Raw genomic sequence first — 49,191 nt, forward strand, 5'->3', positions numbered from 1 at the left:
GGCGTCGGTCGGTTGGTGGGTGGAGAAGGCGCCGGCCGATTGGTGGGTGGAGGGGGCGTTGGCCCGCTGGTAGGCGGCGAGGGTGCCCGCCGCGCCGCCCAGTTGGGCGGCGAGCCGGTGTTCGTCGACCTCGGCCAGTCGGCGCCGGGCGCTGTCGAGGCCGGCCAGCCAGCCTGCGGCGATCAGGCCGAAGGTCGTGGGCAGCGCCTGCTGCAGCAGGGTGCGCCCGGCCACGACGGTGCCCCGGTGCCGGTCGGCGAGCCCGGCGGCCAGGCCGGCCGCCGCGCTCAGGTCGGCCAGCAGCGGCACGAGCGCGCGGCGGGCGACCAGCATCGCGGCGGTGTCCACGATGTCCTGGCTGGTCGCGCCCCGGTGCACCAAGGGCGCCGCCGACTCGGGCACGGCCGCCCGCAGCCGCTTGAGTAGCGGCACCACCGGGTTGCCGGTCTCGGCCGCCTCGGCGCCCAGCTCCGCGGGGTCCACCTCCAGCCGGGCGCAGGCGGCGGTGACCGCCTCGGCGTCGGCGGCGGAGGCGATCCCGCACCGGGCGGCCGCGCGGGCCAGCGCGGCCTCGGCGTCGAGCATCGCCCGCACCCACGCCGCGTCATCGACGGCCGCCCGGACATCCCCGGCCGCGAGCACCCCGTCGAACAATCCGCCCGCAGGCCGGTCGCCCGCAGGCGGTCCGCCGTCGGGTGGGCTTGCTGGAGGTAGGGCAGTCGGCAGCGGGCCGGGCGGGCCTACCGTGTCGTCAGATGGTGAAGAAGACGGTCTCATCGGGCCCCTGCAAGGTGACGTCGAAGCGGTAGCCGTCGGAGGACTTCTCCGCGATCAGCGTGCCGCGGCGTTCGGCCGGCACCCGGGCGAGGATCGGGTCCGCCTCGTTCGCGGCCGGTTCGTCGCCGAAGTAGATCCGGGTCACCACCCGGTGCAGCAGGCCGCGGGCCAGCACCGTCACGTCGATGTGCGGCGCCTGGTCCTCGACCACGCCCGGCTTGACGGTGCGGATGGCGTACCGGCCGTTGTCGTCGGTGGGGCAGCGGCCCAGGCCGCGGAAGCCGGGTGCGTGGAAGCGGCCGGCGGGGTCGGGCTGCCAGGTCTCCACCAGGGCGTCGGGGATCACCGCGCCGGCACCGTCGCGGATCTCGCCGCGGAGCCATACCGCGCCGGGCGCGTCGGCCGCGACCACGTGCGGGCCCTCGTCCCAGGTGAGCCCGATCGACAGGTACGGCCCGACGGTCTGCGACGGCGTGCCGGGGGCGGTCATCGGGTCTCCATCGGTGTCGCGGCCGCGCCGGTCAGCACGATGTCGAAGCGGAAGCCCAGCGCCCACGACTCGACGGTGGCGGACAGATCGAAGCCGGCGACCAGGCGGTCGCGGGCGAACTCCGGCACCGAGTTGTAGATCGGGTCGTAGGCGAACAGCGGGTCGTCCGGGAAGTACATCTGGGTGACCAGGCGCTGGGTGAACGCCAGGCCGAACAGCGAGAAGTGGATGTGCGCGGGCCGCCATGCGTTCGGGTGGTTGCCCCACGGGTAGGCGCCCGGCTTGACCGTCACGAAGCGGTAGTTGCCCTGCGCGTCGGTCATCGTCCGGCCCACGCCGGTGAAGTGCGGATCCAGCGGGGCGTCGTGCCGGTCCCACTTGTGCAGGTAGCGGCCGGCCGCGTTGGCCTGCCACACCTCCAGCAGGGCGTCCGGCACCGCCCGGCCGTCGGCGTCGCGGACCTGGCCGTGCACCACGATCCGCTGGCCCTGCGCCTCGCCCTTGCCGTCCAGGGTCAGGTCGGCGTCGGCGGCGGCGACCGGGCCCTCGCCCAGCACCGGCCCGGTCAGCTCGGTGAGGCTGTGCGGCAGCAGGATCGGCGTCTGCTGCGGGGCCCGCAGGATCGTCGACTTGTAGCCGGGCGACAGCAGCGGTGGGTGGGCGGTCATGCGGTCTTCTCCTTCGTTGCGGTCAGCGCGCGCAGGGTGGACAGTTCGTGCTCGCTCGGCGGTTCGGTGGTCGTCACCCCGTCGGCGATCCGCAGCTTCCAGCCGGTGGCCGCGACGGCCTGCTCGGCGGTGACCCCGGGGTGCAGCCGGGTCAGGGTCAGCTCCCGGTCGTCCGGGTCCGGTTCCAGCACGCCCAGGTCGGTGATGACCAGCACCGGGCCGCGGCCGCGCAGGCCCAGCCGTTCCCGGTCGCCGGGCCCGCTGCCGTGGCCGACCGAGGTGACGAAGTCGACCCGGTCGACGAACGTGCGGGGGCTCTGCCGCACCACCACGATGACCTCGCCGCACGACGCCGCGATCTCGGGGGCGCCGCCCGCGCCGGGCAGCCGCACCGTGGGGTCGGCGTAGTCGGCGCCGATCACCGTGGTGTTGATGTTGCCGTGCCGGTCGAGCTGCGCGGCGCCGAGGAAGCCGACGCCGATCCGGCCGGGCTGCAGCCAGTAGTTGAACATCTCCGGGACGCTGACCACCGCGTCGGCGGTCGCCGCGAGCACCCCGTCGCCGATGGACAGCGGCAGCCGGTCCGGCTTGGCGCCGATCGTGCCGGACTCGTAGACCAGGACCAGGTCCGGGGCGTGGGTGCGGCGGGCCAGGTTGGCGGCGGTGCTGGGCAGGCCGATGCCGACGAAGCAGCGGGTGTCGCCCCGCAGCGCCCGCGCGGCCGCGACGGTCATCATCTCGTCGGCGGTCCAGGTCATGCGAGGACTGGTCGAGGTCATGCGAGGACTCCCGTCAGCCACTCCTGAAATGCTGCCCGATCCCGGCTGATCTTGTCCCACACCTGGTAGTACTCGTTGTCGCGGTCGCTGTAGCCCATCGCGTACGAGGGATGCGCGCCGCCGGGCACGTGCGCGACCCGGGTGACCGCCCAGCCGGGCAGCACGACCGCCCCGGGCACCGGGGTCAGCTCGTCCACCACCTCCTCGACGGTGACCAGCGACCGGGCCGAGGCGAGCACGACCTCCTTGTGGACGCCGGTGATGCCCCAGAACTGCACGTTGCCGGCCCGGTCGGCGCGCTGGGCGTGCACGATGCCGACGTCCGGGTTCAGCGCGGGCACGGCGGTCAGCGTCTCCCCGGTGAACGGGCAGGTGATCGGCGCGATGGTGGCAGTGTGCGCGGGCAGGTCGGTGCCGAGGTAGCCGCGCAGGACGGCGAACGGCAGCCCGGAGGCGCCGGCGACGTACCGGTTGGCCATCCCGGCGTGGCTGTGCTCCTCGATCTCCAGCGGCGCGGGCCAGGCGTGCTGCACCGCGTCGCGGAAGCGGTGCAGCGAGCCGACGCCGGGGTTGCCGGCCCAGGAGAAGACCAGCTTGGCCGCGCAGCCCGCCCCGATGAGCTGGTCGTAGACGATGTCCGGGGTCATCCGCACCAGGGTCAGCCCGCGCCGGCCCTGCCGGATGATCTCGTGGCCGGCGGCGACCGGGATCAGGTGGGTGAAGCCCTCCAGCGCGACGGTGTCGCCGTCGTGCACCAGCTCGGCGACCGCGTCGGCGAGCGGGACGATCCGGGCGCTCACCAGGGCAGCCCGACGTAGTTCTCGGCCAGGGTGGTCGACGCGGCGGTGGAGCTGGTCACGTATTCCAGCTCGGCGAGCCGCACCCGGTGGCCGAAGTCGTCCTCGCCCTCGTGCCGGTGCAGCGTCGTGGTCATCCAGTTGGAGAAGCGCTGCGCCTGCCAGACCCGCTTGAGGCAGGTCCGGGAGTAGCTGTCCAGCAGCTCGTCCGTCTTCTCCCGGTAGTGCGCGGCAAGAGCCTCGGCCAGCACCCGGACGTCGGCGATCGCCAGGTTCATGCCCTTGGCGCCGGTCGGCGGCACGATGTGCGCCGCGTCCCCGGCCAGGAAGAGCCGGTCGTGGCGCATCGGCTCGACGGCGAAGCTGCGCATCGCGGTCACCCCGCGCTCCAGCACCTCGCCCTCCTTGATCGGCAGGTCGAGCCGGGTGCGCAGCTCGTCGAAGATCCGGGTGTCGGGCCAGTCGGCCAGGTCGGTGTCGCGCGGCACCTGCAGGTAGAGCCGGACGATGTCCGGGGTCCGCATGCTGTGCAGGGCGAAGCCGCGCTCGTGGTAGGCGTAGACCAGCTCGTCGGCGGCGGCGGGCGCGCGGGCCAGGATGCCGAGCCAGGCGTACGGATGCACCCGCTCGGCGGTCCGCAGCGCGCCCTCGGGCAGCGCGAGGCGGGACACGCCGTGCGAGCCGTCGCAGCCGGCCACGAAGTCGCACTCGAGGCGTTCCTTGACGCCGTCGCGCTGGTATTCCAGCACGGTGCCGTCGACGGCGGTGACCTCCGCCTCGAAGTGCAGCGGGAGGTCGTCGGCGAGCCGGGCGGCGATGAGGTCCTTGACGACCTCCTGCTGACCGTAGACGGTGATGGTCTTGCCGGTCAGCGCCGCCAGATCGATCCGGTGACCCTCGCCGCCGAAGCGCAGCTCGATGCCGCTGTGCACCATGCCCTCGCGGCGCATCCGCCCGCCCACGCCGAGCTCGTCGAGCAGCTGGGTGGTGCCGTGTTCGAGGACCCCCGCACGAACCCTGCTCTCCACATAGGATCGGGATCGGCGTTCGAGGACCACCGAGTCGATCCCGGCCCGGTGCAGCAGCCGGGCCAGGACGAGCCCGGCCGGACCGGCCCCCACGATGCCAACCTGTGTGCGCATTCCCGACCTCCGGATCGATGTTGGTCGTTGACGTGAGCCAGACCACACCATACGTTCTTCATAAGAACGTACGTGCGTAGTGCGCACAAACACAACCCACTGGAGGTCTGAAAATGCGTCGGTTCATCGCGGGGCTCGCCCTGCTCGCCCTGGTCGGAGCCGGAGCGGGCTGCGGATCCTCGGCCGATTCGGGTTCCACCACCACCGACGGCGGCGTCGACAAAGTGAAGGTCGGGGTGATCCCCATCGTCGACGTCGCGCCCATATATCTCGGGCAGAAACAGGGATTCTTCGCCAATCGCAAGATCGAGCTGACCATGGAGAGCGGCCAGGGCGGCGCGGCCATCGTGCCCGGCGTGGTCAGCGGCCAGTTCCAGTTCGGCTTCAGCAACATCACCTCGCTGCTCATCGCGCAGACCAAGAACGTGCCGATCAAGGTGGTCGCCAACGGCGTCGCCTCGACCGGAGTGGCCGGCAAGGACTTCGGCGGCGTGGTCGTCAGCAAGGCCAGCACGATCACCAAGGCCGCCGACCTGGCCGGCAAGAAGGTCGCGGTGAACACGCTGAAGAACATCGGCGACACCGTCGTGCGGGAGTCCGTGCGCAAGGCCGGCGGCGACCCGAGCGGGATCAACTTCGTCGAGATGCCGTTCGCCAACATGCCCGCCGCCCTCGACAACGGCCAGGTCGACGCCGCGTTCGTGGTCGAGCCGATCCTGTCGACGGTGACCGGCGCGGGCGGCCGGGTCGTCGCGTGGTGCTACGCCGACCCGGCGCCGAACCTGACCGTGGCCGCGTACTTCGCCTCCACCAAGCTCATCGCCGACGATCCGGATCTGGTCAAGCGGTTCACCGAGGCGATGAAGGAGTCGCTGGCCTACGCCGACGGACACCCCGACGAGGTACGCGCGATCCTCGCCTCGTACACCAAGATCGACCCGACGGTGCGCGAGGCGCTGACCCTGCCCAAGTGGCCCACCGAGATCAACCGGGCGTCCGTCGAGACGCTCAGCAAGCTGGGCGCGCAGGACGGCATCTTCGGCAGTGCCACGCCCGACCTGGCTAAGATCCTGCCGTGACCGCGGTCGGCGCGGCAGGGCCGCGGACGATACCGGGAGGCCGGGCGCTGCTCGGCCTCTCCGGCCTGGCCGGCCTGCTCGTGCTGGTGGAAGTGCTGCCCCGCGCCGGAATCGTGGCGGAGAGCTACCTGCCGCCGACGAGCCGGATCCTGGCCGCCCTCGCCGGCGAGGCGGTCACCGCCGCGTTCTGGGTGGCGGTCGCGGACACCCTGACCGCGTGGGCGATCGGCCTGGCCATCGCGGTGGCGGCCGGGGTGACCGTCGGCGTCCTGATCGGCGCGGTGTCCGTGCTGCGCGCGGTCACCGCCTCGACGGTGGAGTTCCTGCGGCCGATCCCGTCGGTCGCGCTGATCCCGCTCGCGGTCCTGCTCTACGGCTCGGACCTGGGCTCGACCCTGCTGCTGGTGGTCTACGCGGCCTTCTGGCAGGTGCTGGTCCAGGTCCTGTACGGCGTCGCCGACGTCGACCCGGTCGCCGACGAGACCGCCCGCAGCTTCCGCTTCACCGCTTGGGCCAGGATCCGGCACGTGCTCTGGCCGACCGCGCTGCCGTACGTCTTCACCGGCGTGCGGCTGGCCGCGTCGGTGGCGCTGGTGCTGGCGGTCACCACCGAACTGGTCATCGGCGCGCCGGGCCTGGGCGCGGTCATCGCGGTCGCCCAGAGCTCGAACGCCATCCCCACCATGTACGCCCTCATCGTGGTCACCGGCCTGCTCGGCGTCGCCATCAACCTGGCCGCCCGCCGCGCCGAGCGCCACTTCCTGGCCTGGCACCAGTCCGTCCGGGGCGAGGTGGCCTCATGATCAAGCGACTGCTGCTGGTGCTCGGGCTTCCGGTCGTGCTCTTCGTGACCTGGTGGGCCGCCAGCGCGAACAGCGAGAACTTCTACGCGCCCCCGCTGCGGCAGATCCTGGCCGCGTTCGCCGACACCTGGACCCCCGAGCGGCTGCGCGCCGACGTGCTGCCCAGCCTGGCCCGGCTCGGCGCCGGCTACCTGCTGGCGGCGCTGATCGGCGTCGCCGCCGGGGTCGCGATCGGTGCCAGCCCGCGGCTGCGCACGGCGGCCGAGCCGGTGCTGGAGTTCTTCCGGGCCATCCCGCCGCCCGTGCTGGTCCCGGTCATCATGCTGTTCGCCGGGATCGGCAACAGCATGAAGGTCATCGTGATCGTGTCCGGCTGCGTCTGGCCGGTCCTGCTCAACACGGTCGAGGGCGTCCGGGCCACCGACGGCGTGCTGTCCGACACCACCCGCGCGTACGGGATCACCGGCCCGGCCCGGCTGCGGTATCTGCTGCTGCCCGCGGCGTCCCCGCAGATCGTCGCGGGGCTGCGGCAGGCCCTGTCCATCGCGATCATCCTGATGGTGATCAGCGAGATGTTCGCCGCCAGCAACGGCCTGGGCTTCACCATCGTGCAGTTCCAGCGCAGCTTCGCCATTCCGGAGATGTGGAGCGGCATCATCCTGCTCGGGCTGCTGGGCTTCGGGCTGTCCGAGCTGTTCCGGCTCGCCGAGCGCTCCGTGCTGGCCTGGTACCACGGCCTGCGCGACGCCCAGCGGCGCTCCTGAGGAAGGAAACGACGATGCTCGAGGTCAAGGGCCTGCGCAAGGTCTATCGCTCCGGCAGCCGCGAGGTGGAGGCGCTGCGCGACCTGACGTTCACCGTCGCGGCGGGGGAGCTGGTCTGCCTGGTCGGCCCGTCCGGCTGCGGCAAGACCACGCTGCTGCGCTGCGTCGCCGGGCTGCTCGACCCGACCGGCGGCACGGTCACGGTCGACGGCACCCCGGTCGCCGGCCCGCCGCCGGGCATGGCGGTCGTCTTCCAGGAGTACGGCCGCAGCCTCTTCCCGTGGATGAGCGTGCGCGACAACGTCGAGCTGCCGCTGCGGCAGAAGAAGCTGCCCAAGGCGCGCCGGCGGGAGCTGGTCGCCGAGGCGCTGAGCGCGGTCGGGCTGGACGGCACCGAGTCCGCGTACCCCTGGCAGTTGTCCGGTGGCATGCAGCAGCGCGTCGCGATCGCCCGGGCCGTGGCCTACGAGCCCACGACCCTATTGATGGACGAGCCGTTCGCCGCCGTCGACGCGCAGACGCGCGCGGACCTGGAGGACCTGGTCCGCGCGCTGTGGCAGCGGCTCGGGGTGACCATCCTGTTCGTCACGCACGACATCGACGAGGCGGTGTATCTGGGCCAGCGCGTGCTGATGCTCTCCGCCTCGCCGACCGTCGTGCAGGACGAGCTGACCGTGGACCTGCCCGCCGAGCGCGACCAGCTGCACACCCGGGCCGATCCGCGGTTCACCGCGCAAAGGACCCGGGTCTACGAGCAGATCCAGCTGGCGAAGCTCAGAAGGGGAAATGCTTCGGGCGCTGCTGGAGAGTTATCCAGCGCAGATCGGTGAACGCCTCGACCCCGGCCCGGCCGCCGAACCGGCCGTAGCCGGAGTCGCCGACCCCGCCGAACGGCGCGGTCGGGTCGTCGTCCACGGACTGGTCGTTGACGTGCGCGATGCCGGTGCGCAGCCGCCGGGCGACGGCGAAACCGCGGTTCAGGTCCTGGGTGAGCACGCCGGTGGTGAGCCCGTACGGGCTGTCGTTGGCGACCGCGATCGCCTGCTCCTCGTCGGCCACGCTCAGCACGGTGGCCACCGGGCCGAAGATCTCCTCGGTGTGGATGCGCATCTCCGGCGTCACGCCCGCGAGCACCGTCGCCGGGTAGTGCGCGCCGTCGGGCGTACCGCCGCCGATGAGCACCCGGGCACCACCGGTGACCGCCTGGTCGACCAGGCCGGCCACCCGCTCGGCCGCGCCGGCGTTGATCAGCGGCCCGATCACGGTGTGCGGGTCGGCGGGGTCGCCGGCGGGCAGCCCCTTGGCCTTCTCGGCGAGCCGGGCGCCGAACTCCTCGGCGAGGGAGTGGTGCACGATCACCCGGTCCGCGGACATGCAGATCTGCCCGGAGTTCATGTACGCGCCGAAGGCGACCGCGTTCACGGCGTATTCCAGGTCGGCGTCGTCGAGCACCAGCACCGAGTTCTTCCCGCCCAGCTCCAGCACCGCCGGGGTGAGGTGGCGGGCGGCGAGCTCGCCGATGCGCCGGCCGACGCCGGTGGAGCCGGTGAAGTTGACCCGGCGCACCCGCCGGTCGCCGATCAGCGCCTCGGCGACGGCCGCCGCGTCGGCCCGGTCGTTGGTGAGCACGTTGAGCGCGCCCGGCGGCAGCCCGGCGTCCCGCAGCAGGTCGGCCACGAACAGGGCGCAGGCCAGGGGCGCGTCCTCGCTGGCCTTGAGCACCACGGTGTTGCCGACGGCCAGCGGCGTGGCGACCGCGCGGACACCCAGGATGAGCGGGGCGTTCCACGGCGCGAACGCGGCGACCACGCCGGCCGGCTGGCGGATGGCCAGCGACAGCGCGCTCGGGTCGGCGCCGGCCAGCACCTCGCCGACCGGCAGCGTGGTCGACGCGGCGGCCTCGCGGAACACGCTCGCGGCGAAGCCGGCGTTGAACATCGACCAGCCGAACGTGCCGCCGGTCTCGGCGGCCATCAGCGTGGCGGCGTCCTTGGCCCGCTCCTCGAGCAGGTCGGCGGCCCGGTTCAGGATCCGCCGGCGCTCGGTCGGCGGGGTGGCGGACCAGCCGGCGAAGGCCGCGTCGGCGGCGTCGACGGCCCGGCCGACGTCGGCCGGGCCGGCCGCGGCCACCCGGGCGACGACGCCGCCGGTGTGCGGGTTGAGATCGTCGGTGGTGCGCCCGTCCGCGGCGGCCACCTCCTCGCCGCCGATGAGCAGACTTCTGGTCTGGGTCACGCGCCACCTCCCGGGAAGTGTTCGGCATACGAACATTTGTTCGTCGCGAAACATGCGGGAAACGCTAACACCGATCAGCCCTTTACGGCACCCGCCGTCATACCGGCCACGATCTGCCGGTTGAAGGCCAGGAACATGATCAGCGGCGGGATCGTGATCAGCAGAATGTCCATGAAAAGCAGGTTGTACTGGGTGTTGAACTGGCTGTTGAAGTTGTAGAGAGTCAGCTGCACGGTCGCGTTCTGCTCGCCGGGCAGGAAGTACAGCGGGTTGACGAAGTCGTTGTAGACGAAGACCGACTGCACCAGCACGACCGTGACGATGACCGGGCGCAGCAGCGGGAAGATGACCCGGAAGAAGAGCCGGACCGGGCCGGCGCCGTCGATGACCGCGGCCTCGTCCAGCTCCCGGGGGATCGAGGCGATGAACGCCTGGAACAGCAGCACGCAGAAGGCCAGCCCGAACGCCACCTCGACCAGGATCAGGCCGGGCATCGTGCGGAACAGGCCGAGGCGCTGCAGCACCCAGATGGTCGGCACCACCGCCGGCGGGATGATCAGCCCGGAGAGCACCAGGAAGTTGACGAAGCCGTTCCACCGGCTGCGCCGGCGCTGCAGCACGTAGGCGACCATCGCCGAGGTGACCGCCATGATGGCCACGCTGGCCACGGTCAGGATGGTGCTGTTGATGTAGGCGATGATCAGCAGGTAGTCGCGGGCCTGCACCACATCGACGAAGTTCTGCACGAACTGCGTGTTCCGCGGCCAGGAGAAGTCGAACTCCGCCGCCTGCCGGCGGTCCTTGACCGCGGTCAGCAGGATGAAGACGAACGGCACCACGAAGACGACCAGTGACGCCAGGATCGCGACGGCGCTGAGCAGGTAGTTCGGGCGTGGCCTGCGGTGCGGCACGGTGCTCACAGGTCGACCTCCTTACGGTTGAGCAGCCGGGACAGCGGGAACACGATCGCCGTCACGACCAGGAACAGCACGACGTTGCCCGCGGTCGACAGGCCGTAGAAGCCGGCCTGGTACTGCTTGTAGATCACCGAGGCGATGACGTCGGAGGTGAAGCCCGGCCCGCCGCGGGTCATGGCCCAGATCAGGTCGAACGAGCGCAGGCCGCCGATCAGCGACAGTAGGATCACGGTGACCGTGGCCGGGCGGGCCAGCGGCAGGATGATCCGCCGGAAGGTGTCCCAGGCCCCCGCGCCGTCGACCTTGGCGGCCTCGAAGTACTCGCCCGGGATGCTCACGATGCCCGCGATGTAGATGACCGTGGCCAGCCCGACGCCCTTCCAGACGTCGACCAGGGCCACCGACAGCAGCGCGTACCTCGGGTCGGTCAGCCAGGCCGGGCCGTCGATGCCGACCACCGCGAGCGCGTCGTTGATCAGGCCCTGCTCCGGGTTCATCAGCACGGTGAAGGTCAGGCCGACGCCGATGGTGCTGACCAGGACGGGGAAGAACACCACCGAGCGCAGGAAGCCGCGCCCGACGATCCGCGAGGTGAGCAGGATCGCCAGCAGCATGCCGAGCACGACCTTGGCGGCGGAGGTGACCGCCGCGTAGATCAGCGTGTGGGTCAGGCCGGAGACGAGCGCCGGCTCGCGGAAGAACGTGACGTAGTTGTCGAAGCCGATGAACTGCGAATCGAAGATCGTCCAGCGGGTCAGGCTGAAATAGAACGCGGTGATGGTCGGGATGATGAACAGCAGGCCGTAGATCACCGCCGCGGGCAGATAGAACCAGTACGGGTACGGGCTGCGCGCCCGGCCGGCCGGGCCCGGCCCGGCGGTGGCCCGTTCGCGGGCCGGTTTCCGGCCGATGGTTGTCGTCGCCACCGGGTCCTACCAGCCCTCGAGCCCGAGCTGCTGGGCCTGCTTCCGCACATCCTTGTCGTAGAGCGCGGCGCCGTCGGCCGCCGTGCGGATGCCGGAGCCCACCTCCACGGTGATCTGCTCCAGCGCCGGGCCCTTGATCGGCGACACGAACTCCAGCGCCAGGCTGGAGCCGCCGTCCCGGTCGAGGTACGGCTGGGAGTCCTTGGCCACCTGGGTGACGTCGGCCGGCAGCGCGCAGCCCTCGACCGCGTACGGGCCGACCGGGGTGCTCGCGGCGCCCGTCGAGGCGCAGCCGGCGGGGCTGGCGATGAAGGCGAGGAACTTCCTGGCCGCGTCCAGCTTGGCGCCCTCGGTCGAGGTGGGGATGTAGACCCCGGCCGGGGACCACACGGTCAGGCCGTTGCGGGCCGCGTCGTCGCTCGGGATGGCGAACAGGCCGACGTCCTTGGCCTGCTCCGGATAGTTGGCGACGATGGTGCTGATCGCCGAGGAGAGCATCGGGTAGTGCGCGCCCTCGCCCTTGGCCAGCTTCTTCAGCCCGTCGTCGAACTTGGCCGACGCGAAGTCCTTGTTCAGGTAGCCGGCGTCGTGCACCTCCTGCAGGTGCTGGAAGCCCTTGAGCGCGGCCGGGGACGTGGCGTACTTGGCCTGGTTCTTCGTGTACTTCTCGGCGAAGTCCGGCTCGGCCGCCGTGACGTTGTGGAAGTCGCCCAGCACGAACAGCTGCGAGGTCCAGGTGTCCTGGTAGGTCTGGATCACCGGGGCGATCCCGGCCGCCTTGATCTTGGCGTTGTTCGCCATGAACTCGGCCCAGGTCTTCGGAATCCGCAGGCTGAGCTTGGCGTAGACGGCCCGGTTGTACATCACGGCGCCGGCGATGAAGCCGCCCCACGGCGCGCCGTAGGTCTTGCCGCCGGTCGACACGGTGGTCTTGAAGTTGTCGTCGAGCCGGCCGGCCCACGGCTGGTCGTCGAGCGCCACCAGGTTCTTCTGCGGGGCGAGGGCCTGGAACAGCGACCCGGAGTTGTACTCGAACACGTCCGTCATGTCGCCGGTGGACAGCCGGGTCTTGATCAGGTTGTCGCCCTCGGTGCCCTGCGGCCGGGTCTCGACCTTGACGGTGATGTCCGGGTTGGCGGCGGTGAAGTCCTTGGCGAGCTGCTCGCCGATCCGGACGGTGTCCTCGGAGTTGTCGACCAGGAAGGACAGCGCGACCTTGCCGCCGCCCTCGTCGTCGCTGGAGCCGAGGCTGCCGGCGCTGCAGGCGGAGAGGGTCAGACAGGTGGCGGTGAGCAGGATCAAGGGTCGGAATCTCATCGGGTGCCTCCGGGGGAGTGGGTTTCTACAGGAAGGACAGGCCGGCGAGCCGGGCCCGCAGCTCGCCGGCGCCGGGGACGAAACCGCCGGCGGTGAGTGCGTCGATCAGGCCGGTCGCCGGGGCATCGAGGTACGGGCGCAGCCGCCGGGCCACCTGCGCCTCGTCGCCGGCGCCGGCCGCCGCGGCCGCGGCGACGACCTGCTCCCAGGCCGGCAGGTGGTCCATGACCTCGCGGATGCTCGGCTCGGCGGCCAGCACCGGCACCCCGGCGTACGGGTCGGGCACGGTCCACTCGTGGGTGCCGTGGCGCACCTCGACGCTCGCCGCCGCGCCGGGCACGCGCACCTCGGCCTCGGCGCCGACCGGCACGGTGACGCTGAGCCGCAGCCGGCCGTCCGCGCGCCGCCACGAGACGGCGGCCTCGCCGTACGGGGTCAGATGCCGGGCCGCGGCCGAGGTGAGGGCGTGGTTCGGCACGGGGTGCACCAGCAGCCGCCGGTAGCCGGGTGCGGCCGGGGCCAGCCCGGCGACCCGCCGGTGCAGCCAGTCGGCCACCGCACCGAGCGCGTAGTGGTTGAACGAGGTCATCTCGCCGGGGTTGATGCTCCCGTCCGGCAGCATGCTGTCCCAGCGCTCCCAGACCGTCGTGGCGCCCATCGTCACCGAGTAGAGCCACGACGGGCAGCCGGTCTGCAGCAGCAGCCGGTATGCCAGCTCCGGCTCGCCGGCGTCGGTCAGCGCGTCGGTCATCAGCGGCGTGCCCACGAAGCCGGTGCCGATCCGGAAGCCGGCGGCGCGTACCAGGTCGGCCAGCCGCCGCCCGGCGTGCTGCCGCTGGGCCTCGGCGGGCAGCAGCGACCACTGCAGGGCGAGGGCGTACGTGGTCGCCGCGTCCCCGAGAACCCGGCCGGTGCTGGTCACGTACTCGCGGGCGAACGCCGCCCGGACCTGCGCCGCCAGCAGGCCGTACCGCCGGGCGCCGGCGGCGTCGCCGAGCAGCTCGGCGGCCCGGCCGACGATCTCGGCCGACCGGGCGAGGTGCGCGGTGGCGATGACGTCGGGATCGGCCTGGGCCTGGAACGGCGAGTCGGGCGGCGCGGTCGGGTCGAGCCAGTCGCCGAACTGGAAGCCGCCGGACCAGAGCCGGTCCGGGCCGGCCAGCTCGGCCATCCGGTCCACCCAGGCGCGCATGCTGGGCAGCTGGCGGGCGAGCAGGCCGAGGTCGCCGGTGCGGCGGTAGAGCACCCAGGGCACGATCGTCGCCGCGTCGCCCCAGGCCGCGGTCGCCGGTCCGGGCTGCCGGATCACGTCCGGGATGACGAACGGCACCGAGCCGTCCTTCTGCTGCTCGGCCGCGAGGTCGGCGAGCCAGCCGCCGAGCAGGCCGGCACTGTCGAACAGGAAGCTCGCCGTGGGGGAGAAGACCTGGATGTCGCCGGTCCAGCCGAGCCGCTCGTCGCGCTGCGGGCAGTCCGTCGGCACGTCCACGAAGTTGCCGCGCATGCCCCAGACCACGTTGGCGTGGAAGCGGTTCAGCAGCTCGTGGGAGGACTCGAACCAGCCGGTGCGGCGCAGGTCGGAGCCGATCACGACGGCCTCGACGTCCTCGACGGACAGCTCCGTGACGCCGGTGACCTCGGCGTAGCGGAAGCCGTGGAAGGTCAGCGTGGGCTCCAGCACCGCCTCGTCCGGGCCGGCCAGCACGTACGAGTCGGTCGCCAGGGCCGTGCGCAGCGGCCGTACCCCCAGCTCCTCGTGCTCGAGCACCTCGGCGTGCCGGACCACGACCTCGTGGTCCGCGGCGAGGCCGCGGACCCGCAGCCGGACCCGGCCGACCAGGTTCTGCCCGAAATCGACCAGTGTCCGGCCGCCGGGTGAGGTCCAGACCCGCCGCGCCGCGAGCACCTCGGTGACCCGGACCGGCGGCCCGTCCGGCGCGACCAGCCGGCCGAGGTCCGCGTCGATCACCTCGACGGTGTCCGTGCGCCGCTCGCCGGCCCGCAGGTCGGTGCGCTGACCGTCGTAGAGATCGTCGGCGAGCACCCCGCTGTCGGCCGCGCTCCAGGACTCGTCGGTGCCGAGCCGGTGCACGGCGCCGTCGGCGGTGGTCACCTCCAGTTGGGCCAGCAGCGCCAGCCGGTCGCCGTAGAGCCCGCGCCGGCCCTGGAAGCCGAGCCGGCCGCGGTACCAGCCGTTGCCGAGCAGCACGTCGAGGCGGTTCGGGCCGGGCCGGACCAGGCCGGTGACGTCGTAGGTCTGGTACCGCAGCCGGTGCTGGTAGCTGGTCCAGCCGGGCGCGAGCTCGTGATCGCCGACCCGCCGGCCGTTGAGCCGCGCGGCGTAGAGGCCGTGCGCGGTGGCGTACAGCCGGGCCCGGACGACGTCGCCGGGCAGCACCACCTCGCCGGTGAGCACCGGGGCGGGCCGGCCCGGGCCGCCGAGCGTGGCCGGGCTGATGAAGCGCGCGGCCCACTCGTCGAGGCCGCGCTCGACCACGGCCGGCGCGCTCCACTGGCTCCAGTCGTCGTCCGCGCCCCGGACCCGGACCCGGACCCGGGCCGGCTCGCGGGCGGCCAGCGGGGCGGCGGGCCACGGCACCAGGACCTGCTCGGCGGAGGCGACGGTGGTCAGCTCCACCGGCCCGCGGGCCCGGCTGATCTCGATCTGGTACGCGCTCTGCCGGTAGCCGTCGGGCGCGGTGGGCACGTACCAGGAGAGCCGGGGCGCGGGGGTGCCGATGCCGAGGACGGGTCCGTCGTCGGTGTGGTGCTCGAAGCGAACCCCGGCGGGGGCGGCGGCAGGGGACATGGGCACTCCAGAGGGGTCGGCCCACCGTGCTGAAACGATTCAAAGACGCCGCTGCGGAACGCCGTCGGAGATGTTTCGGCGGGGTGGCGGGGATATTTCGTCCGCCCCCTGATCCTGCGGCCGATGCCGGGTGTGACATAGCCCGCAGTGCACCGGTGGTAGCACGAAATTCACCTGGCGCCCGTCCCCGCGGGGTGTCGCCCGGCCGGCGGACGGCGTCGTATGGTCGGTGGATGGCCGAGCCGCCGGTGGAGAACGCGCACGCCATGCTGTATTTCTCGGACGGTTCGCTGGCCTACGCCGGGCATTATCTGCACGAGGGCCTGCACCCCGTGCACACCCACAGCTTCGTCGAGGTCGCCGTCATGACCGGCGGCTCGGGGGTGCACCACAGCCTGGCCGGGAGCCAGCGGTTGCAGGTCGGCGACGCCATCCTGCTGCGCCCCGGCGTGTGGCACGGCTACGAGGACTGCCGGCACCTCGACCTGTTCAACTGCTGCTTCTCCACCGAGTTGCTGCAGCGCGAGCTCGCCTGGACCCGGGCCGACCCGCTGCTCGGCTACCTGCTCTGGACCGGGCCGTATTCCGACCAGCGGCGCGGCATCCTCACCGCCCGGCTCGGCCCGGACCTGCTCGCGGAGTGCGTCGAACACCTGGACGCGCTCGACCGGCTGCGGTTCCGGCCGGTGAGCCGGCACCGGGGCGACATCATCGGGCGGCTCTCACTGTTCCTGAGCTGCCTGGCCCGGGCGGTGGTCGACGGGGTGGAGGCCGGCACCGGCCAGACCCACCCCGCGGTGGTCGACGCCATGCGGATGATGGAGGCGCGCCCGGCCCACCAGTGGACCCTGACGGAACTGGCCGAGGCCCTGCACCTGGCGCCCGGCTACCTGGTCCGGCTCTTCAAGTCCGCGACCGGGCTGCCGCCGATGGCCTACCTGTCGCGGCACCGGGTCGAACTGGCGGCGGCCCGGCTGCTGCACACCGGCGACGCGATCAGCCGGATCGGCGAGTCGGTCGGCTGGCCGGACCAGAACTACTTCGCCCGCCGCTTCCGGGCGCACTACGGGCTCAGCGCGTCGGTCTACCGTTCCCGCTTCACCCACAACTCGGTCGGGCTGCGCTCCTGGTCCTAGCGGCTCGCTCCCGGTGCCCGACGCTAGATGTTCAGGATGTGCTCGATGCGGCGCAGGTGGTGCCGCGCCATGGCCAGGTTCGCGCGCGAGCGGTCCAGCGACAGATAGAGGAACAGGCCGTGCCCGGAGCGGGCCTTCAACGGCCGGATCAGGTGATACTGGCTCTCCAGCGAGATCAGGATGTCCTCGATCTGCTCCGAGATGCCGAGCAGTTCCATGGCCCGCAGCTTGGACCGGACGACGTCGGTATTGCCGGCGGCGGCGACGTTGAGGTCGAAGTCGCGGGTGCCGCCCGCGACGGCCAGCGCCATGCCGCTGGTGTGGTCGACCAGCGCGACGCCGATCGCGCCGTCGATCGTCATAGCGTCCTTGAGGGCAACATCCATCTCGGCCATGCGTTCGTCCTCCAGCACTCGGGTGGGTGGACGCGAAGCTGCCCACGAACCCCAGGATGACCGGCAGCGACCGATCTCGATCGGACACGCTGTGCGATCTCCGGCCGCGTCCGCCGGTGCCGGTCCCGGCGCGTGATCGGGTGCACCGGTCCGGCCGGCGACGTGCGGCTGGATGGGGCTGGGCGGCGACCAGGAGGCCGGCCGGCGCGGTCACATCCGGGGCGCCGGCTGCCGGCGGTGTCGGATCGACACTCGCGGTGAGGACGTCGAGCAGGCCGGTCAGGTCGAGGATCCGGCGCACGACGGGCTGCGGGTTCGTGATCCGCAGGAGGCACAGATCACCCACTGGCGACATAGCACATTCATGGTCATCGATGGCACAAGAAATATGTCAGCGCGTTGGATCTTGGCGAACTCCGGCCATCAGGGGCGTTGTAGATCAATTCAAGAAATGCTCGGACGTGTCATTAACATTGTCGTCTATCAATTGTTGCAATGGATCTCAAGGCATGTGATGATTCTTGGTGATCGAGATTATGGGAGCGCTCCCACATTTCGCTGTCGAGCACCTTCACCAGGCAGGGCGGCGATCGAGGAACCGCGCCGCCACGGCGGCGGCGCACCTACCAGGGATTCCCCACGGCGATGGCCGCTGCCTCGCCACCGTCCGGGAAGATCGCAAGGAGCACCGATGAACCTGACATCCCCAACGGGAGCCACCCGCTCCCGATTCCGGTCCAGTCGGACGCTGGCCGCGGCCGGCGCCTTGATGCTCACCGCGGCGCTGAGCACCGTCAGCGGCCAGGCCGCCCACGCGGAGGTGGCCCTCGCTCGGGTGGCCAACCCGTTCGCCGGCGCCAAGGCGTATGTCAACGCGGACTGGGCGGCGAACGCCCGGACGAGCGGCGGCAGCGCCATCGCCAGCCAGCCGACCTTCGTGTGGATGGACCGCATCGCCGCGATCGCGGGCACCGCCTCCGGCCGGGGCCTGCGGGCACACCTCGACGCCGCGGTGCAGCAGGGCGCCACCCTGTTCCAGATGGTCACCTACAACCTGCCCGGCCGCGACTGCGCCGCCCTGGCGTCCAACGGCGAGCTGGCGCTCGGTGACCTCAACCGGTACAAGACCGAATTCATCGACCCGATCGCCACCATCCTCGCCGACCCCAAATACGCCGCCATCCGGATCGTGAACGTCGTCGAGATCGACTCACTGCCGAACCTGATCACCAACGTCGGCTCCCGGCCGACCGCCGCGGGCACCACCTGCGACCAGGCCCTGTCCAGCGGCGCCTACGTCAACGGCGTCGCGTACGCGCTGGGCAAGCTGGGCGCGATCTCGAACGTGCACAACTACGTCGACATCGGCCACCACGGTTGGCTCGGCTGGACCGACAACTTCCAGCCGTTCGCCGACCTGATGAGAACGGTGGTGAACACCGCTCCGGCCACCCCGGCGTCGCTGCACGGATTCGCCTCCAACGTGGCCAACTACGGAGCGGTGCGGGAGCCGTACTTCACCGTCGGCGACACGGTGGGCGGCCAGCGGATCCGCGAGGTGGCCGGCGGCTGGATCGACTGGAACAACTACATCGACGAGCTGTCGTACGTGCAGGCGTACAAGCCGGTCCTGGAGTCCGCGATCGGGCACCCGGTCAGCATGATCATCGACACCTCCCGCAACGGGTGGGGCGGTCCCAACCGGCCGACGGCGAGGAGCACGTCCACCAATCCGATCACCTACATGGACCAGTCCCGCACCGACCGCCGGATCCACCTCGGCAACTGGTGCAACCAGTCCGGTGCCGGACTGGGCGAGCGGCCGAGGGCCACTCCGGCAACCGGCGTGGACGCGTACGTGTGGGTGAAGCCGCCGGGCGAGTCGGACGGCTCCAGCACCGCGATCCCGAACGACGAGGGCAAGGGCTTCGACCGGATGTGCGACCCGACCTACACCGGCAACCCGCGCAACGCCAACCACATGTCCGGCGCCCTGGCGAATTCGCCGCTGTCCGGGCACTGGTTCGACGCGCAATTCCGCCAGCTGCTCGCGAACGCGAACCCGCCGGTCTGACCGGCAGCCGGTGCCGGGCCGTCAACGGACAGCCCGGCACCGGCGCGGCCGCACAGCCGAGGGGCCACAGCCGAGGGCTGCCGACCGGCCCGCGAGCCGTCGAAAGCGTGGCCGACGACGGCGACCAGCGATCGGTCAACGGCGCACCTGATAGCGCAGGTGAAGCACCCGGTTGCCCTGAATCACCACGTCAGGATCCGCCAGCAGGTGCTGCGCGTGGACCGACCCGAAGTAGCGCTTGCCGGACCCGAACACGACGGGTACGACGTCCATGCGCACCTCGTCGACCAGGCCCGCGGCGAGCGCCTGGCCACCGACGTCGCCGGCGGCGACCTCGACGATGCGGTCACCCGCGAGCTCCTGCGCCCTGGCCACGGCTGCCTCGACGCCGTCGACGAAGTGAAACGGCGCCCCGGGGTCCCAGCCCTCGGGCTCCGGCCGGTGCGTCACGACGACCACGTGGTCGATCCCGCTCGGCGGCTTCCCGTCCCAGCCGTCCGTCAGGTCGAAGACGTGCCGGCCGGCGATTGTCGCCCCGATCTGGTCCCAGTACGGCCGGGTGTAGTCGTAGGAGGTCTGCGACACCTTCACCTCGCCGCTCTCGTCCAACGGGACGTCGCCGCTCAACAACCAGTCGAACAGCGGTCCGGGCTGGTCATTCTCGTCCGCGATGAAGCCGTCCACCGACACCGAGCTGTACATGACCACCTTGCCCACGGGGCTCTCCTCTGCTTGGGGTGCCCCCAAATTAGCGTTTCGTGGGCTGTCACTCTTGTAAGAAATCAATCGGCCGGCAGCGGCCAGCCGTCCAGCACGTGGCCGGGATGTTCGCGCAGGAACCGCCGCCGGACCTCGACGTACCGGGTCGGCGTGAGCCCGGTGAACGCCCGGAACTCGTGGCCGAAGTGGGCCTGGTCGAAGTAGCCCGCGCCACCGGCGACGTCGCCCCAGTCGACCGGTTCGGCGACGTCGAGAGCGAGCAAGGTGGTGGCGAAGCGCTGGGCGCGGGCCAGCCGCTTCGGCGTGACGCCGATCAGCTCCTTGAACCGCTGTGCCAGATGGGTGCTGCTGACGCCGGCTGCCACCCTCAGGTCGCCGATCGCCACCGCCCCGCCGGTCGCCGCGATGACGCTGCTCGTGTGGCGGACCAGCCCCAGGCCGGCGGTCTCGCACAGCCGTCGCATCAGCTCCTCCTCGAGCACTGTCAGCATCTCGTGCGGTCCGCCCGCCGTGGCCAGCCGGTCTCGCAGCTCAGCGACGGCGGGCCGGCCCCAGACCTGCTCCACCGTCACCGGCCGGTCACACAGCTCGGCCGCGGGCATCGGCAGGAACGGCGCCGGCCCCCACGGCTTGAAGTGCACGCCGACGGACCGGGTCCGGGGTGGGTAGCCGAACTCCCACGCGCGGGTGGGCGTGGTGACCACGCAGCCGTCGGCGTACTCGGCCGGCTCGATGTCGGTGCCGGAGCGGATGCGGAACGGCGCCCCGAGGTTGACGACGAGCAACGCCGCCGGACTCGCCGGCAGCGTCAGCCGGGCGTACGGCGGCGCACCCGCCAGGTAGTAGAGGTCGTCGATCAGCCCGTCCAGCGGCGGTCGCGGCACTCGGGACACGTACTCCACGCCCCAACTATCGCCGACGTCCGGCTTTACGTGGGTGACAGCGCGCGAGTCGGTCACGGCCGTGCTTGAGGATTCCTGGACCGGTGCGACCCTGATCCACAAAACCTGACCAGAGAGGGCGGCTCAGCACCATCCCGCGCCCAGCGCGCGGGTCACGGCGGCGCTGAGGATGCGGACGCCCCGGGTGGAGCCGGGCACGAGGCCGGTCAGCTCGCGCACCCGCTGGAGCCGGTAGTCGAGCGTACGCGGATGGACGTGCAATGCCGACGCGGTGCCGAGCCGGCTCATGTCGTTGCGGAAGTAGACGTCCAGGGTTCGCAGCAGGTCCGGTCCGGGCCGCAGACGCACGATGTACCCGCGGAGCCAGTCGTCCAGCCAGGGCGCCGCGGCCACGCCGACCTCGACGAACACAGCGACGCGACGATCTCCTCGCGCGCCTCCGGGTGCGTGCCGGGCTCGGCGGGGAAGCGCAGGACGCCCACCAGATGTCGCGGCGCTATGGTCGCCCCGAGCCGCGCGGCGAGCCGAGCACCTGCTGTTGAGACGGCAGGGAGAACCGTTGCTCACCCCGGCGCCGGCCACTCTCGACGATCGACGCCAGATCGTCGCCGGCGAGCGGGTGATCCGCCTCGGCGCGTGCGGGGTCATGCTGGGTGCATGGCGGTCAAGGCTGTGGTGCGCGAATGGCACGACGATGAGGGCTGGGGTGTCGTCGACGCGCCCGAGGTCCCCGGTGGCTGCTGGGCCGGCTTCGGGGCCGTCGCCGTCGCCGGCTACCGCTGCCTGCGGCCGGAGCAGGAGGTCGCCCTGGAATGGCAGCAGGGGTGGCAGGACGGTTACTCCTACCGCGCCCTGCGCATCTGGCCCTGGGGCGCGGAGCCGGTGCGGGCTGAATCGACCTCCGCCGACGGCGCCTACTCCAGCTCCCTCACCTTGACGTTCGACCCGGATCCTCCGGCCTGAGCCGCACCGGCGGGCGGCCCGGTCAGGACCGGACGAACCAGTTCTGGCTCTCGTAGTCGGGGCGGGCGGGGTCGACGAAGTCGGTGCGGATCGCGATCCAGAGCTGGCCCGGCCGGTACGCCGACATGGCCGCCCACACCTGCCGCCTCGCGAAGCCCTGGTCGTAGGAGGCGGGGATCTGCCCGCTGGCCAGCCGCAGCCGCCCGGCGGACCAGCCCCAGTCGCAGTCGGTCGGGCTGCAGGCGCCGAACAGCCGCATGGCCCACCCGGCGTCGTGGACGATGGTGCAGATGTCGCCCGAGCACGTGGTCACCGACTGGCAGTCACGCAGGTGGGCACGGGTGATGCCGCGGGTGGCCGGATCAGCGTTGACCCAGTTGCCGAACTCGATCGCGTGCCCGCCGCAGAGCCGGGCGCTCGGACCAACTGCCAGCGCGGTCGCGGCGGCGGACAGCCGGGGCGCACCCGCGAACGGTGGCCGTTCCTGTGCGGAGCCGGCCTGTGCGGAGCCGGCAGGTGCGAAGCCGGCAGGTGCGGCCGACGCCCCGGTGCTGACGGCGAGGGCCAGGGTCACCGCGAGAGCGGCGAAGGCCGCGGCCAGTGCCCGGCGGCCGGCGTGCTTACGGATCGACATCGAGATACCTCCATCTAGCTGGGCTGCGTTGTCAGTAGCCGGAGCGGGGCCCGGTCCCGGTGATACCGAGATCCTCTTGTCGGCTCCGCGACGCCGTGACCAGGCATCGGGGCACGGATGCGGAACGGATCGCCCGCTCAGGGCGTTCCCCCGGGAGGCAAGTCGGCGGACGATGTATCAGGGGCCCGTCCTCGGTGGTCTTGTTGTCCGAGAGCTCGGTGCCCGACCTCGGCTGAAGGGAGACGACGGTGGTCATGTCCCAGCCCGGCGACCTCTTGTCGCGGATCAGGAAGGGCGAGATGGAGGCGTGGGTCACGTTGACCGACCGGTACTCCAACCTGTTGTGGTCCATCGCCCGGAGCCTGCGGATGAGTGAGTCCGATGCCGCCGACGCCGTGCAGACGACCTGGTTGCGGCTCGTGGAGAACCTGGAGTCGATCCGCGATCCGGACCGGGTCGGCAGTTGGCTGGCGACGACCGTGCGCCGCGAGTGCTACGACATCAGCCGCCGCGCGGCGCGCATGCGGCCCGGCGAGCCCGACAGCCCGGACGGCTGGGCCGGGATGGAAGCCCCGGAGGATCCCCTGGACGGCGCGCTCCTGCGCGACGAACGGGACGCGACGCTCTGGCGGGTCTTCGGCCGGCTGCGCCCGCTGTGCCGGCGCCTCCTGCGGGTGCTGATCGCCGACCCCGCGCCCAGCTACCTGGAGATCGCCGCGGCGCTGGACATCTCCGTCGGCAGCATCGGGCCCACCCGGCAGCGGTGCCTCAAGGGCCTCCGGAGCCTGCTGCTCGCCGAGGACGCGCAGCTCCTGGACGGGCTGGAGCACGCGGCGGCGGCCAATCCGGCCGAAGGCCGGAGGAGGTGACGGGCGTGGAACGCGACGATCCCGCGGTAGCCGACCATCGTGAGGACCCGATCCTCACCGCTCTCCGGCGGATCGCGTCCGTGGTGGACGGGCCACCGGACACTGTGCTGGACGCGGCCCGCGCCGCCTTCCTCACCCGCGATCTCGATGCGGAGATCGCCGCACTGACCGCCGACTCCCGGGCCGCTGACGAGACCGCGTACGAGCCGGCCAGGGCGGAGGATCCGGCGCAGGGGCAGTGGCTGCTGTCCTTCCAGGGCGGCGGCCTGCACATCGACCTCGAGATCGACGACGAGCGCGACGACATGCGCCTGCTCGGCCAGCTCTCCGGGCCTCCGGTCCGCGAATGCGTCCTGTACGCGGAGCGCGGGCCGGTCCGGGTCGACCTCGACGGCCTCGGTCGCTTCATCGTCGACGGGCTGACCCACGGCCCGGTTCGGCTGCAGTGCGAGCTGGCCGACGGCCGGCGGATCACCACCACGTGGGTCCGCGTATGAGCCGGTCCGGCGGGCGTTCAGCCGCCGAGGGCGATGAAGGCCAGGGCGGTCGCCAGGGCCACCGGTTCGCCGGCGGCGCGGCTGCGAGCGTGCAGCAGGGCGTCGGCGAACGGCTGGCCGGAGCCGAGGGCGGCGTGGAAGTCGGCCATCAGCGGTGCCGCCGACGCGTCGTTGACCGGGACGGTGCTGGCCAGCAGGCTCGTGGTGCCGAGCGGCGCCAGCACGCTGATCATGCCGAGCAGTTCGTCGCCGGCGACCGGCGCGGCCACCCCCGACTCGCAACTGGAGAGGATCAGCCGGTGCGGTGCGCGCCGCAGCCGGCCCAGGTCGTAGACGGTGAGCGGCCCGTCGTCCAGGCGCAGCGACGAGAAGAGCGGATTGTCGGCCCGGAAGATGCCGTGCGCCGCGATGTGCGCGGTGTAGGCCCCGTCGACGGCGGCCAGCACGCGCGCCGCGGTCGCCTGGCCGTTGGCGAGAATCACCGCACCGGGATAGCCCGTGGCGATCCTGGCGGCCTCGGCGCGGGAGCCGCGCAGGCCCGGCCCGACGACGATCACCGTCCGGCGGCCCCGGGGCGCGCGGCTGCGCCGGGCGCGCAGCGCGAGGGCCGCCGAGGGCGCCACGCTCCACGGCACGCCGAGCAGCGCGGGCAGCATGCCCCAGGGCACGCCGTGCAGCGGGCCGGGCGGGGCCAGGATGACCGGTCCGCCGTTGAGGTCGGCGGCGGCCTGGCCGAGCAGCCGCGCCTGCAGCAGCCGGCCGGCCTCGGCCAGGTGGGCGAGGGAATCCGGCGGCGGGCGGCCGCGGGCCAGCCGGCGCAGCATGAAGCGGGCCAGCTCCACCTCCCGCACCGCCGCGTCGACGGGCCCGACCGTGTGCAGGCGGACCCGGCCGGAACGGGCCGTGATCGCGTGCAGCACGCCGTCCACGGCCACGAGCTCGACCAGGGTGTCGCCGTCGAGCCGGCCGAGGATCTCGTCGGCGGCGGCTCGCGCCGGGGTCGGGTCATCGGGGCGGGCCGCGCCGGCGGCCCGCCGGGTGCGCGCCCGGATCGAGGCCTCCAGCCGCCGCCGGTCCTGCTCCAGGGAGGCGGTCGGGCCGCCGCCGGCGAGACCGGAGTCGAGCCGGTTCATCACCTCCCGCAGTGCCGCCAGGTCGGCGGCGAGTTCGCCGTCGTCCGGGGGCGGTGGCGACATCGGGACCAGGGCGCTGGCGCGCCATCGTTCGCTCCACAGCAGCAGCATCCGGGGGTCGCCGCGGCGCAGGGCGTGCCGCGCCCCGATCGCGGCCAGTTCCGTGCCGTACGCGGCGGCGTGCACCCGCAACTCCACCGCGCCGAGGCGCCGCTGGTGCTCCCCGGCGGCGAGCAGCCCGCGCCGGCACGCGTTGAGCGCCGCCCCGGTCCGCCCAGCCGCGTCCGCGCGCAGCGCCTGGGCCAGCCAGCCGGCGGCGTGCCCGTACGTCGGCCCGCGCCGGCGGAATCGGGCGGCGCGGGCCAGATAGCGGTCGGCGTCGGCCATCCGCCCGCTCTCCGCCGCGAGCCGCCCCGCCAGCAGGTGCGCCGCGGGCGCCTCCTCGGCGCCCAGCTCGTCGAGCCGGTCGGCGATCCGGGCCGCCCGCGCCGCGATCCGGCCGCCCCGCAGCCCGGCGTCGTAGCGGGACTGCACCAGCACGAAGGCGGCCCGCGCCGTCCACCACGGACGGCCCTGCGCGCGGAACAGGTCATGGGCCGCCTGGGCCCGCTTCGCCGCGCCGTCGGGCCGACCCGCCGCCTGAGCCGCCCGCGCGGCCACGAACAGCAGCTTCGCCCGGTCGGAGGACCGCCGGGCCAGCCGCGCGACACCCGCGTCGGCCTCGGCCAGCGCCTCGTCTGTCAGCCCCGCCGCCAGCAACGCCTTGCACCGGTCGAACACCAGGTCGGGCAGGTGCAGACCGAGCCGGTCGTAGCGCTTAGCGGCCTCGTCGAGACAGGCCAGGGCACCGGGCAGGTCGCCCGCCTGGACGGCGACGTCGGCGCGGTTCTGCACCACCATCGCCGATTCCAGTTCCTGCCCCGCCGCCGCGAACAATCGCTCCGCGACGGCCAGGTCGCGGTCGGCCCGGGCGGCCTGACCGATGATCCCGTACACCAGGAACCGGGCCGTCCGGGCCCGCGCCTCCCACACGTGGTCGCGGGCCCGGTGCAGCAGCGTGATCGCGCGGTTGAGGTCGGCCAGCGCCTGCTGCCGGCGGCCCAGCGACGCGAGCTCGATGCCGCGGCGCGTCAGCACCCGGCCGGCGAGCTGGCCGTCGCTGGCGGCGACCGCCGCGTCGAGTTCGGCGAGGCCGGCCCTGGTCCGCCCGTTCATGACGAGGGCCACGCCGAGCGTGGCCCGCACGTCGGTCGCGCGCGCCGGATCGCCGGAGGCGAGGGCCCGGCGCAACGCCAGCCGGGCCGCCGCGATGGCCTCGTCGAGCCGCCCGGCGTCGCGCAGCACGATGGCCCGCGCCTGATGGGCGAATGAGATCGGGCCCGCGGCCGGCCGCCGCGCGATCAGCCGATCGGCCGCCGCCAGCGCCTCCACCGGACGCGACAGAGCCATCTTGAGCAACGCCTCGCCCTCGGCCATCGGCTCAGTGTAGAAATTTCGCCCACCCAGCCCAAGGAGATATCCCGTGCCCCAGGACAACGACGACACAGATCGCCCCGAGTATCCCTTCGGGGCCACCACCCCGCAGGAGGCGCAGGTGGCCCAGATCCTCCGGGCCTACGGCCAGTACGTCGAGCCCGGGCCGGAGCGCTGGCAGGAGGAAGGCATCCAGTTCTTCATGCGGCGGGACTGCCTGCTGATCCAGGACGAGCACGCGGACCGGGTGCGGGCCGCGCTCGGCGCCGATTTCCTGCCCGGCCCCGACGAGGAGGACCGGTACCGGCGGGATCCGGACTATCCGCCCGACGGCACCGTCTCCTATGGCATCCAGTGGGTCTGGCTGCGGTCCGGAATCGGCGTGTACAACGCCCTCCGCAAGATCGCCGGCACCAGGGAGCTGCGCAACCTGCCCGAGGACGCCGTGGCGCCCGAGTACGTCGTGTACACCACGGGCACCGTGGGGAAGTGCCCGGCCGACGAGCCGTCGCCGGTGCTGACGGACACGCCGCTCGATCCGCTCGTGTCGTGCGACCCCCGGGCCGGTGCCGGCGTCCGCGTCGTCGTGCTCGACACCGGGCTCGACCCGGCGGCGACCACGCTGCCCTGGATGCGGGGGGTCCAGGGCGACCCCGATCCCGGTATCGACGCCGGTCAGCAGATCCTGCAGCCCTACGCGGGGCACGGCACGTTCATCGCGGGCATCATCCGCTGCGTCGCGCCCGCGGCGGAGGTGATCGTGCGCGCGGCCTTCCCGCCGCTGCAGACGGAGTACGCGCAGACGCCGCTGGCGCTGACCTTCGAGGGGCAACTGGTCACGTCGCTCGAGCAGGCGCTCTTCGTGGACAACGCCGACGTCATCAGCCTGTCCGCCGGCACCTACGTCATGCCGGGTCAGCGGCTGTCCCTGATTCACCGGTTCTACCAGCGGAAACTCAGCCGGTACAAGGGCGTCGTGATCGTCGCCGCGGCCGGCAACGACCGGCTGCGGGAGCACTTCTACCCCGCTGCCGAGCGGTGGGCGGTGAGCGCCGGGGCGCTGTCGGCGAACCTCCGCGACCGTGCGTACTTCACCAACCACGGCGGCTGGGTCGACGCGTACGCGCCGGGGGAGAACCTGGTCAACGCCTTCCCCTCGGGCTCGCTCACCTACCTCGAGCCGCCGAGGAAGGGCAACAAGGGTGTGTTCGCGGGCCTGGCGCGGTGGAGCGGGACCTCGTTCGCCACCCCGGTGGTGGCCGGGCTGATCGCGGCGCGGATGTCCCGCACGGGCGAGGGCGGCGAGGACGCGGCCCGGGCCGTGATCGAGCAGGCCCGCAGGTCGGCGCTGCCCGGCGTGGGCGCGATCGCGCTGCCCGAGGACGCGCACGGCGAAGGCTGCCACTGTCCCCGGCCGGCCGCCGGAAACCACCACCATCACCCTCACCCGCGGGCGGAGCACTAGAGACGCGCGGCCTACGGCACGGGGGCCAGGGTGGGCACGGCGGCCAGGAAGTCCCGCGCCAGGGCGGTGTCGCCCCGGATCTCGACGGCGATCCGTCCCGGCTCGCGCCGGTCGGCGGCCAGCCGGCAGAATTCGACGACGTCGAGGGTCACCACCGCGGCCGGCCGGGCCGCGGCCGGGACCGTTGTGGCCGGGTCGAGCGGCACGGTCCACGTGCCACCGCCGGCGCCGGTGAGGTGCAGCCGCACGTGCCGGTCGTGAGGTGGCGCGAGGCGCCGGGCGGCGACGCGGGGCAGCACCCGGGCGGCCAGGTCCGCCAACGGGTGCACGTGCTCGGGCAGCGGCGGGAAGGCCGGGCGCCCGGTCGCGGCGGCGATGTCCTCGCCGTGGATCCAGGTCTCGAAGGCCCGGGCGGCCAGCGCGTCCGCCAGCGGGAGCGGCCGGCCCAGGGTCACCGTCGCGGTGCCCGGCGACGGACGCCCGGCGAGCGACCGGCACACCGCGTCGGCCTGCGCGCGCCAGGACCGCCGGGTCTGCTCGGGGGACCACCCCTGTTCGAAGCGCAGCACCGCCGCGGTGCGCGTGGCCGGCTTCTCGCCCGGCGCCACCGGCGGCTGGACGGGCAGCCCGAGCCCGGCGGCGACCAGCCCGTCGGTGGCGGCCAGGTGCGCGAGCAGGTCGCGCACGGACAGGTCGCCGTACGCGGTGAGTCGCCAGTCCTCGGGGGCCAGGTCCGACAGCAGCAGGTCCAGCGCCGCGACCTGGGCCGCGTAGGGCGCCGCGTACGCCGCGGTCGCGGTCGCCGGCCGGCGCCGGCCCGGCGCGGCCGCACGCAGCCGGGCGAGCGACCCGGACGGCGGCCGGAGGTACGCGCCACCGAGGTCGGCGGCGACCTCCCGCAGCTCGCGGGCCTCCCGCGCGCAGGCCGGGCAGGTGCCCAGATGGGTCTCGACCAGCTCCGCCTCGGCGGGCGAACAAGCGTCCAGCGCCCACGCCCCGATGAGGGCGACGACCGTCTCGTGGCTTGCCGTGTCGGTCATGGTTGCTCCCCAGCGTGGGCGTGAATGCCGTGCAGCGCCACGGACAGCCGGCGCAGCCCTTCGCGCAGCCGGGACTTCGCGGTGCCCTCGGGCACGCCCAGCTCGATCGCGACCTCCCGGTAGGTGCGGCCCTCCAGGTACGCCAGCGTGATCGCGCGGCTCAGGTGCTCGGGCAGGTCCCGGAGCGCCGTGCCGAGCCGCTCGGCCGCGTCGGCGTCCGAGACCTGGTCGCCGACCGGGTCGCCGCGGCTGACCGCCCCGGCGTACAGCCGCCCGTCCAGGCTCGCCCGGCGCTGCGTCTCCTCCCGGCGCACCAGGTCGACCGCGCGGCGGTGAGCCATCATGGCCAGCCAGCCGCGCAGGCTGCCCTTGGCCGGATCGAAGGCGTGCGGGCGCTGCCAGAGGGCCAGGAACACCTCCTGGGTGACGTCCTCGGCGGCCCGGCCGTCGCGGGTGACGCGGGCGGCGATCGTGTAGACCAGGGAGCTGAACCGTTCGTGCAGGTCGGTGAAGGCGGTCTCGTCGCCGAACACGAGCCGATCGCGCAGCCTCGCGTCGTCGCGGGCCGCACCGGTGACACGCTGCTGCGTCAAGGCGTTCACCCCCACCTCGGCCCCACTCTAGGTTCGTGGGGCCGGGGTGTCACCGGGCGCGGACGCATGTCTTCTCCAGCAGGGCGCGGGCCGCCTCCACGTCGCGCAGGTAGCGCGGCTCGGCGGTTCGGCTGTCGAGCCGGATGCGGAGGTAACCCAGCGTGAGGATCACGGCCTCCATCGGCTCCCGTACGTCCACCGTGGCGGCCGGCCGGAGCGCCACGAGCCGGTCCTGCACCCGGCGCAACTCGGCGCGGTCGGCCACCGAGAGCGCCGCGACATCGTCGCCGTGGGTGAGCCTGGCGAGCGAGCGTACGGCCTCGGCGGCGTCGCGGCAGGCGCCCGGCGCGAACCGGTCCACCGCCGGCAGGACGAGCCGCGGCTCCGGCGGCGAGGCTCGCCGCAGGATCAGGGCGACGGCTCCGATCAGGACCACCGCCGCCGTCAGCACGGCCGCCACGATGAGGGGACGCTTCACGATGCGCTCCTTCCCGGGGCGCCGCCGCGGCGGCGCCCCAAGTCGTCCGGTCAGTTCTGGTTCACCGCGACCACGTTGGGCAGCGCGACGTAGGGGAACGTCCCGCGGAACGCGACCGCGTTGGTGTCGACCGCGTCGCTGAGCCCGTCGACAACCGGGGGATGGTTCGGCAGCAGCACGCCCTCGGCCACCCGCAGGGTGACGTCGGTGACGTCGTCGGCGAGCCGGCGCCCGTTCGGGAACCCGGCGTTGTCGTTGCCGAGCACGCCGAGGCGGTTCGGTGTCGCGGACGGCGGGACCGACATGTTCAGCCGCAACTGCTCGCTGGGCACGAACTGGGCCGGGTTGACGTCCAGGTTGAGCCGCTGCGAGTTCAGGTCGACCCCGATCTTTCCGCAGGCCTTGCACAGCCCGGTGAGGAACACCTCGACGAGGTCCTGGCGGGGGGTGGCCGGCGCCGGGATCTGGTAGACGTCCCTGATCCGGCCCGGCACCTCCGGGTTGGTCACGAACTGCAGGAAGCGGGAGTCGTTGCGCGGGGCGGTCGCGTTGAACTCGTCCTTGCGGCCGACCGGGATGACCAGCTCGTTCACCAGCGGCATGCCGAGCCGGGACACCTGCTGCCAGCCGCCGTACCGGTTCCGGTTGTTCAGGGTGTCCACCACCTCGATGCGCTGCCGCGACGTGGTGGACCAGACGCCGACGACCGGGTTGCGGGTCGCGTCGCCCTTCAGGGCCAGCGCGCTCTTGGGCACCTGGATGGCGATCGTGTTGACGTTGTAGCCGCGGACGGTGTCCTGGCCGACCTCGGAGAAGTCCCCGCCGTAGAGCAGGTCGAAGATCCGCAGGTCGAGGAAGAACGGGTCGTCCGCCTGCCCGGCGAAGGTGCGGCCCCCGCCCGGCAGGCTCGTGATCGCCGAGTCGGCGAGCGCGCCGTAGTTCGGCATCGAGGCCCGGCCGACCCGCGACGGCGCGGCGCGGCCGTTGTTCACCAGGACGGTGCTCCCGGAGGAGGTGATGGCCTCCAGCTTGTAGGTCTGCAGGAAGTTGAGGTCGGGGTCGTCCAGCGAGGTCACCACGTTGGTGTTGTAGAGGAACGTGTTCTTGCTGCGGTAGGTGTCGTTGAAGGTCCACCGGTAGATCAGGTCGGCGCGGGCGTCGCCGTCGTTGTCGATGTTGATGTCGTACGCCGCGTCGTTGGCGAACGGGTAGAAGTTCGGCCCGCCGTTGGGCTCCTCGAACGGCACCCAGTTGGCGATCATCGTGACGGTGTTCGGCGCGTCCGGGCTGACGAAGGCGTACACGTCGGTGTTGTCCAGTTGCGGCTCGCCGGCGACCAGCGGTGCCTCCCGGTGACTGGACGCCTGGGTGACCGCCGGCGCCAGCGACGCTACGCAGGCCGCGGCGGCGACGGCCGCCACGACGCCGGCGATCGCCGGCCTGCGGCTTGGGCGTTGGAGCATGTGATCCTCCTCCACGGAACCGGTGCGGCCCGGCAGTGGGCCGCGGTGGTTGTCGGAGCTGGTTCGCGTCCCGCGCCCGGCGCGGATGAGATGAGTCGGCTAGGCGACTTCGGGTCATCCGGCCGGCCGCCGCGTGCGAATCCCCCCATCGACGACATCCGCCGAACCAAGGAGGCGTCCATGCGCCGCGTGGTCATGCTCATCGCTGTCTCAGTGCTCGGGGTCGCGCTGGTGGTGGCGGCCGGAGCGCTGCTCGTACCGTGGGGGGACCGGTCGCCGGCGAGCCGGGAGACCGACCCGATCGCCATTGCCGAACGCCGGCTCGAGCGCCTGCCGAACGACTGGAAGACCTGGGCGGAGCTCGGCCTGGCGTACGTGCAACGGGCCCGGACCACCGGGGACCCGGCCGACTACCCGCGCGCCGGGAAGGCGCTCGACCGGTCGCTGGCGATCCGGCGGGAGGACAACGCGATCGCGCTGACCGGCCTGGGCGCGCTCGCCGCCGCCGGCCACGACTTCCCGGCCGCGCTGCGGCACGGCCGCGCCGCGCTCGCGGTGGATCCGTACCGGGCGGCCGCGCTCGGCGTCGTCGCCGACGCCCTGACCGAGCTGGGCCGCTACGACGAGGCGTTCGCGACGGTCCAGCGGATGGTGAACCTCCGGCCGGATGCCGCCTCGTACGCCCGGGCGTCGTACACCTGGGAACTGCGCGGCGACATCGGTCGCGCGACCGACGCGATGCGCCGGGCCCTGGACGCCGCCCCCAACCCGGCGGACGGCGCGTTCGCGCGGCTGCACCTGGGCCAGCTGGCCTTCGGGACCGGCGACCTCGACACCGCGGCGGCACACTTCACCGAGGGCCTGCGGCTGCTGCCCGGTCACCCGCCGCTGCGGGCGGGCCTGGCCCGGGTACGGGCGGCGCGCGGCGACACCACCGGAGCCGTCGCCGAGTTCCGTGCCGTGCTGACGGCGGTGCTGGAGCCCGCGTACGCCGTCGAGCTGGGCGACCTGCTCACCGCGACCGGGCAGCCGGAGGCGGGTGCGCGGGAGTACACCCGGGCGCGGGAGGCCTGGGCCGCGGAGGCCCGAAACGGCCACCCACCGGAGCCGGACCCCGTGCTGTTCGCCGCCGACCACCGGGATCCGGCCGCACTGGACGCCGCCCGCCGCCTCTACACCCGCCAGCCCGGCATCGGCGGCGCCGACGCGATGGCCTGGGCCCTGCGCGCCGCGGGCCGGCCGGCGGAGGCGCTCCGCCACGCCGACGAGGCGCTCCGGCTGGGCACCCGCAGCGCGCTGCTGCACTACCACCGCGGCATGATCCTCGCCGATCTCGGGAAGCGCGAGGCCGCCCGCGCGGAGCTGGAGACAACGCTGCGGCTCAACCCACACTTCTCCGCCCGGCACGCCCCGGAAGCGCGCGCGGCGCTGGTGTCGCTCGGCTAGCTATGCCGGTGGGGGTGTGGATTGGGCGGTGAGTTTGGCGGGTCCCGGTAGCGCGTGGCGCTGGTGTCGCTCGGCTAGCTACGTCGGTGGGGGGTGTGGATTGGGCGGTGAGTTTGGCGGGTCCCGGTAGCGCGTGGCGCTGGTGTCGCTCGGCTAGCTACGTCGGTGGGGGTTGGGACTGAGCGGTGAGCCAGGCTGCCCGCCGGCGCGGCGAGGCGCGCGACAGCCAGGCGTCCTGGATCACCTCGGCCAGTTCGGTCCTGCTGATCTCAGCCAGCCGGCCGGCCCGCACCAGCACCGATGGGTGGCCGTTGAAGTGGGCGGTGGTGAAGAACGGCGTCGTCTCGTCCTGCACCAGCGCCTGCTTGTCCGCGTCGGACTCGACCCAGAAGACGATCACGTCCAGGAGCCGCTCCCCGGTGTCCGGGTCCACCGCGTCGGGGCGGGGGTTGCGGAAGAACACGAAGGACTTGCCACCCACCTGATAGACGGGATTGTCCGCGGTGCCGTCAACGACCTTGACGTGCGGCATGGCGAGGGCCAGCTCATGCACGTCCTCGACGCTGGCCGGCCGATCCTCTGCGTCCGACACCCCGTCAGCGTAGACCGCGGACGCTCCGCGCCGTAGAAGGACTCGGCCCGCCCGGGTCAGGGGACGGCTGGCGCCGGCGGAGCCCGCGAGGTGGGCCCGCGGGGACGTTTGCGGTGGCCGTCCGTGGGCGTCATAGCGGCCCTCACCCTGGGCTCCGCCGGCACAGCACCGTCGGTGGTGTGACGAGATACCGCACGTCGGCGGGCCGTCGCGGATATCACGGTGGGATATGTTCTCGGCAGTTTCTCGGTATCGGTATCGGTATCGGTATCGGTGAGGGTGTTCGTTTCGGGCATGGTGAAAAGTGGTGTTCTTCGCCGCCGGCGTGCATTCTTCACGCCCGTCGTACCCTTATGTCGTCGCGCTGGGTGCTTCGGAGATTCCGGGCCTGTTGTCGGGCGGATGTGCCGAGTTGATTCCGGCCGGTGTGGTCCTTTCCTCGCCGGCCCGGGATGTGTTGCCGGACGTCGAGGGCGGTGCCTTGCCGGGCGGCTCGAGCAGAAACGGTGATCCGGGCGTCGGCCGGCGTTTCCTGGCTCACTCGGCCCACTCGGGCCGCTAGCACTCGCCGCGTCCGCCATACCCTCGGGTTCGGGCTGCTCGGGTTCGGCCTGCTCGGGCTCGATCTGCTCGGGTTCGGGCTGTTCGGGTTCGGCCTGCTCGGGCTCGATCTGTTTGGGCTCGGGCTGTTCAGACCTGTTGACCTTCGGTCCGACCGGTTCGGGTAGGCCGGGCGGCTCGGGTCCGATCGGCTCGGGTGAGGTCGGTGCGACGGCTCGGGCCGAGGAGGAGGTCAGCTCGTCGGCACGACGCTGGAACGCCGCCGCGGCGTTGGCGGTGCTGCCGTATAAGCGGCTCAGCTTCCGGGCATGCCGTTGCGTCAGTCCCCATTCCCGGTGCCTCGCGTGCTCCCGGCGGAACTCCTCGGCCTCGGCCGAGTAATTGCGCCGTCTGGTCCTGTCGCGCATGGTGGTGAGTTCAGCCCTCGTGAACAATCCCATCTGCCCCACCCAAAGATTATCCCGCACCATCCTTCACTCCCGCCATTATTCGATCACCCGGATATCACCCGATCCGGGAACAAAGAATCCCGACCCGCGCGATCGGAGAACATTCGGAGGCGGTTCGGAATGATCCGTCATTTCGCCGTTCCGGCGACCGGACCGGCATCCGTTTCTGTCGCGGACGGCGCGCGGACGCAGTGTGGCGTGTCTGAAGTGGTTGACGGTTTGGGTGCGGGACGACGAGGCGTGTCCGGTGCCGCCGCGTTGGTTCTTCGTGCCGGTGACGGTGTTCGGCTGCGGGAGTTGACCCGGTCGTCGACCCGCCGGCAGGGCATGTCCGGCGGGGGCTCGGATGGTGTTGTCGGCCCGCGGCAGGCTTGCCGCACGCTGAGATCGGTCGGCGGGACGATGAACCCGGCGTGGCGAAGGTGTGGCTGGTCGGGATGACCCGGCAGACGGTGATCGCTTGGCGGGCCCGGTATGGGGCCGGCGGGATCCGGTCGCTGGCCGATCTGCCTCGTTCGGGCCGGCCGCCGGTGATCGACGAGCCTGCGGTGATCACCTCGACGCTGAACCCGCCGCCGGACACGCTCGGGGGTGGCGCGCTGGTCGACACGGCACCACCACCTTGTTCGCCGCCCCGGAGGTCGCGACCGGAAGAATCAGCGCGGACGCCTGCGCATTCGCCGGCTCGTGGTCGCCGGCCTTCAGCAGGTCGCGGATGCGGTCCGTCCTGTTGTCATGCCGACGAAGGGGTGCCTCGGCCGCCCTTGGCCTTGTTGCCCGCCGCCTGCAGGTCCAGGCGGTATTCGTCCTGGGCCCGGATGCCCATCACCACCACGTCGATGTCGCGGTCGTGGGTCTGGGGCGTGTGTCTGCGACTGCGGCACGCCCGTGAGCGCTAGGGGTGTCTGGCGGATCATGACGGCCTGCGCCGGGCCCAGCTTCCGCCTCGCGCCGCGGTCCGGAAGACCGGATACAACACCGGTATCCGATCTTCCGCCTCGCGGCGCGGTCCGAAAAGGCCGGATACAACACTGGTATCCGACCTTCCGCCCCACTTGCGAGGCGAAACCTGGACCTCGTCGGCGACGCCATGATCCGCCAGACACCCGCTAGGGTTTGCGGACGATTCCGCACCATTGGTCGACCTCGGTCGGCAGGCTGCCGTCGGCGCGCGGTTCGGGACGCCACCGTGAGCAGGAGACCCAGCCCGGCTCGACGACTTCCAGACCGGTGAAGAATTCGGCGATGCGCTCGGGGGTCCGCAGTTTCAGTTTCGGCTGGGCGTCGATGTTCCATACCCGGACGGCCTCGGCGGTGGTGTCGCCGTTGACGGCTGTGGTCGTGTTGGCCACGGCGATGTAGCTTCCCGACGGCACCGCGGCCAGTAGCCGGTCGATGATCTGCTGTAGCTCATCGTCGTCGTTGATGAAGTGCATGATGCCGAGCAGCATGATCGCGACGGGGCGGGAGAAATCCAGTGTCCTGGTCGCCGCCCGCAAGATCGTGTCCGGGTCGTGCAGGTCGGCGTGGATGTAGTCGGTGGCGCCCTGGGGGGAACTGATGAGCAGGGCGCGCGCGTGCGCCAGCACCAGCGGGTCGTTGTCGACGTAGACGATCCGTGTTTCGGGGGCGACTTGCTGGGCGACTTCGTGGGTGTTGTCCTGGGTGGGCAGCCCGGTGCCGATGTCGAGGAACTGGCGGATCCCCGCCTCGGCGGTCAGGTAGCGGACAGCTCGCCCGAGGAACTGCCGATCCGCCTGTGCCAACTCGATCACCACGGGAAAGATTTCCCGCACCCGGTCCCCGACCTGCCGATCTACCGCGAAGTTGTCCTTACCGCCGAGCCAATAGTTCCAGATCCGTGCCGTGTGCGGGACATTCGGGCGAATGCTGTCGTCAACGACCGATTCGTCAGCCATCATCTGCCTTTCCAGAGTTCGCCCTGAGTAGAGTCTCCACAGTCGACCCAGTGATGATCGATGGTACCGACACGGCGGCTGCGCGCCGCGGCACGGTACTGCTGCCCTACGGGCGCCTGGGATGGCGACTTGCGGCCGCGTCGAGTCGGCCGTCGTGACCGACTTGAAGGCGTTCCGCCGAGCCTGCTACGAGGCCGCGCGACGAACCGGCGGCGAGCTGACCGAGCGGGGCGTGGATCAGCACGGCCTGGCGTCGGCCCGCGAGCCGCGAGCCACCGCGACGGCCGCTTCCTTTACCTTCATCAGGCAGTGACCGCGTGCCCACGACGGAACGACGAGACGACGAGGTGGCGACAGGTGCATCCGCCAGCACAGACCGGGTCCGCCCGGCTTCGGGTGAGCGTGCCCGACGCGCAGCTCGCTGAGGCGCTGGGCGACGTCGCGCCCGGGGTCGAGCTGCTGCGCTGGGACATGACCGGCCCGGCCCCACGGGCCGACATCGACCTCGCGGTCGTGCCCTACGTGCCGGGCAGTGCGCACCTGCGCTGGCTGGCGGGGGTACGGACCCGGCTCGTCCAGGCGCAGTATCTCGGCTATGACGGCGTGGCCGAGGCGCTGCCGCCGGGACACGTCTACGCCAACGCCCGCGGCGTGCACGAGACGTCCACCGCGGAGATAGCCCTCGCGCTGCTGCTGGCCGGGCAGCGGGGCATCGCCGACTTCGTCCGGGCCGCCGGGCCGATCGAGCCGTCCTGGTATCCGAGCCTGGCGGACCGGCGGGTGCTGGTGCTCGGCCAGGGCGGGGTGGGCCGGGCGATCGAGGCGCGGCTGGCGCCGTTCGAGGTCGACCTGGTGCGGGTCGCGCGGACCGCCCGCGAGGGTGTGCACGGCATCGTGGAGCTGCCCCGGCTGCTGCCCACCTGCGAGGTGGTCATCGTCGGCGTCCCGCTCACCGACGACACCGTGCACCTGGTCGACGCGGAGTTCCTGGCCGCGCTGCCCGACGGCGCGATCGTCGTGAACGTGGCCCGGGGCCGGGTGGCTGACACCGCCGCGATCCTGGCCGAGGCCCGGGGCGGGCGGCTGCGCTTCGCGCTCGACGTGACCGACCCCGAGCCGCTGCCGGCCGGGCATGAGCTGTTCCGGCTGCCGAACGTGCTGATCAGCCCGCACGCCGGTGGCATGTCGACCGCGATGCTGCCCCGGGTCGCGCGGCTGGTCCGCCGGCAGATCGACCTGCTGCTGACCGGTGGGGAGCCGGTCAACGTGGTGCTGCGTTCCTGACGAGCCGAGGACCAGCGCCACCACCCGCGTGGCGCCGGGCCGGCTGCGGCATCCGGATGGATTCGGGTCGGGCTGGCTGCGGCACCCGGATGGACTCGGGTCGGGCCGGCCGCGGCACCCGGATGGACCCGGGCCGGGCCGGCCGCCGCCACCCAGGAGGGAAGCGGCGGCCGGGGCCGTTACCGCCAGGTGTCGGTCCAGGTCGCCGTGCACGGTGACGTGGACGCCGTGGTCCGGGTGCGGTTGGGGTCGCTCTCCCAGATCACCGTCGACCCCTCCTTCTTGATGTACTTGTACTGCACCGCGGTGTTGCCCGGCAGCGACACCGTCGCCTGCCAGACCGGGTACGTCGCCGAGGACAGCGCCACCGCGTTCGCCGGGTTCCAGTTGCCCAGCGCCGCCGTGTTGCCGGTGACGAAGATGTTCTGGCCCCAGGTGGTGGTCGCGGTCGCCGCGAAGGTCGTCGCCGCGGTGGTGCAGCCCGTCGGCGGCGTGGTCGAGCCGGTGCCGCGGGCGTTGATGTGCAGGGCCAGCGCGGAGTTGGCGGCCACGGTCGCGGTCACCTGGCCGCTGCCGTCGACCTGGTACGCGGCCCCGGTGCACGCGCCGCCGGAGAGGTCGCCGGTCATCACGTCGCAGTAGGTGCCGGCCGGCAGCGACGTCTGGAACGTGCGGGTCAGCGCCGAGCCGGAGCGGTTGAACGCCACATAGCCGGCGCTGCCGCGGCCGAACGCGATCTGGTCCGAGCCGTTGCTCCACCAGTTGGTGACGGCGGCGCCGGCGGCCGCGTTGCGCAGCGCGACCATGTTCGCGGTGCTGCGCCAGCGGTGCTCGCACTCCCAGCCGCTGCCGCAGCTCACCTGGCTGGTGGTGCCGTTGCTCGCGGTGGGCGGGCCGGCGTCGGCGTCGGTGAAGGTGAAGCTCGACATGACCTGCGGGACACCGTACGGCCAGGCGATCATGAAGGCCTCGGCGAGCGCGTACGAGGAGCCGTTCTTGTAGGTCAGCTTGGCCCGGCCGTTGCGCTGGGTGTCGTGGTTGTCCACGAAGGCCACCGCGTCGCCGGAGCCGAGCCGCATCGAGCCGGCCAGGTTGTTCAGGTTGGACAGGCCGCCGCCGGAGAAGGCGTTGCCGACCACGTCGCCGTAGCGGAACTCGGTGACGTCGCCGAAGCCGGCGTACTCCTCCGGGGTGGGCTCACCCGAGCCGCCCTCGATGACCTCGGAGAAGACGTACGGGTCGCCGCTGACCGGCGCGATGAACGCCGCCATGTCGCCGGCCGGCATGTGCTTGGCCGCGTCCACCCGGAAGCCGTCGACGCCCAGCGACACCAGGTCGTCGAGGTACGCGGTGAGCTTGCCGCGCACGTACGAGGACTCGGTCTTGAGGTCGGAGAGGTCGACCAGTTCGCAGTTCTGCACCTCCCACCGGTCGCCGTAGTTGGCGATGTCGTCGTTGCCGTTGCGCCCGCAGTGGTGGAAGTCGTCGGTGCCGTACGGCACGGCCGGGTAGGCGTAGTGGCTGTAGCCGGTGCCGCCGCTGCCGGTGCCGGTGGACGCGCCGCCGGCCATGTGGTTGACGACGGCGTCGACGTAGATCTTCACGCCCGCGGTGTGGCAGGTCTGCACCATGCTCGCGAACGCGGCGCGGTCACCGCGGCGGGTGGTGAGCTGATAGCTGACCGGCTGATAGTCCTGCCACCAGGGATAGTTGCGGCCCGGCAGCACCACGTGCTCCTGCGGCGGCGAGACCTGCACGCCGCCGAAGCCCTTGGGCCCCAGCGTGGTCGTGCACTCGCTCGCGATCGAGGCCCACGGCCATTCGAAGAGGTGGACGATGACGTCCTTGGCGCCGGGGGAGGCGGTGGAGGCCTCGGCACTCTCGGCGTTGCGGACGACGCCGACGGCCAGCAGGGCCGTGGCGAGGACGGCGGTCGTCGCGGCGGCGACGACCTGACGGATACGCATGGAGGACCTCCGGGAACTTCAGGAGCGGTACGGTGGGAACGGCACCGGGTGAAACTTCTTGCGCAAGTGCCGGGAAGTTATCAGGGTGTTTCCCGCCGGTAAAGAGACCGCTCTCTATTCATGCGCCCGGCTTGTCCTGCCGAGTCCCATTCAGCTTGCAGGAAAGTGGCATCGCTGCTGGGCGTGTCGCCGAAAAAGGGCAGGTGAAGCGCGTTCTCGCAGCTCAGGGCCCACGCAAGAACTTTCAAAGATCAAATATTTCAGGCGGCCGTAATATCGACGGTCTCGGCGCTCCGGCCGGCCTGGTTGATCGCGGTGGAGCCGCGCACCACGAGCTCGGGGGAGAAGACGTACTCCGAACGGGGCGCGCCGTGGCCGTTGATCTCGTCGACCAGCTGGCGGATCGCCGCGTTGCCCATCGCCGCCACCGGCTGCCGCAGCGTGGTCAGCGGCGGGTCGGTGAAGGCGATCAGCGGCGAGTCGTCGAAGCCGACGACCGAGACGTCCCGCGGCACGCTCAGGCCCCGCCGGCGCGCGGCCCGGATCGCGCCCAGCGCCATCAGGTCCGAACCGCACACCATGGCGGTGGCGCCGCGGCCGAGCAGCTGACCGGCCGCCACCTCGCCGCCCTCCACGCCGAACAGGGTCAGCGCGACCAACTCGTCCAGCTCGCCGTCGCGTACGCCCAGCTCCCGGCGCATGGCCGCGCGGTAGCCCGCGAGCTTGCGCTGCACGTTCAGGAAGCGGTCCGGGCCGGAGACGAAGCCGATCCGGCGGTGCCCGAGCGCGACCAGATGGGAGACCGCCAGCTCGGCGGCCAGCCGGTCGTCGCAGGAGATGAACGGGGCGTCCAGGCCCTCGGCGTACCCGTTGATCAGCACGATCGGCAGCGGCCGCTGCACCAGGCGGCGGTAGCGCTCGTGGTCGGCGGTGGTGTCGGCGTGCAGGCCGGAGACGAAGACGATGCCGGACACCTGCCGGTCGAGCAGCATCTCCACGTACTCGTCCTCGGTCACGCCGCCCGGGGTCTGGGTGCACAGCACCGGGGTGAAGCCGCTCTGCGACAGCGCCGACTCGATCGTCTGGGCGAAGGCCGGGAAGATCGGGTTCTCCAGCTCCGGGACGATCAGGCCGACCAGTCCGGCGCTGCGCTTGCGCAGCCGCTCGGGCCGCTCGTAGCCGAGGACGTCGAGGGCGGTCAGCACCGCCTGGCGGGTTTCGGTGGAGACGCCGGGCCGGTCGTTGAGGACCCGCGACACCGTCGCCTCACTGACCTCGGCCTGGCGCGCGATGTCGGACAGTCGTGCGCGCATGGGCGCCACTATAGAACCGTCCTCCGCCCGGGCTCGCAGGCGAACTGCCACTGGAACTTCTTGCGGAAGAACTGCAAGGTCTTCCATTATCGGAAATCCCTTGCTAGCGTCCCCGCAACAGCCGGGCCGGGCCTATGGGGGCCTTGCACCCGGTTCCCCCCTTTCTGTCCTCGCACGTTCTTCGGGCGCCGCCGTGTGCCCGATTGGAGAAGATTATGAGCATCCGTACCACGGGTGTCGTCGCCGTCCTCGCCCTGGCGCTCGCCGCCTCGGGCTGCAGCGGCGGCGGAGACGACCCCGAGACCCAGGCCTCCGCCGCTCCCGCCGGCGGCAAACTGGTCATCTGGGGCGACGACAAGCGCGCGGCGGCCCTCAAGCCGTTCGCCGAGAGGTTCGGCCAGGAGAACGGCGTGACCGTCGAGGTCCAGGCCATCTCCAAGGACCAGCAGACCACCTTCGTCACCGCGTCGCAGCAGGGCAGCGGCCCGGACGTGATGGTCGGCGCGCACGACTGGATCGGCAACCTCGTGCGGAACGGCGCGATCGACCCGGTGCCACTGACCGCCGAGCAGCAGCAGAGCCTGGCACCGAACGCGGTCAAGGCGGTCACCTTCAACGGCCAGGTCTACGGCGTGCCGTACGCGACCGAGAACCTGGCCCTGATCCGCAACACCAAGCTCGCCCCCGCGGCCCCGGCCACCATCGAGGACCTCGTGGCGCAGGCCAAGAAGCTCAAGGCGGACAAGAAGGCGAGCGAGCTCCTCTGCCTGCAGGTCGGCCAGAACGGCGACGCCTACCACGCGTACCCGCTGTTCAGCTCGGCCGGCGGCTACCTGTTCGGCACCACGGCCGGCGGCGACTACGACAAGAACGACCTGGGCATCGCCAAGCCCGAGTCGATCGCCGCCTTCAAGAAGATCCAGGCGCTCGGCGAGAAGGGCGCCGGTGCCCTCAAGCGCTCGATCACCGTGGAGAACTCGATCGCGACCTTCACCGCGGGCAAGTGCGCCTACCTGGTCTCCGGGCCGTGGGCGATCACCGACGCGAAGAAGGCCAAGATCGCGTACGACATCTCGCCGGTGCCCGGTTTCGCCGGCGGCAAGCCCGCCCGGCCCTTCCTCGGCGTGCAGTCGTTCTACGTCGCGGCCAAGGGCAAGAACAAAGCCCTGGCCCAGGAGTTCGTCACCAACTACGTGACCACCCCCGAACTGGCCGTCGCGCTGTATCAGGCCGAGCCCCGCCCGCCGGTGCTGACCGCCGCGTACGACCAGGTCAAGGGTACCGACCCGGACCTGGCGAAGTTCGTCGACGCCAGCAAGAACGCCGTGCCGCTGCCCGCGATCCCGGAGATGGCGACGGTCTGGGACCCGTTCGGCAAGGCCGAGTCCGCCGTCATCGCCGGCGCCGACCCGAAGACCGCGTTGACCGCGGCGGCCAAGACCATCTCCGGCCAGATCAAGCCGTGACCGACTGCACCGAGCCTCGCCGTGCCGGTGCGGAGTCAGAAGGGCATGGCACAGCATGACTGCTCTTCTTGAGCGGGAGACCGTCCCGGCCGAGGCTCCCGGGCCCTCCGGCCGGGGCGGCCTCGCCGGCCCGCTTCTCAAGATCGCCCTGCTCGGGCTGGTCGCCGGGCTCGCCGTCTGGGCGGCTTTCCCGCTGATCGCCGAGCGGGCCTGGCCCGGACTGGCGGTCCTGCTGGTCGCCACCGCCGGGCTCTTCTACCTGTACGCCGGCCCGCGGCACATTCCCGCCAAGTACCTGATCCCCGGCACCCTGTTCCTGATCGTCTTCCAGCTGTTCCCGGTGGCGTACACGGCGGCGACCGCCTTCACCAACTTCGGCGACGGGCACCGCGGCGACAAACAGGAGGCCGTCGTGGCCATCCAGACCGCGTCGGTCACCCGGGTGCCGGGCTCCACCGAGTACGCGCTGACGGTCGCCACCACCGGCGATCCGGCGACCGGGGCACTGACCTTCCTGGTCACCGACCCGCCCTCCAAGGTGGTCTCGGCGGGCACCCCGGCCGGGCTGACGGCGCTGCCGGCCGGCGACGTCACGGTGAACGCCGCCGGCCGGGTCACCGCCGCCGCCGGCTACACGCTGCTCAACGGCGGCCAGGCCAGCGCCCGCAGCAAGGAGATCACCGACCTGGCGGTGCCCACCCCGGTCGGGGCGATCCGCTCGCAGGGGCTGTCGCGCGCCTACGAGGGTAGGGCCGGGCGGGCGTACGACGGGGCGTGCGACTGCGTCCGGGACACGACCTCGGGCAAGACCTGGACGGCCGACGAGGAGGCTGGCGCCTTCGTGGCCGCCGACGGGGAACGACTGGCGCAGGGCTGGCGGGTCGGCGTCGGGCTGAGCAACTTCACCCGGCTCGTCACCGACTCGGCGATCTCCGGGCCGTTCGCCCGTACCCTGATCTGGAACTTGTTCTTCGCCCTCGCCTCCACCGGCGGGACCTTCGTGCTCGGCCTGGGCTGTGCGCTGGCCCTGCACTCGCCGCGGCTGCGCGGCCGCACGCTCTACCGCACGCTGCTGGTGCTGCCGTACGCGATGCCGTCGTTCGCGATGCTGCTGGTCTGGCGGGACATGTTCAACACCGACTTCGGGCTGATCAACAACCTGTTCGGGCTGGACGTGGACTGGTTCGGCGGCGCCGCGTCCGCGCGGACCGCGGTGATCCTGGTGCAGTTGTGGCTCGGGTATCCGTACATGTTCCTGGTCGCGACCGGCGCGCTGCAGGCGATCCCGCCCGAGCTGTCCGAGGCTTCGAGGATCGACGGGGCCTCGCCGTGGCAGTCGCTCAAGCGGGTCACCCTGCCGCTGCTGCTGGTGGCGCTGACGCCGCTGCTGATCTCGTCGTTCGCGTTCAACTTCAACAACTTCAACGCGATCTACCTGACCACCGACGGCGCGCCGTTCCCGGCCGACAACCCGGCGAACGGCGCCACCGACCTGCTGATCACCTACACCTACCGGCTGGCGTTCGGCGGCTCCGGCGCGCAGTACGGCTTCGCCGCGGCGGTGTCCATCTTCATCTTCGTCATCGTCGCGGTGATCTCGACGGTCAGCTTCCGCCGCACCCGCCGCCAGGAAGAGGTCTACTCGTGACGAAGTGGTTGTCCCGCGTCGGATGGCGGCACGGGGTCGCGCTGCTGGCCCTGGTCTTCTCGCTGTTCCCGATCGTGTTCGTGGTGTCGGCGGCGCTGAACCCGCTGGGCACGCTGTCGTCGACCGCGGCCGTGCCGACCGGGGCGTCGCTCGGCAACTTCGCCAACCTGCTGTCCGGCACGGACTTCGCCCGCTGGTTCGGCAACTCGGTGCTGATCGCGGGCGTGTCGGCGGTGGCGTCGGTGTTCCTGTCGGCGCTGGCCGCGTACGCCTTCAGCCGGATGCGTTTCCGCGGCCGCCGGGTGGGCCTGCTGGCCCTGCTGCTGATCCAGATGTTCCCGCAGTTCCTGGCGATCGTGGCGATCTTCGGAATGTTCGCCACCATCACCGACCTGTGGCCGGCGATCGGCTTCAACCAGGCCGGCGGCCTGATCCTGCTGTACCTGGGCGGCGCGCTGGGCGTGAACACCTGGCTGATGAAGGGCTTCTTCGACACGGTCCCCCGGGAACTGGACGAGTCGGCCACCATGGACGGCGCGTCGCACGCCCAGACGTTCTTCCGGATCCTGCTGCCGCTGGTCGCGCCGATCCTGGCGGTGACCGGGCTGCTGGCCTTCATCGGCACGATCAACGAGTTCCTGATCGCCAACGTCTTCCTGACCGACACCGGCGCGAAGACCCTGTCGGTGGGCATGTACGGCCTGGTGGCGGGCGAGCGCGACAACAACTTCGGGATGTTCTGCGCGGGCACCCTGCTCACGGCGGTCCCGACGGTGCTGGTCTTCCAGTTCCTGCAGCGCTACATCGTCGACGGCCTGACGGCCGGGGCGGTCAAGGGCTGAACGCGGTGTTGCCCTTGGGTGTGCTCGCGTTCGGGGTTGTGTTTGTTGGGGGGTTGGTGGTTGGGGTGGTCAGGGGCTGAGTGTGGTGTTGTCCTTGGGTGTGCTCGCGTTCGGGGTTGTGTTGTCGGGGGCCTGGCGGCTGGGGTGGTCAGAGGCTGAGCGCGATCTTGCCTCGGGCGTGCTCGCGTTCGAGGTGCCACAGCGCGGCCCTGGCCTCGGACAGCGGATAGGTGCGCTCGATGGCCGGCGAGACCTCGCCCCGCTCGACCATCCCGGCGAGCAGGGCGAGGTCGCCGACGTCACGCTTGGCGGCGAGCACCCGCAGGCGCGGGCCGCCCAGAAAGACGCCGAGCAAGCGGGGCACCGGACCGAGGAGCGGCCCGCCGTTGCCGGTCGCCGCTATGTAGACGCCGCGCGGGGTGAGCAACCGGCGCATCGCGGCGAGGCTATGGCTGCCGGCCAGGTCGATGATCGCGTCGAAGCGCCCGGTGGTGGCGGCGAGATCCTCGCGGGTGTAGTCGATGACGCGTTCCGCTCCCAGCTCGCGAACCAGGTCGACGTTGCGGGTGCGGCAGACGCCGGTCACGGTGGCGCCGAGCGCGCGAGCGATCTGGACGGCGAACGTGCCGACCCCGCCCGAGGCGCCGTTGATCAGGACCGTCCTTCCCGTTCCCGTTCCCGTTCCCGTTCCCGTTCCCGTTCCCGTTCCGGTTCCGGCACTCGTTCCGGTTCCCGTTCCCGTTCCGGCTTCCGTTCCCGTTCCGGCTTCCGTTCCGGTTTCGCCTTTGGTTCCGGCTTCGGCTCTTGGTCCGGTTCCTGCTTCCGCTCTGGGTTCGGCTTCCGCTCTGGGTTCGGCCTTGGCTTCGATGCCGGCGAGGCGTAACGCCTGCAGCGCGGTCGTCGCCGCCACCGGCAGCGTCGCGGCGTCGGCGAAGGACAGCCCGGCCGGTTTCGGGGCCAGGTTGGCCGCCGGGGCTGTCACGTATTCGGCGAAGCCCCGCTGCTCCACCTCGCCGAACACCTCGTCGCCGGGCCGGAATCGGGTGACGTGCGAGCCGATGGCCTCGACCACGCCCGCGACGTCGCGGCCGAGGATCGTCGCCTTCGGCCGGCCCACCCCGAACGCCAGGCGGGCGATCCGCGGGGAGCCGTGCAGCATGAACAGATCGGCTTGGTTGAGGGAGGCGGCGCGCACGCGGAGCAGGACGTCGTGCGGGCCGGGGACGGGTTGCTCCACGTCGGCCCAGGACAGCACGTCCGGGGTGCCGTACCGGTGGTAGGTCAGGGCTTTCACAGCGTGCTCCTCAGGACCGGCGGGCGTGGGCGAAGGTGTCGATGATCGTCTGCAGCAGGGTCCAGCCGGCCAGGGCGATCAGTCCGGCCGTGAGCCAGGTGCCGGTGCCGGCCGGCCAGCCGGCGGCCGTGACGAACGCCGGATTGAGCAGGTGATCGGTGGCGGCGGCCCAGCCCAGCACCGCCGCGCCGGTGACCGAGACGACCGAACCGGCGATCGCGACGGGCAGGCTCCAGCTCAGGTAGTAGCGGGAGAACGAGGCGCCGAGGGACGCGACGCCGACGGCGATGAAGACCCACACGAAGCCGGTGTCGAACAGCCAGGGGGAGAGCACGCCGATCGGGTCGCCGTTCGCGTCGTGCTCGGTGCTGACCACGGGGGAGAGCAGGACGAACGCGGTGACGAGCACCAGAATCAGGGTCTCGGCGACCAGCTCACCCCAGCGGGCGCGGCGGCTGGGCGGCTCCGGCAGGGCGGCCGGGGTCCACGGCCGGTCCGGGGTGAGCCGCAAAGCCGGGGTGCGCTCGATGATCGCGTAGAGCACGGTGGTCCAGACCGCGATGTGCACCGCGGTCGTGACCGCGGCACCCAGGCTGTCCCCGACCACCGTGAGCCAGGGCGCCTCGTCCACCGCTCGCAGGAACGCGACGACGGCGGCGACGACGGGCACGACGGAGACGAGCAGCGTGGCCAGCATCCGGGTGTAGTCGAGGAACACGGCGGGGCCGATGAGCTGCAGTGGACGGTCGGCATAGCCGGCGGCGAGCCGGGCGGGGTCGCCGAGGTGGGTCAGCGCGGCCACCTCGGCGGCGGCCGCGTCGCCGCCGTCCTCGACCCGGTCGTCGACGGCGTCGGCGATCGAGGCACGCAGCTCCCGCTCGATGTCGGTGCGCTGCCGGGCGGGCAGGCGGCGCAGGGTGGCCTGGACGTAGCGATCGGTGAGGTTGCTCATGACGCGCCCTTCAGAATGCGTAGTGCGGTGTCGAGCTGATCCCAGTCGTGGCTGAGGATGCCGGCGAGTGCGACGCCGGCGTCGCTGGTCCGGTAGAACTTGCGCGGCCGGGCCTCGTCGGTGTTCCAGTCGCTGGTGAGCAGGCCCTGCTTCTCGAGCCGGCGCAGCAGCGGATAGAGGGTGTTGGCGTCGACGGCGAAACCGCGCGCACCGAGCAGATCCAGCAGTGCGTAGCCGTAGTTGGGCTCGGTCAGGACGAGCAGGCAGGCCAGCACGACGGTGCCCCGCCGCAACTCCTGCAGGTGGGTCGCCAGTAGCTCATCATCGGCCATGACTCACACTATAGCGTGTGCCACACACTATTGGGTGACGTGTGGCCGACACTCCTCTTCGAGGTACCGCGCTGCACACGCGGCCCCGATCCGGCGGCACCCGGATTGACGCCGTCGGGGAGGCTGGGAGCATGGAAAGGCGCCGAAGCCGGCCCCGGACGATCGGCTACGCACTGGCCACGGCCGTGGCCGCCGGCGTCGCGACTCGCCTGGCCACGCGTGACAGCGACGCCGACCAGTGGCTGATCGGTGTCGGCGGCAGCCTCTTTCTCCTCATCGGCGGATGGCAGACCGCACAGGCCGTGCTCATGATCTGGCGGTCGTGGCAGCTCAGGCTGTTCGGGCAGGACACATGGGCAGTGCTGACCGAAAAGGACGGCCGCGACGACGCCGATTCCAACACTTTCTGGACGGCACGGGTGGAAGGCCCGGGCTTCACGTGCACAATCGACAACGGGACCTGGGACCCGGGCCAAGTGGGCGAACAAGTCCTCGTCCGCCGGCACATCCCAAGCGGCCGAGCCGAGCTACGGCCGACGCCACGCCCGACGGGCAAACTGATCCGCGACATAGTCGGCCCGTTCGCCCTGGTCCTCGTGGCCGGCACCCTCGCCGGGATCGGTTTCGGGGTGCTGTGGGCCCTCGACCTCCTCCGTTAAGAATGGGTGGCAGGAACCCGAGCTCAGCAGCCGGACGTCCGGAACCGCCCAACTCGCGACACCCGCACCGCCCGACCTGAGAAATCGACGCCCGACCTCACTGCGCCTGAACCGCCGGACAGTCTCAACGGAGTAGCGGCTCACCACATCGGGACGCACGAAGATGCACGCCACGCATCGACCAATTTCTGACGGTTCGGCGTGTTCGTGTCGTAGTACCGCTCGGCGAAACGGGCCGCGAGCTCGGCGCCTCCCTCATCGTGAAGGGTGACGGAGCCCTCCACTGACAAGCCCGCCAGCCAACGGCGGCCAACCCGAAGCCGACGATGGGCACGGGAGGATGGGCACGGGAGCGCGGCCGGCTGGCCGGCGTTCGACCCCAGGACCACGGTCAGTGACAGGGCCCAAGGCCGGGAAGTGCGCACTCATGCCGATGAGAATGCTCCCGTACCCGAGGGCCGGCGGCAGGGCGACAACGATTCAGGGCGGGATCTGCCGACAATATCGTCGGGGGTTTCGGCGAGGATTCGATATGTTCGTGGGAAACGCCGGGATCGCCTTTCCGTGTGGTGTTCTGGTCGTTGGATGTTTGGTGGCGGGGATTTGCTGCGTATCGGGTCGTTGAGGGTCGGGCCTGGCCTGGTCTGGTGTTCGCCCGCCCGTTCCCCGGCAGGGTGGCCTGGCGAGCGGGGCGCGGGGTTGGTGACGCCGGCCCGTTCCGCGGCCGACGCGTAGGCGCTGCGGGATACCTGCTCCCAGGAAGGACGGGGGTGGGTGCTGGGCGGCAACCCGTGTCTCGATCGTGGCGGGCACGGCTCGGACGATGGTGAGCTGTCCGATCCGCAGCGGGACCCACTACCAGCCCGGCCGGTTCGACCTGCTCGACCGGCTCGGCCTGCTCGACCGGCTCGGCCTGCTCGACCGGCTCGGCCTGCTCGACCGGCTCGGCCTGCTCGACCGGCTCGGCCTGCGCGGCTGGCTTGGCCTGTTCGGCCCGCTTGGCCTGCTCGACCGGCCCGGGCCGCGTGGCTTGCTCAGCTGGCCCGGCCCGTTCGGCGTGCTCGACCGGCCCGGGCTGCGCGGCTTGCTCAGCTGGCCCGGCCTGTTTGACCGGCTTGGCCTGCGCGGC

General features: G+C 72.0%; 47 protein-coding genes. 19 read left to right on the forward strand and 28 right to left on the reverse strand.

The genetic code is table 11. From position 1 onward, the window contains the following. The 6 genes from DMB66_RS54205 to DMB66_RS54230 all read right to left on the reverse strand — a co-directional run. Positions 1-642, reverse strand: a 642-nt coding sequence (locus DMB66_RS54205) for a lyase family protein (RefSeq protein ID WP_305027944.1), incomplete at its 3' end; no start/stop codon positions are given. 109 nt (positions 643-751) lie between these two features. Further along, entirely contained in the window at positions 752-1,267 is a 516-nt protein-coding gene (gene pcaG / locus DMB66_RS54210; RefSeq protein WP_125811864.1) for a protocatechuate 3,4-dioxygenase subunit alpha, read from the reverse strand. Then, positions 1,264-1,935, reverse strand: coding sequence for a protocatechuate 3,4-dioxygenase subunit beta (gene pcaH / locus DMB66_RS54215; RefSeq protein WP_125811865.1), 672 nt, complete (start codon positions 1,933-1,935; stop codon positions 1,264-1,266). Before pcaH ends, pcaG begins: the two co-directional genes overlap by 4 nt. Next, the gene (locus DMB66_RS54220; RefSeq protein WP_125811900.1) at positions 1,932-2,693 is read right to left on the reverse strand and encodes a CoA-transferase subunit beta; all 762 of its coding nucleotides are present in this window, start codon (positions 2,691-2,693) and stop codon (positions 1,932-1,934) included. The genes pcaH and DMB66_RS54220 overlap by 4 nt, the downstream gene beginning before the upstream one ends. Positions 2,694-2,710: 17 nt before the next feature. Further along, positions 2,711-3,514, reverse strand: a complete 804-nt coding sequence (locus DMB66_RS54225) for a CoA transferase subunit A (protein WP_199753185.1) — start codon at positions 3,512-3,514, stop codon at positions 2,711-2,713. Further along, the gene (locus DMB66_RS54230) at positions 3,511-4,653 is read right to left on the reverse strand and encodes a 4-hydroxybenzoate 3-monooxygenase (RefSeq protein WP_125811866.1); all 1,143 of its coding nucleotides are present in this window, start codon (positions 4,651-4,653) and stop codon (positions 3,511-3,513) included. The genes DMB66_RS54225 and DMB66_RS54230 overlap by 4 nt, the downstream gene beginning before the upstream one ends. 113 nt (positions 4,654-4,766) lie before the next feature. Between DMB66_RS54230 and DMB66_RS54235 the strand changes: the two genes are divergently transcribed. Genes DMB66_RS54235 through DMB66_RS54250 form a run of 4 tightly spaced genes read left to right on the forward strand, consistent with a single transcriptional unit; the run spans position 4,767 to position 8,129 of the window. Further along, on the forward strand, positions 4,767-5,732 hold the full coding sequence (locus DMB66_RS54235; RefSeq protein ID WP_125811867.1) for an ABC transporter substrate-binding protein: 966 nt from the start codon (positions 4,767-4,769) through the stop codon (positions 5,730-5,732). After that, positions 5,729-6,535 carry an ABC transporter permease gene (locus DMB66_RS54240; protein WP_233625509.1) on the forward strand — a complete coding sequence of 269 codons (807 nt, stop codon included), beginning with the start codon at positions 5,729-5,731 and terminating at the stop codon, positions 6,533-6,535. The genes DMB66_RS54235 and DMB66_RS54240 overlap by 4 nt, the downstream gene beginning before the upstream one ends. Further along, on the forward strand, positions 6,532-7,299 hold the full coding sequence (locus DMB66_RS54245) for an ABC transporter permease (protein ID WP_125811868.1): 768 nt from the start codon (positions 6,532-6,534) through the stop codon (positions 7,297-7,299). Before DMB66_RS54240 ends, DMB66_RS54245 begins: the two co-directional genes overlap by 4 nt. 14 nt (positions 7,300-7,313) lie before the next feature. Continuing rightward, positions 7,314-8,129, forward strand: a complete 816-nt coding sequence (locus DMB66_RS54250; RefSeq protein WP_125811869.1) for an ABC transporter ATP-binding protein — start codon at positions 7,314-7,316, stop codon at positions 8,127-8,129. Here the strand turns inward: DMB66_RS54250 and DMB66_RS54255 are convergent. From DMB66_RS54255 to DMB66_RS54275, 5 genes are all read right to left on the reverse strand, one after another. Further along, entirely contained in the window at positions 8,074-9,534 is a 1,461-nt protein-coding gene (locus DMB66_RS54255; RefSeq protein ID WP_233625510.1) for an aldehyde dehydrogenase family protein, read from the reverse strand. The genes DMB66_RS54250 and DMB66_RS54255 overlap by 56 nt on opposite strands. Positions 9,535-9,608: 74 nt before the next feature. Then, entirely contained in the window at positions 9,609-10,454 is an 846-nt protein-coding gene (locus tag DMB66_RS54260) for a carbohydrate ABC transporter permease (RefSeq protein ID WP_125811870.1), read from the reverse strand. Continuing rightward, positions 10,451-11,377 carry a carbohydrate ABC transporter permease gene (locus DMB66_RS54265; protein WP_125811871.1) on the reverse strand — a complete coding sequence of 309 codons (927 nt, stop codon included), beginning with the start codon at positions 11,375-11,377 and terminating at the stop codon, positions 10,451-10,453. Before DMB66_RS54265 ends, DMB66_RS54260 begins: the two co-directional genes overlap by 4 nt. Positions 11,378-11,383: 6 nt before the next feature. Beyond that, positions 11,384-12,694: an ABC transporter substrate-binding protein gene (locus DMB66_RS54270; protein ID WP_125811872.1), complete on the reverse strand. Its 1,311-nt coding sequence runs from the start codon at positions 12,692-12,694 to the stop codon at positions 11,384-11,386. 25 nt (positions 12,695-12,719) lie between these two features. Then, a complete protein-coding gene (locus DMB66_RS54275; protein WP_125811873.1) occupies positions 12,720-15,503 on the reverse strand; it encodes an alpha-L-rhamnosidase in 2,784 nt (927 codons plus the stop codon). A 233-nt stretch (positions 15,504-15,736) separates the two neighbouring features. Here DMB66_RS54275 and DMB66_RS54280 point away from each other — a divergent pair, with 233 nt between their 5' ends. Continuing rightward, the gene (locus tag DMB66_RS54280) at positions 15,737-16,639 is read left to right on the forward strand and encodes an AraC family transcriptional regulator (RefSeq protein ID WP_125811874.1); all 903 of its coding nucleotides are present in this window, start codon (positions 15,737-15,739) and stop codon (positions 16,637-16,639) included. A 23-nt stretch (positions 16,640-16,662) separates the two neighbouring features. Here DMB66_RS54280 and DMB66_RS54285 read toward each other — a convergent pair whose 3' ends face one another. After that, positions 16,663-17,034: a hypothetical protein gene (locus DMB66_RS54285; protein ID WP_125811875.1), complete on the reverse strand. Its 372-nt coding sequence runs from the start codon at positions 17,032-17,034 to the stop codon at positions 16,663-16,665. Between the two features lie 691 nt (positions 17,035-17,725). Here DMB66_RS54285 and DMB66_RS54290 point away from each other — a divergent pair. Further along, entirely contained in the window at positions 17,726-19,108 is a 1,383-nt protein-coding gene (locus DMB66_RS54290) for a glycoside hydrolase family 6 protein (protein ID WP_305027952.1), read from the forward strand. A 135-nt stretch (positions 19,109-19,243) separates the two neighbouring features. Here the strand turns inward: DMB66_RS54290 and DMB66_RS54295 are convergent, their stop codons facing one another. From DMB66_RS54295 to DMB66_RS63240, 3 genes are all read right to left on the reverse strand, one after another. Continuing rightward, positions 19,244-19,825 (reverse strand): dihydrofolate reductase family protein, encoded by a 582-nt coding sequence (locus tag DMB66_RS54295; protein WP_125811876.1) that lies wholly within the window; start codon positions 19,823-19,825, stop codon positions 19,244-19,246. Positions 19,826-19,890: 65 nt separating this feature from the next. Further along, on the reverse strand, positions 19,891-20,730 hold the full coding sequence (locus DMB66_RS54300) for a helix-turn-helix domain-containing protein (RefSeq protein WP_233625511.1): 840 nt from the start codon (positions 20,728-20,730) through the stop codon (positions 19,891-19,893). 123 nt (positions 20,731-20,853) lie between these two features. After that, positions 20,854-21,141, reverse strand: a complete 288-nt coding sequence (locus DMB66_RS63240; RefSeq protein WP_199753186.1) for a helix-turn-helix domain-containing protein — start codon at positions 21,139-21,141, stop codon at positions 20,854-20,856. Between the two features lie 246 nt (positions 21,142-21,387). On the opposite strand from DMB66_RS63240, the gene DMB66_RS54310 reads away from it, so the two are divergent. Continuing rightward, positions 21,388-21,693: a cold shock domain-containing protein gene (locus DMB66_RS54310; RefSeq protein ID WP_125811878.1), complete on the forward strand. Its 306-nt coding sequence runs from the start codon at positions 21,388-21,390 to the stop codon at positions 21,691-21,693. Positions 21,694-21,715: 22 nt separating this feature from the next. On the opposite strand, the gene DMB66_RS54315 is transcribed toward DMB66_RS54310, so the two are convergent. Further along, positions 21,716-22,327 (reverse strand): hypothetical protein, encoded by a 612-nt coding sequence (locus DMB66_RS54315; protein WP_125811879.1) that lies wholly within the window; start codon positions 22,325-22,327, stop codon positions 21,716-21,718. A gap of 254 nt (positions 22,328-22,581) precedes the next feature. Here DMB66_RS54315 and DMB66_RS54320 point away from each other — a divergent pair, with 254 nt between their 5' ends. Both DMB66_RS54320 and DMB66_RS54325 read left to right on the forward strand, forming a co-directional pair. Next, positions 22,582-23,196, forward strand: a complete 615-nt coding sequence (locus DMB66_RS54320) for an RNA polymerase sigma factor (RefSeq protein ID WP_125811906.1) — start codon at positions 22,582-22,584, stop codon at positions 23,194-23,196. A gap of 5 nt (positions 23,197-23,201) precedes the next feature. Beyond that, positions 23,202-23,693, forward strand: coding sequence for a hypothetical protein (locus DMB66_RS54325; RefSeq protein WP_125811880.1), 492 nt, complete (start codon positions 23,202-23,204; stop codon positions 23,691-23,693). Between the two features lie 17 nt (positions 23,694-23,710). Here the strand turns inward: DMB66_RS54325 and DMB66_RS54330 are convergent, their stop codons facing one another. Next, a complete protein-coding gene (locus DMB66_RS54330) occupies positions 23,711-26,302 on the reverse strand; it encodes a CHAT domain-containing protein (protein ID WP_125811881.1) in 2,592 nt (863 codons plus the stop codon). Positions 26,303-26,348: 46 nt separating this feature from the next. On the opposite strand from DMB66_RS54330, the gene DMB66_RS54335 reads away from it, so the two are divergent. Further along, positions 26,349-27,764 (forward strand): S8/S53 family peptidase, encoded by a 1,416-nt coding sequence (locus tag DMB66_RS54335; protein ID WP_125811882.1) that lies wholly within the window; start codon positions 26,349-26,351, stop codon positions 27,762-27,764. Between the two features lie 11 nt (positions 27,765-27,775). Here the strand turns inward: DMB66_RS54335 and DMB66_RS54340 are convergent, their stop codons facing one another. From DMB66_RS54340 to DMB66_RS54355, 4 genes are read right to left on the reverse strand one after another with little or no spacing between them, the layout of a single operon-like run. Next, positions 27,776-28,804, reverse strand: coding sequence for a maleylpyruvate isomerase family mycothiol-dependent enzyme (locus tag DMB66_RS54340; protein WP_125811883.1), 1,029 nt, complete (start codon positions 28,802-28,804; stop codon positions 27,776-27,778). Beyond that, positions 28,801-29,397, reverse strand: a complete 597-nt coding sequence (locus tag DMB66_RS54345) for a sigma-70 family RNA polymerase sigma factor (protein WP_125811884.1) — start codon at positions 29,395-29,397, stop codon at positions 28,801-28,803. The genes DMB66_RS54340 and DMB66_RS54345 overlap by 4 nt, the downstream gene beginning before the upstream one ends. 49 nt (positions 29,398-29,446) lie before the next feature. Continuing rightward, positions 29,447-29,875, reverse strand: coding sequence for a hypothetical protein (locus DMB66_RS54350; RefSeq protein WP_125811885.1), 429 nt, complete (start codon positions 29,873-29,875; stop codon positions 29,447-29,449). Between the two features lie 50 nt (positions 29,876-29,925). Next, entirely contained in the window at positions 29,926-31,338 is a 1,413-nt protein-coding gene (locus DMB66_RS54355; protein ID WP_125811886.1) for a DUF4331 domain-containing protein, read from the reverse strand. Positions 31,339-31,518: 180 nt separating this feature from the next. Here DMB66_RS54355 and DMB66_RS54360 point away from each other — a divergent pair, with 180 nt between their 5' ends. Next, the gene (locus DMB66_RS54360) at positions 31,519-32,784 is read left to right on the forward strand and encodes a tetratricopeptide repeat protein (protein WP_158647669.1); all 1,266 of its coding nucleotides are present in this window, start codon (positions 31,519-31,521) and stop codon (positions 32,782-32,784) included. Positions 32,785-32,941: 157 nt separating this feature from the next. Here DMB66_RS54360 and DMB66_RS54365 read toward each other — a convergent pair whose 3' ends face one another. Beyond that, on the reverse strand, positions 32,942-33,376 hold the full coding sequence (locus tag DMB66_RS54365) for an MmcQ/YjbR family DNA-binding protein (protein ID WP_233625512.1): 435 nt from the start codon (positions 33,374-33,376) through the stop codon (positions 32,942-32,944). Between the two features lie 304 nt (positions 33,377-33,680). Between DMB66_RS54365 and DMB66_RS61960 the strand changes: the two genes are divergently transcribed. Beyond that, a complete protein-coding gene (locus DMB66_RS61960) occupies positions 33,681-33,938 on the forward strand; it encodes a hypothetical protein (protein ID WP_158647670.1) in 258 nt (85 codons plus the stop codon). Positions 33,939-35,495: 1,557 nt separating this feature from the next. On the opposite strand, the gene DMB66_RS54375 is transcribed toward DMB66_RS61960, so the two are convergent. Beyond that, positions 35,496-36,305, reverse strand: a complete 810-nt coding sequence (locus DMB66_RS54375) for an SAM-dependent methyltransferase (protein WP_199753190.1) — start codon at positions 36,303-36,305, stop codon at positions 35,496-35,498. 154 nt (positions 36,306-36,459) lie between these two features. On the opposite strand from DMB66_RS54375, the gene DMB66_RS61965 reads away from it, so the two are divergent. Further along, on the forward strand, positions 36,460-36,618 hold the full coding sequence (locus DMB66_RS61965; RefSeq protein ID WP_158647671.1) for a hypothetical protein: 159 nt from the start codon (positions 36,460-36,462) through the stop codon (positions 36,616-36,618). Positions 36,619-36,662: 44 nt separating this feature from the next. After that, positions 36,663-37,589 (forward strand): 2-hydroxyacid dehydrogenase, encoded by a 927-nt coding sequence (locus tag DMB66_RS54380; protein WP_233625513.1) that lies wholly within the window; start codon positions 36,663-36,665, stop codon positions 37,587-37,589. A 179-nt stretch (positions 37,590-37,768) separates the two neighbouring features. Here the strand turns inward: DMB66_RS54380 and DMB66_RS54385 are convergent, their stop codons facing one another. Both DMB66_RS54385 and DMB66_RS54390 read right to left on the reverse strand, forming a co-directional pair. Further along, entirely contained in the window at positions 37,769-39,556 is a 1,788-nt protein-coding gene (locus DMB66_RS54385) for a carbohydrate-binding module family 20 domain-containing protein (protein WP_125811890.1), read from the reverse strand. 260 nt (positions 39,557-39,816) lie between these two features. Continuing rightward, entirely contained in the window at positions 39,817-40,869 is a 1,053-nt protein-coding gene (locus tag DMB66_RS54390; RefSeq protein ID WP_125811891.1) for a LacI family DNA-binding transcriptional regulator, read from the reverse strand. Positions 40,870-41,084: 215 nt separating this feature from the next. On the opposite strand from DMB66_RS54390, the gene DMB66_RS54395 reads away from it, so the two are divergent. Genes DMB66_RS54395 through DMB66_RS54405 form a run of 3 tightly spaced genes read left to right on the forward strand, consistent with a single transcriptional unit; the run spans position 41,085 to position 44,825 of the window. Continuing rightward, positions 41,085-42,335: a maltose ABC transporter substrate-binding protein gene (locus tag DMB66_RS54395; RefSeq protein WP_125811892.1), complete on the forward strand. Its 1,251-nt coding sequence runs from the start codon at positions 41,085-41,087 to the stop codon at positions 42,333-42,335. Positions 42,336-42,390: 55 nt separating this feature from the next. Continuing rightward, positions 42,391-43,983 (forward strand): ABC transporter permease subunit, encoded by a 1,593-nt coding sequence (locus DMB66_RS54400; RefSeq protein WP_125811893.1) that lies wholly within the window; start codon positions 42,391-42,393, stop codon positions 43,981-43,983. Next, the gene (locus DMB66_RS54405) at positions 43,980-44,825 is read left to right on the forward strand and encodes a sugar ABC transporter permease (RefSeq protein ID WP_125811894.1); all 846 of its coding nucleotides are present in this window, start codon (positions 43,980-43,982) and stop codon (positions 44,823-44,825) included. Before DMB66_RS54400 ends, DMB66_RS54405 begins: the two co-directional genes overlap by 4 nt. Positions 44,826-44,973: 148 nt before the next feature. Here DMB66_RS54405 and DMB66_RS54410 read toward each other — a convergent pair whose 3' ends face one another. From DMB66_RS54410 to DMB66_RS54420, 3 genes are read right to left on the reverse strand one after another with little or no spacing between them, the layout of a single operon-like run. Beyond that, positions 44,974-46,119, reverse strand: a complete 1,146-nt coding sequence (locus DMB66_RS54410) for an NAD(P)-dependent alcohol dehydrogenase (RefSeq protein ID WP_125811895.1) — start codon at positions 46,117-46,119, stop codon at positions 44,974-44,976. A 10-nt stretch (positions 46,120-46,129) separates the two neighbouring features. Next, positions 46,130-47,071 (reverse strand): permease prefix domain 1-containing protein, encoded by a 942-nt coding sequence (locus tag DMB66_RS54415; RefSeq protein WP_125811896.1) that lies wholly within the window; start codon positions 47,069-47,071, stop codon positions 46,130-46,132. Further along, positions 47,068-47,403: a PadR family transcriptional regulator gene (locus tag DMB66_RS54420; protein WP_125811897.1), complete on the reverse strand. Its 336-nt coding sequence runs from the start codon at positions 47,401-47,403 to the stop codon at positions 47,068-47,070. Before DMB66_RS54420 ends, DMB66_RS54415 begins: the two co-directional genes overlap by 4 nt. 131 nt (positions 47,404-47,534) lie before the next feature. Between DMB66_RS54420 and DMB66_RS54425 the strand changes: the two genes are divergently transcribed. Then, a complete protein-coding gene (locus DMB66_RS54425; protein WP_125811898.1) occupies positions 47,535-48,062 on the forward strand; it encodes a hypothetical protein in 528 nt (175 codons plus the stop codon). Positions 48,063-48,885: 823 nt separating this feature from the next. Then, positions 48,886-49,191: hypothetical protein (locus DMB66_RS64940; RefSeq protein ID WP_233625514.1), on the forward strand; the 306-nt coding region annotated here is incomplete at its 3' end.

The organism is Actinoplanes sp. ATCC 53533, assembly GCF_003947245.1.

Bases quoted from the DNA above. Each gene is read 5' to 3' on its own strand.
- pcaG (WP_125811864.1), bottom strand. From the start codon at position 1,267: ATGACCGCCCCCGGCACGCCGTCGCAGACCGTCGGGCCGTACCTGTCG.
- pcaH (WP_125811865.1), bottom strand. From the start codon at position 1,935: ATGACCGCCCACCCACCGCTGCTGTCGCCCGGCTACAAGTCGACGATC.
- DMB66_RS54220 (WP_125811900.1), bottom strand. From the start codon at position 2,693: ATGACCTGGACCGCCGACGAGATGATGACCGTCGCGGCCGCGCGGGCG.
- DMB66_RS54230 (WP_125811866.1), bottom strand. From the start codon at position 4,653: ATGCGCACACAGGTTGGCATCGTGGGGGCCGGTCCGGCCGGGCTCGTC.
- DMB66_RS54235 (WP_125811867.1), top strand. From the start codon at position 4,767: ATGCGTCGGTTCATCGCGGGGCTCGCCCTGCTCGCCCTGGTCGGAGCC.
- DMB66_RS54245 (WP_125811868.1), top strand. From the start codon at position 6,532: ATGATCAAGCGACTGCTGCTGGTGCTCGGGCTTCCGGTCGTGCTCTTC.
- DMB66_RS54250 (WP_125811869.1), top strand. From the start codon at position 7,314: ATGCTCGAGGTCAAGGGCCTGCGCAAGGTCTATCGCTCCGGCAGCCGC.
- DMB66_RS54270 (WP_125811872.1), bottom strand. From the start codon at position 12,694: ATGAGATTCCGACCCTTGATCCTGCTCACCGCCACCTGTCTGACCCTC.
- DMB66_RS54275 (WP_125811873.1), bottom strand. From the start codon at position 15,503: ATGTCCCCTGCCGCCGCCCCCGCCGGGGTTCGCTTCGAGCACCACACC.
- DMB66_RS54280 (WP_125811874.1), top strand. From the start codon at position 15,737: ATGGCCGAGCCGCCGGTGGAGAACGCGCACGCCATGCTGTATTTCTCG.
- DMB66_RS54285 (WP_125811875.1), bottom strand. From the start codon at position 17,034: ATGGCCGAGATGGATGTTGCCCTCAAGGACGCTATGACGATCGACGGC.
- DMB66_RS54290 (WP_305027952.1), top strand. From the start codon at position 17,726: ATGAACCTGACATCCCCAACGGGAGCCACCCGCTCCCGATTCCGGTCC.
- DMB66_RS54310 (WP_125811878.1), top strand. From the start codon at position 21,388: ATGGCGGTCAAGGCTGTGGTGCGCGAATGGCACGACGATGAGGGCTGG.
- DMB66_RS54315 (WP_125811879.1), bottom strand. From the start codon at position 22,327: ATGTCGATCCGTAAGCACGCCGGCCGCCGGGCACTGGCCGCGGCCTTC.
- DMB66_RS54320 (WP_125811906.1), top strand. From the start codon at position 22,582: ATGTCCCAGCCCGGCGACCTCTTGTCGCGGATCAGGAAGGGCGAGATG.
- DMB66_RS54330 (WP_125811881.1), bottom strand. From the start codon at position 26,302: ATGGCCGAGGGCGAGGCGTTGCTCAAGATGGCTCTGTCGCGTCCGGTG.
- DMB66_RS54340 (WP_125811883.1), bottom strand. From the start codon at position 28,804: ATGACCGACACGGCAAGCCACGAGACGGTCGTCGCCCTCATCGGGGCG.
- DMB66_RS54355 (WP_125811886.1), bottom strand. From the start codon at position 31,338: ATGCTCCAACGCCCAAGCCGCAGGCCGGCGATCGCCGGCGTCGTGGCG.
- DMB66_RS54360 (WP_158647669.1), top strand. From the start codon at position 31,519: ATGCGCCGCGTGGTCATGCTCATCGCTGTCTCAGTGCTCGGGGTCGCG.
- DMB66_RS54375 (WP_199753190.1), bottom strand. From the start codon at position 36,305: ATGGCTGACGAATCGGTCGTTGACGACAGCATTCGCCCGAATGTCCCG.
- DMB66_RS54385 (WP_125811890.1), bottom strand. From the start codon at position 39,556: ATGCGTATCCGTCAGGTCGTCGCCGCCGCGACGACCGCCGTCCTCGCC.
- DMB66_RS54390 (WP_125811891.1), bottom strand. From the start codon at position 40,869: ATGCGCGCACGACTGTCCGACATCGCGCGCCAGGCCGAGGTCAGTGAG.
- DMB66_RS54395 (WP_125811892.1), top strand. From the start codon at position 41,085: ATGAGCATCCGTACCACGGGTGTCGTCGCCGTCCTCGCCCTGGCGCTC.
- DMB66_RS54400 (WP_125811893.1), top strand. From the start codon at position 42,391: ATGACTGCTCTTCTTGAGCGGGAGACCGTCCCGGCCGAGGCTCCCGGG.
- DMB66_RS54415 (WP_125811896.1), bottom strand. From the start codon at position 47,071: ATGAGCAACCTCACCGATCGCTACGTCCAGGCCACCCTGCGCCGCCTG.
- DMB66_RS54420 (WP_125811897.1), bottom strand. From the start codon at position 47,403: ATGGCCGATGATGAGCTACTGGCGACCCACCTGCAGGAGTTGCGGCGG.
- DMB66_RS54425 (WP_125811898.1), top strand. From the start codon at position 47,535: ATGGAAAGGCGCCGAAGCCGGCCCCGGACGATCGGCTACGCACTGGCC.